Genomic DNA, 56,446 nt, shown 5'->3' on the forward strand with positions numbered 1-56,446 from the left:
GTGCTTCTGCCCGACGAGGGGCGTGTCGACGTGCACCAGGGCGTCGCCCCATTGATCGAGCTCACCGGCGGGTTCGTCGGCGATCTCACGGTGCGCGAGAACGTGCGTCTCACCGCGGGATTGCACGGGATGAGCCGCGCGGAGATCGCTCGGCGATTCGACGGCATCATCGAGTTCGCCGAGCTGCAGGACTTCCTCGACACCCCGTACAAGCATCTGTCGAACGGGATGAAGGTGCGTCTCGCCTTCTCGGTCGTCTCGCAGCTCGAAGAGCCGATCCTGCTCGTCGACGAGGTGCTCGCGGTGGGGGACAAAACCTTCCGCGAGAAGTGCTATCGCCGTATCGACGAGCTGCTCGCCCAGGGTCGCACGCTCTTCTTCGTGAGCCACAACGAGCGGGATCTGCGTCGGTTCTGCGAGCGCGGTCTCTATCTCGACAAGGGTGCGCTCGTGCTCGACGGCCCGATCGGCGACGTGCTCGACCGCTACAACGCCGACAGCACCCCGGCCTGAGCCGGCAGCCCCGGCCTGAACGGAATGCCGCGCCCCGGATCAGACCCCGAGGAGTCCTCGGAGCGCCTGGAGTCGCTCGCGAGCCGTCGTCACGGAGTCCGTCGTGCTCCCGCCGCTCTCGGCGGCGGAGCGGACCTCGCTCAGCGCCGCGGAGTACTCCGAGACGGCGGTGAACCAGGAGTCCGAAATCGACGTGGGCGGCGTCGTCTCCGCCAACCGCTGAGCATCCTGCTGCAGCTGATCGACGACTCCGACGGCGTCCTGCCCGCTGAGCTGAGCCAGCATGTCGAGGCCGCGGACGCCGTCATCGAGGCGGGGCTGCACCTGTGCCACGAAAGCGGAGAGGTCGGGCGCGGGCGCGACCGGGGGAGTGCCCGGCTCCTCGGACGGGTTCTCGGAGGCTCCTGGATCGGGCTCACCCGACGGCGACGGGCTCGCGGTCTCCGAGGACGACGGTGACGGCGACGGGGCGCCGTCCGGGGTCTCGCCGCGGAGCAGGAAGAACCACAGGAGCGCCGCCACGATCGCGAGCGCCAGGATCACCGAACCGATGATGATCCAGATGCGCGCACGATTCTTCGGCTTGGGCGGGATGGGGGCCCAGCGCAGTTCCGGCTGAGGGGCGTTGGACATCACGCCTCCAGGGGCGGCATCGGCTGCCAGGAGCGATCCCGGGAGATCTTCCGCCCCTCCTTGAGACCGCGGAACAGATTGCTGGTTCCGCGCACGGTGCGCTCGACGAAGACCAGGCGGATCAGCTCCTTGGCGAAGGTCATCGCCGTGCCCAGGCCGAAGAGCACCGGGTTGTAGTTGTCGTGGATGCGGTAGTAGTGCTTGATGTGGGCACGGTTGCGCATGATGTAGAAGCGATAGGCGTTGCTCGACGCGTTCATGTGACGGATGCCCATATCCCACTGCTTGATCTCGCGGGTACGGCGCAGCACGAACTCATCGACGATCACGGCGGTCGTCAGGCGCGATGCCAGCCAGCCGTACATCTGGTCGTCCCAGTAGATGAAGAAGCGATGGTCGGGGAGGCCGATCCGCTTCACGATCGAGCGGTGGATGAACATCCCCTCGAAGCATCCGCTGTTCATCTCCTTGAACCCGGAGGCGTCGAAGCCGGACGGCGCGAAGGGGATCGGGATCCCCATGCGCTCGGCGATCCGGTACTGCCAGTAGAACTCGCTGCCGTCGTAGTCGTAGCGGCGTCCCTGGATGCTCTTGAACCGCGAGGACCACTTGCCCATCTTCGCGAGACCGTCGGGGATGACCTCGACGTCGTCGTCCATCATCCAGATCCATTCGGAACCCAGCTCGTACGCCGTGCGCATGCCTTCGCTGAACCCACCGGATCCGCCGGTGTTCGTCTCGAGGCGGCGGTAGACGATCTCGGTGCCGATGCCCGCCCGGAACGACTCCACGACCTCGGTGGTGTCGTCGGCGGATGCGTTGTCGATGATCACGACGTGGCCCGGCTTCGGGTCCATCGTCGTGATGCTCTCCAGCAACCCGGTGAGCAGGTGCGAGCGGTTGTAGGTGACGATGACGATCGTCGCCGTGGCCGGGTCAAAGGCGACGGATGCCGGGGTCATGCCTGCTCCTCGAAGATCTGCTCCCAGGATTCTGGCGAGACGAGTCCGGGCAGCGCATCGCGGTACTGCTTCTGCAGCTCCGGCCACCTGCGCTGCAGTTCTGCGTGGAGGCGCACGCTCTCGCGCAGCATCCGGCGGTACTTCGCGCGGTCGCGCGTGTAGATGTTCTTTCCCGACCCGTCGGCCGTGCTGACGAGTGCGCTGTCGAAGACCGGAAGGCGCCACCAGTGCGCATCGTCCTTGACGAACTCCACCTCGGGCTGGGCCACGTTGGCGGGATTCGGCTTGTGGAGCCAGTGCGCGATCAGCGTCGTCAGGGTGAACTTGCGCAGCGCCAGGCCGCTCGGGCTGTCGTACTCGTGCCGTGAGCGCTGTCGCTGGAAGACCTGGCGTCCACGACGCGAGTGGAGCACGGCCGTCGGGTCCTTATGGATCACGGTCTCGGGGTACTCCGACGACAGCGCTCGGGCGGCCGGCATCGCGGTCGCGAGCGTGCGCCGCATGTGGTCCGGGCCGGAGAGCACGTCACGCAGGGCGCGCGCACGGAGTGCCACCGGGTAGTACTGCATCATCATCAGGTGCTTGAGGTCCACGCGGCGGCTGTGTCGGATCAGGCGCCCGCCCTTCGGGGCGTTCGAGTGGAGGAGCCCCGCCACGATGCGGTTGCGGGCATGGAAGTACGCCTGCCAGTCGATCGAGTCGTCCTTGTTGAGCCACGACACGTGCCACAGGGCGACGCCCGGCATCGACACCGTCGGGAATCCGGCCTCGCCAGCGCGCAGACAGAACTCGGCATCGTCCCACTTGATGAACGCGGGGAGTGAGAGACCGACCTTGCGGATCGCATCGAGGGGGATGAGGCACATCCACCAGCCGTTGTAGGCGGAATCCATGCGCATGTGCAGAAGCGGCGACTGGCGCAGGTTCGAGGCGCCGAAGTCGTGCGGCATCTCCTCCTGATAGAGGTTGCGCCACATGAACGGCGCTTCGTCGACGACCTCGGCCCAGCCGTGCAGCTTGGGCCGGTCGAGCAGATCGAACATGTGGCCACCCACGAGCACCGGGTTCGTGGCGTACCGCCCGAAGACGACGGAGCGGCGCAGCGACTCCGGCTCGATGCGCACGTCGTCGTCGAGGAGCTGTACGAAGTCGCTCTCCGGGCGCTGGAGGGTCTCGTGCATCGCCCGGGCGAAGCCGCCGGACCCGCCGAGGTTCGCCTGCCGGATCACCTGGAGGGTCTCCCCGAGCTCGGCCGCGACCTCCGTGAATCCGTCCTGATCGGCGACGAGCTGGGTGCCCTGGTCGACGAGGAAGATGCGGTCGACGAACTCGAGAGCATCGGGCGATGCGGCGAGGGCCTGCAGGGTCTCGACGCAGTAGTCGGGCTTGTTGTAGGTCGTGATTCCCAGCGAGGCCGTGCCCGTGCGGGCCGGCTCCTGCTCGGTGGTCCACTCGGCGCCCTCGAGGATGACGTTACTCTCGTCGGCGACGACGTCGAACCAGAGCCATCCGCCGTCGCTGTACTGGGTGAGTTCGAGGTCGAACGTCGTCGACGATTCGCCGGTGACCTCGCTCGTGGCGACGCGCTGACGCACACCGGAGCCGTTCGATCGGTACACGAGGATGGTGGCGGATCCGCTGGTGCGGACGGTCAGCTGCACCTGGCGGATGCTCGTCCAGTGCTGCCAATACGAGGCGGGGAACGCGTTGAAGTACGTGCCGAGCGACACTCGTCGGCCAGCGACGATGCGGGCGCGGTGGCGGCCGAGGATGTTGCCGAGATGCGCACGGTTCGAGACGCGCACCGGCTCGTTCTCGATGACCGACCACGTCTCGGGGTCGGCGTACAGCGGGAGGAGGTCGGGGTCGCGATCGAGCGGGAAGACGACGTTCTGCAGGACGTGGGCCACGGGGGAGTTCTCCGGAGGGGTTTGCGCCGACTGCCGCCGGACGGGCGGAGCAGTGGACTCTGCGAGCAGTGAGTAGCCTACCCTCCGACGCCTCGGGATCTGCGGAGAGTCGGCGGGTCCCGGGCGGTGTCGAGGGCGCGGGATAGGATGGCGGGCGATGAAGGTATTGATCACCGGCGGTGCGGGATACATCGGATCGACTGTCGCGACGGCGTGCCTGGAGGCCGGGATCGAGACGGTCCTGATCGACGATCTGTCGACCGGGCTGCGCGCGTTCGGCGAGGGGCGGGGCCTCTACGTCGGCGACATCGCGGATGCCGAGGTCCTCGACCGGGTGCTGGCCGACCACCCCGACATCGACGCCGTGGTGCACTGCGCCGCGCGGATCGTGGTGCCCGAGTCCGTCGACGATCCCCTGGGCTACTACGACACGAACGTGGGCAAGACGGTGCTGCTCCTCGCACGCCTCCGCGCGGCCGGAATCGATCGGATCGTGTTCAGCTCCTCCGCCGCGGTCTACGCGGCCGAGACCGGCGGCGGGGTCGACGAGTCCGGGGCGCTCGCGCCGTCGAGTCCGTACGCCTCGACGAAGGCCATGGTCGAGCAGATCCTCCGCGATGCGGCGGTGGCCGGCGACTTCCGCGCGATCGCTCTGCGCTACTTCAATCCGATCGGTGCCGACCCCCGCCTGCGCACCGGGCTTCAGAACCCGCGGCCGACCCACGCGCTCGGCAAGATCATGCAGGCGAAGGCCGAGGGCGTGCCGTTCACGATCACCGGCACCGACTGGCCCACGCGCGACGGTTCCGGCCTGCGTGACTACATCCACGTGTGGGACCTCGCCCTCGCCCATGTCGCCGCCGTGCAGCGCTTCGACGACATCGTGACGACGCCGGATCCCTACCGGGTGATCAATCTGGGCACCGGCGACGGCGTCACCGTGCGCGAACTCGTCGCCGCCTTCGAGCGGGTGACCGGGGAGACCCTCCCCGTCGTCGATGCGCCGCGTCGCGCAGGGGACCAGGCCGGAGCCTTCGCGATCGTCGATCGAGCGCACGATCTGCTCGGTTGGCGCGCGGAGCGATCGACCGACGACGGCGTGCGCGATGCCCTCGACTGGGCGCAGAAGCTGCCCGCCGTGCGCGCCGCATCCGACGCGCTCTGATCGAGCGTTCGCTCAGCCCTGCGCGCGCAGCGTCGGGATCACACCCGTATGCGCGGCGTCGATGTTCTCGCGCCACGAGCGCGACTGACCGGCGCGCAGCGCGCAGAGCACGAGCAGGAACCACCCGGCTCCCACCAGGGTGAAGCTCTCGAAGACCGAGTCGACGGCGAGCGTGATCAGAGTGATGGGCGTCCACGCGTAGACGACGGAACGTCGCACGCTCGCCACCAACCAGGAACGTACGAGCGCGACGCCTCCGAGCAGGAGGAACAGCACGAGCCCGGCGGTGCCGAGCTGGAGCAGGACGTCGAAGAAGGCGTTCAGCGCGCTTTGATGACGATCGTCAAGCAGGAAGTTGATGTACGTGAAGGGGTATTCGCCCCGCGCCCATGCCCCGAACCAGCCCCAGCCCTCGATCGGCTTGAGGGCGACGAAGTCGAGGATGGTGTTCCACAGGGTGGCGCGGATCGAGAAGTCCGAACCCGCGTCGAGCAGCGCGATGATCTGGTGCCGGAAGGCGAAGGCCACGGCCAGGGCAGCGGTGACGAGCACGCTGAGCGACCATTGCACGATGCTGCGTCGGGCCGGGGGCGAGTGCCGCACGAGGGTCAGCGCCGCCGTCACGATCCCCACCGCGGCGGCGAGGACGAGCACGGTCGGGGAGGACGAGAAGGCGGCGAGGAGTGCCGCGAGAGCGATGGACGGGATGGCGATCGCTCGGCTCACGGACTGGGTACGCCACTCGATCACGAAGGTGATGAGGGCGATCACGGCGACGAAGCCGAGCATGTTCCGGCTGCCGAAGATGCCCTGGACGGGGCCGCCGGCCGCGAGGTTCCCCTGGATCCCGAGCGCGACGAACGGCACGTCGAGCAGGATGCCGGAGAGGGTCTCGAGCGCGAGGGAGACGACGAGGAGTCCGCGCAGCGCATCGCCGAGAGCGCGGACGGTCTGCAGGGTGTCGCGGATATGCCCGACGGTGAGGGCGAGGAACGCGTAGCCGAACAGCGACGACCACCCCAGCAGCGTCTCGCCGCGGTCGGTCGTCCACACCAGGCTCACCAGCGCCCACCCGAGGAAGGCGTAGAGCGAGAACGGGGCCAGGCGCAGCGCGGAGAGCTCCTCGCGCCGCGCCCACAGGATCGCCGCTCCGAGCAGGCAGAGCACGGCGATGATCGTCGCGAGCGTCACACGCGAGGTCAGTCGCTCGATCGCGAACGATCCGAACACAGCGGTGATCACCGCGAGCGTGAATGCCCTGGCCATCTCGACCGACCCGAGGAGTCGGACCGCACGGGTGGTCGACGTCACGGGATCCGCCGGGCGCGCGCGCCGCGGTCGAACAACTGCTCCCGCTCGCCGACGCCGATCAGGGGCACCGACTTGAGCTTGAACGTGAACATCACCAGCAGCATCCATCCCCAGAGCATGATCGGGGTCGACTCGGAGAGTCCCTGCACCAGCAGCACGATCGTGAACATGCTCGGCAGGAGCGTGATCGGCGAGAAGTTGCGCGAGGAGTTGAGGTCCCATCGGGGGCGGTCGACGGCGAAGAACCACGACCGCCAGAGCAGGCTCAGATACGAGATGCCCATCAGGATGACGCCGAGGATGCCGAGCTGCATGAGCACGTCGAGCCACATGTTGTGCGCGTGGAAGACGGTGAGGCCGTGGTCGACGATCCAGCCGTCGAAGGCGGGGTCGTCGGGAATCCACGGACTCGAGAAGCCGTTGCCGAACAACGGATGCTGGGCAGCGCGCTCGAGCACCGCGGTCCAGATCTTGTCGGAGCGCCCCGTCAGGTCGGCGCTGCGTCCGACCAGGTCGAGCAACGGCTCCCGGAGCAGCCACACGGCGGCGGCGAGCACGGCGGAGCCGCCGATCGCGATCACGTAGATGCGCGTGCGGTCCCCGGGCGTGCGCGCGCGACGCATGACGAGGGCGACGGCCAGCGCGACGCCCACGGCGGCGGCGCAGATGAGGGCGGTGGTCGAGGCGGTGCGCACGAGGAAGAACGCGGCGAGCAGCATCCACAGCGCGAGCGTGGTCCGCCAGCGCGCGCGGGCGGCGAAGAGCACTCCGAAGGTGAGGATCGCGAACAGGGAGATGATCGCGAGGATGTTCGCGTTCGCCACGATGCCCTGGAGCCGACCGCCGTCGAACAGGTTGTCGCGCACCCAGTACAGCTGCGGGTCGATCCCGTCCTCGGGGATGACGGCGAAGTTCGGAAGCAGCGGGCCGTGGATCACCAGCGACACCCACAGCTCGAGCGCGATCGAGAGGCCGAGGATCCACTTGAACGTCGACGAGAGGGCACGCACGATCTCGTGCCACGTCAGCACGTGCGCGACGAACAGTCCGTTGACGGTCACCGCGGCGAGGAGCAGCCAGGTGAGCAACGTCGGTCCCCGCCACTGAGACCACGCGACCGAGACGAGCGCGAGGGTCGTGTAGGCGAGAGCCGTCCACGGCAGGCGCCGCCAGCGGAACGCCTGGGGGCGGTTGCGCGCCAGCATCGGGACGCCGATCGCGACCGTGGCCAGCGTGAACACGACGAGCACGACGGCGGCGCCGAGCATACCGAGGAGGTTGTAGACGGCGGTGTGCGCGAACGTGACGAAGAGCGTGAGGATCACGTAGCCGCGCAACAGCAGATGCCCCGTCGATTCCCGCTCGGGGGCGGTCGGCGGGGCGCTCACCGGATGCTGGGTGTACTGGGCCATCGCGATCAGGGTACCGCGAGGCGGTCACGTGCGTCTGTGAGCGGCGTGGCGCGCTCTACGCTGGGAACATGCTGCTGCACCTCACCAACGCACCCCGCGACTACGCCTGGGGATCGGAGACCCTTCTCGCCGAGCTCGAAGGGCGTGCGCCGAGCGGCGCCCCCGAGGCGGAGGTCTGGTTCGGGGATCACCCGGGCGACCCCGCGGATGTGGTGGGCGGTGGCACGCTCGATGCGGTCACGGGCGGAACGCTTCCGTACTTGTTGAAGCTGCTCGCGGCCGCTCAGCCGCTGTCGATCCAGGTGCACCCGACCCTGGCGCAGGCGAAGCAGGGCTGGGAGCGCGAGAGCGGCCTCGCGCTCGACGATCCGCAGCGCAACTATCGCGACGCGAACCACAAGCCCGAGCTGCTGGTCGCGCTGAGCGAGCGCTTCGAGTCGCTCAGCGGCCTGCGCCCGGTCGCACAGACGTTGCAGCTCATCGATGCCCTCGCACCCACCGCCGCGGTCGTCGCGCTCCGTGAGCGTCTCTCCGCCGAAGGCGACGTCCTGCGCGACACCCTCGAGTGGCTGCTCGACGGGTCGGCGGGCGAGGCCGTCGACGGCGTCATCGACGCGGTCGTCACCGCCTCCCGCGGGGACGCGGGGGAGTGGAGCGACACTCTGCGCGCGATCGCGCGGATCGCCGACACCTACCCCGGTGACCCGGGGGTCGTGGTCGCGCTGCTGATGAACCACCTCGTGCTCCGCCGGGGCGAGGGCGTCTTCCTGCGCGCAGGTCTCCTGCACGCCTACCTCTCGGGCCTCGGCGTGGAGATCATGGCCGCCAGCGACAACGTGCTCCGCGGGGGACTCACGCCCAAGCGGATCGACGTGCCGGAACTCCTGTCGCTCGTCGACACCGCACCCGGGCTGGTCCCGGTGCTGCGCCCTGCCGAGGAGGGCGCGATCACGACGTACGACGTGCCGGTTCCGGACTTCGCGCTGCGCCGCATCGTGCTGGACGGCTCACCGACGAGCGTGCCGGTCGACGGCCGGACCATGGTGCTCGCCACGGGCGGCACGGTTCGCATCGAAGGCGCGGATGCCGCGATCGATCTGCCCGTCGGGGCCGTCGCCTATGCGTCCGACGACGAGACCGAGCTGCGTCTGTCCGGCGTCGGCGAGGTCTTCATCGCGTCTCCGGGGCGCTGACGCGCGACGTCTGCGCCCGAGTCCACCTCGGAGCGCGCGACACGCCGATATACCGTCAAGAACCTTCAATACATGATTGAGGGTTTACGATCCGCGACTTGACCCGAGCGAATGACACGGGTGTAATTAGTGGTGCACGGCCCGGCGGGGGGCGAGATATGAGGGGTTGGAGGTCGAGATGACGGGATACCGATCCGACGTTCCGGAGAACTGGTTCGTCGACCCGGTCAACCTCGGTGTACCCGGGGTTCGAAAGGTCGAGGCAGACGACGACAACGCTCTCGCCTGGCAGACCGACGCCCTGTGCTCTCAGACCGATCCCGAGGCGTTCTTCCCGGAGAAGGGCGGCTCGACGCGAGACGCCAAGCGCATCTGCACCTCGTGCGACGTGCGCGGGGAGTGCCTCGAGTACGCGCTCAACAACGACGAGCGGTTCGGTATCTGGGGCGGTCTCTCCGAGCGCGAGCGTCGCAAGCTCAAGCGCCGCGCCAGCTGAACGGCGACGCATCCGCCGGTCAGCGGTCTCCCGGATGGAATCCGACCGGGACCTTCGCGGGCGCGCCGCACCGGCTGCCTTCTCCCGCGTCGCACCGCGCTTAGGCTGACGATGTCATGCCAGCCCGAGTTCACGCCATCATCGTCGCGCGCCCCGGTTCCTCAGCCCGCGCGCAACTGCTCCGCACCCTCGAGGCGCTGAGATCGCAGACCGCACCGGTGGAAGCGGTCACCCTCGTGGTCTGCGGCGACGCCGCATCGGCTCGTACCAGCGAGGCCGTCGCGCAGACGGTCGAGGGGATCGTCGAGGCCCGGCACTCCACCTCGTTCGCCGAGGCCGTCGAACTCGCCCGTCCCCGGGTCGCCGAGAACAGCGCCGTATGGCTCCTCGCACACGACACCGCGCCGCACCCTCGGGCCCTGGAGCGCCTCGTCGGGATGCTCGAGCGTTCGCCGTCGGCCGCGATCGCGGCACCGAAGCTGGTCGCCACCGACAACGATCGTGAGATCGTCTCCCTCGGCGTCAGCATGACGAGCCTCGGCCGTTCGGTCGAGCTCTCGGCGGGTGAGCTCGACCAGGGACAGCACGACGGTCTCGATGAGGCGCTCGCGGCCGACATCCGCGGCATGCTGATCCGCAGCGAGGTGCGCGATGCGCTCCGCCCGGACCCGGCGCTCGCCGGAGCCGATGAGGGCCTCGATCTGGGCGTGCGCGCTCGTCTCGGCGGCGGACGCGTCGTCCTCGCCCCGACCGCGCGGATCTCGGTCTCGCCCGACGGCCCGGCATCGCTCCCTCGCGGCCGCTCCCGGCGTGCCTATGTGACCCGCCTCGCCCAGCTGCATCGCCGCCTCGCCTATGCGCCCGCGATCGCCGTGCCGCTGCACTGGATCGCGCTCCTGCCCCTCGCGCTGTGGCGCTCGATCGCGCACCTCGTCGGCAAGCGCCCCGAGGAAGTCTTCCCCGAGTTCGGTGCCGCCGTGGTGGCGATGCTCCGATTCGGAGCGCTCGCACGTTCGCGTGCCGCCATCCGATCGTTCCGCACCTCGTCGTGGGCCAGCATCTCGCCCCTGCGCGTCACGGGCTCGCAGCTCCGCCGTCGTCTCGACGACGGCCACGGCAGCGAAGGCGGCGCCGTCAGCGAACTGCACTTCTTCGGCGGCGGTGGCGCGTGGGCCGTGTTGGCCGCCCTCGCCGTGAGCGTCGCATCGTTCACCTCTCTCCTCGCCTGGCCCTCGCTCGGCGGCGGAGCCCTCCTGCCGCTCCGGCAGACCGTCGCGGGACTCTGGCAGGACGCGGTGTGGGGAGTCCGTGGACTCGGCCTCGACGTCGTCGGTCCGGCCGATCCGTTCGCCGGTGTGGTCGCCGTCCTCGGCTCGCTCTGGCCGGGATCGCCGTCCTTCGCCCTCGTGCTCCTGTGGGTGCTCGCGCTGCCGCTCGCCGTCCTCGGCGGTTGGTTCGCCGCGACGCGGGTGACGGATCGCGCGGGGCTCCGCATCTTCGCGGGAGTCGGATGGGCTCTGGCGCCGACGTTCCTCACCGCGCTCGTCGACGGCCGCCCGACCGGCGTTCTCGTGCATCTCCTCCTGCCCTGGCTGTTCCATGCGGCGGTCGTCGCGCATCGATCGTGGGGAGCTGCGGGGGCGGCATCGCTGGTGTTCGCCGCCGTGGCCGCGTGCTCGCCGTCACTCGTCCCCGCACTTCTCGTGCTCTGGGTAGTCGGGCTTGGGATCACTCTGGGTACGGCCCAGTTCCGTGGCGCCGTTCGCCTGCTCTGGACCCCGATCCCGGCCCTCGTGCTCTTCGCGCCGCTCGCGTACGCGCACCTCGTCGACGGATCGCTCGTCGCACTCCTGGCCGATCCCGGGGCGATCTGGGCCGGCCCGCAGGCGGCGGCGGATGCCGCAGGGCGCCTCGCCCTCGCGACGGGATATCCCACCGCGGATGCCGCAGGGTGGGCGGCTTTCCAGATCGCGCCGCTCGGCGCCTGGGCGGCCGTGTTCAGCGCGCCTCTCGCCCTGCTCGCGCTCGGTGCGGCCGTCGCGCCGCGCTGGCGTGCGGGTATCACCCTGCTCGTCGTCTCGCTCGCCGGCTTCGCGACGGCGTTCCTGGCTGTGGGCGTCACGGTCAGTTTCGCGCAGGGCACTCCGGTCGCCATCTGGCCGGGTGCCGGGCTCTCGCTCGCGTGGATCGGCATCGTCGGTGGCGCGGTCGTCACCCTCGACACCGCTGTCACGCTGCCGCGACTGCGCACGGCCGTCACCGGCATAGCCGCGATTGCTCTGGTGGTCGGAGCGGTGCCGGCCCTCACGGCTCTCCATCTCGACGCCTCCGCTCTGCGCAACGGGCCCGATTCGACGCTTCCCGCGTACGTCGCGGCGCAGGCCTCCGGGGATCAGCCGATCAGCACGCTCGTCCTCACGCCGCAGAACGACGGCGGACTCGCCGCCGAGGTGGTCTGGGGCGCGAGTGAGACCCTGGGTGCGCAGACCACGATCCTCTCGACGGCGGAGCAGCCGCGAGGGACCGACATCGCCGCCCTCTCGGTCGATCTGCTCTCGGCGCGTGATTTCGATGCGCCGGGGGAGCTCGCCGCCCACGGGATCAGCTACGTGCTCGTCGCGCAGGTGCCGGGCGATGAGGCCGACCAGGCTCGTTCGATGCGGACGTCGGCGATCACCGCGATCGATCAGCGCGCCGGGTTCGTGCACGCCGGCACCACGGATCGCGGCGTTCTCTGGAGGGTCGACACCGACATCGCCGCACCGGCGACTCTCACGAACGCGCAGGAGCATCAGGCGCGACTCGTCGTCACTCTGCAGCTGATCTTCCTGTTCGCCGCTCTGCTCCTCGCTCTGCCCACCCGTGCGTCGCGACGCGCGGCGCGTGCGCAATCCCGCATCGTCGGGCGTGCGCCCGAGGAGCCACTCGTCCTCCCACGGCATCGCGAGGAGCTCGCGGAAGCCTCGATCGTCGAACCGGGCGGAGTCGACGAACTCGCCGAGGCCGCGATCGTCGGCGAGACGCCCGCGGATGCACTCGAGGAGCCGATGGAATCGGACGGCGAGACCTCGGGGGACGACGCGGAATCGCGCGGAGAGGCCGTTGACGCGCCGACAGGAGATGCTGCCGTCGACGATGACCCCGCCGATCTCACCGGAGACCCCGACACCGAGGAGCAGCAGCGATGAGCCGCACGCGAGTCTTCCGAGTGGTCGCCACCGGCGCGCGCGTCGCCGTGGGCGCCGTGGTCGCGGTCGCCTGCGTCACCGGCGTCGTCACGGCGATCCACGCACCGTGGCCCGAGGTAGCGCACGAACCTGCGCAGGTGGAGGTCACGCCGCTTCCCGGAGCGCCGATGCTCGTGTGCAACGGCGACTTCCGCGCGATCGGTCGCGACTCCTCCGACCCGCTGAGCATGCGCTCGGCGGGGTCGCCGTCGGTCACCGTGGACGGGACCGGTGGCGCTCCGGCATCCGCACCCATCGCCGTGCCCGATCTCATCGGCGGTGCCGAGGTCGACCGATTCACCGGAGAGGTCGTCGACCGGAGCGCGCCCCTCATCGCCGCGACCGAGTCGATCTCGGTCTCGGCGACGGATCTGGCGGGCTTCGCCGCCCTGCCCTGCGGGGAGAGCAGGTTGGAATCCTGGCTGGTCGGAGGAAGCGTCGCCACCGGGACCAAGGACATCGTGACCCTCACCAACGCGGCGGCGGTGACGTCCACCGTGACCCTCTCGACGTACGGCGATTCGCGGAGCAACCGCACCGTGATCGTCCCGGCGATGACGCAGGTCGCCCTTCCGCTCAGCTCGATCGCGGCGGGCAACACGACACCCGTGGTCGAGGTCACGGCCGAGGGGGCTCCTGTGCGGGCGGTTCTGCAGTCCTCCTTCGTGCGCACGCTCGACCCGGCCGGCATCGACCTGCAGGAAGCGGTTGCCGGGCCGCAGCGGCATCCGGTGATCGTCGGTGTGCAGTCGTTCGACGGCGACGGTGACAACGCCGACATGACGGTGCTCCGGCTGCTTTCGGCCGGTGAGGACGGGCGAGCCGTCGTCACGGTGCGCGCGGTCGGTTCACCCGAGGTCGTCGAGGAGTTCACGGTGGATCTCACGGCCGACACCCCGGCGGAGGCGTCGCTCAGCGCCCTCGCGCCCGGGTCGTACTCGGTGTCGATCGAAGCCGACACCCCGGTGGTCGCGGGTGTCCGTCAGCAGAACGGATTCGGAAAGGGCGCGGACTTCTCGTGGATGACACCCGCGCCGGAGATCGGCACGGACGCCCTCTTCGCGGTGCCGAACGGACCCCAGCCGGCGCTGTACCTCATCAACGAGGACGGTGCCGATGCGACCGTCACCCTCGAGAACCTCGGCAGCGGGAACTCACGCGAGGTCGTCGTGCCCGCCGGCAGTTCGGTGGCGGCGACACTCAACGGCGACACGGTCTATCGGCTCAGCACCTCCGACGCTGTGCGCGCGGCGATGAGCATGTCCGGTGCCGGAGCGCTCGCGACGTGGCCTCTGCAGCCGAGCACGGGCGCGGAGAAGAGCATCACGGTCTACCCCTAGACACGGGGTCGATGCACTCCGGTCAGTGGTCGTGGCCGAGATCCCACGGCTCGCGGCCGACGTACTCCGCCGCTGCCCGGAAGACGGCGCTCTCGATCGCCATCCGTCGGTGCGCGTTGTCGTCGTGGCCGGGAGGGAGAAGACGCTCGATGGGCAGGCGGAAGAGCACGATGCGTGCGTGCTCGCGATCGAGGTACCAGCGCGGCACCTCGTCACCCGCCTCGAATCCGGGCATCGCACCGATCTCGAATCGCACGTCCTGCAGCTCCGGCCACGTGCCGCGGAGGAACTCGACGGCGGTTCCCACCGAGAGGTCGAACCGGTCGAGGCGCCCGTCCAGCGGAGCCAGGGGAGGCCGCACGACCTCGCTGCGGCCGAGACGGCCGTGGCGTCCGTGCCGCGCGCCGCGCCGGGGCGTCGCGGGGGTGCGGGTGGCGCGTCGACGGGGCATGACGAAAGTCTAGGCCGTGTGGGGCGTCGGACGGCGCGGCATCCGTCGTGGACGCGCACCGGACCGTAGCCTGGCACGGATGGACGGACGACTCTGCTCGAAGGTGGGCTGCGCGCGCGAAGCGGTGGCCACGCTCACGTACGACTACGGCGACCAGATGGCCGCGCTCGGTCCGCTCGGACTCGAGCGTCACCCGCACGCTCACGACCTGTGCGCCCAGCACGCCGACCGGTTGTCGGTGCCCGCAGGGTGGATCGTCGTGCGCCACGAGGCGCTGCGCGCCTGAGCGTCAGACCCCGACGCGGCGCCCCGAGAGCCGCTCGGCGCGGGCATCCGAGGCGATGAGTGCGCGTCGCTCCCGCTCGCGACGGATGACCGTGATCGCGACCAGGGCTCGCTCCGGCGAAGCCTGCGGCAGGGGGGAGACGAAGGCGGATGCCTCGGCGAGCAGCTCGTTTGCGACGCGCGCGCGTGCGCCGGGCACGAGCTGGTGCGCCGAGGCGAGGAACTGCGAGATGCGCCGGGCGAGGCGGTCGGGCAGACGCGCGACGTCGGCGATCTGCGACCAGCCGAGGAGCTCACCGGGCATCACCGGAACGTTCTGGGCAAGAGCAGGCGTGCGCACGCGCTGGCTGTAGGTGCCCGCCACGAGATCTCCCAGGCGCTGGGACCGTGCAGTGAGGGCGCCTGAGAGGACGGCGAGGCCGCCGAAGGTCATATAGATCTCGAGCACGCCGAGAAGCGCGCGGATGAAGGCGTGACGGAAACCCGTCGCGCCGCCGTCGATCCGGACGATGCGCCCGCCGACGGCCAGCTTGCCGAGGCTGCGGCCCTTCGTCAGCATCTCCATGCCCAGGGGGAGCACGAGGAAGCTCACCGCGAGAGAAGCGATGGTCGCGATCCGGTCGGTCGCCTCGGTGAGAACGCCGGCATCGAGCAGCCAGACGCGGAGGAACAGCCACAGGATGAAGACCCCGTATCCGAGCAGCATGTCGATGAGCGCACCGAGAGAACGCATGAGGAACCCGACCGGCTGGACGTCGATGGCGACGGCTTCCCCGGACAGCATCTCGTCGGTCGTATCGATCGGCACGGACATGAGTACAGTAAATCAGGTGGATGCCGATGCGTTGACCGATGCACGCCGCGCGGAGTGGGCGCGACTGGATGAGCTCAGCCGCGCCGCACTGGACGGCGCGGCGGTCGACGAACTCATCGTGCGTTACCGCGCCGCGTCAGCGGATCTCGCCGAGCTCAAGACATCCGTCGGGGACTCTCCGCAGGGGAACTACCTTTCGACGATCCTCGTTCGCGCTCGCATGCGACTCACGGGTGCTTCGGACAGCGTCCTGACGCAGGCGGCGCGGTTTTTCGCCGATCAGCTTCCGGCGGCGCTGTACCGCCTTCGATGGACGACGCTCATCGTCGCCGTCTCCTTCGTCGTGATCGCACTCGGAACGGCGTTCTGGATATCGAACGACCCCGCTCTGATCGCTACGCTCGGGCCTCCGGACGCGCTGCAGCAGTACGCCGACGAATCCTTCACCGGTTACTACACCGAGAATCCTGCTGCGGTGTTCATGGGGATGGTCTGGACGAACAACGCCTGGATCGCGCTGCAATGCGTGCTCTTCGGGGTCACGGGAATCTGGCCGCTCTACATGATCGTGCAGAACGCTTTCGGTCTGGGTGTGTCCGGCGCCGTCATGATCGCGCACGGCCAGGGCGACGTCATGCTGCTGTACATCCTTCCGCACGGAATGCTCGAGCTCACGTGCATCTTCGTCGCGGCTGCGGCAGGTCTACACGTCTTCTGGTCGTGGGTCGCTCCAGGGAGTCGTACGCGCACGGAATCCCTGGCGATCCAGGGGCGGTCACTCGCAACGGTGGCGTTGGGACTCGTCTTCGCTCTCTTCCTCGCCGGCCTCGTCGAGGGTTTCGTGACCGGCTGGGCTCTGCCGTGGCCGCTCAAGATCGGCATCGGCGCGGCGGCGCTGGCCGTGTTCCTGATCTACATGCTCGTCGTCGGCGGGCGCGCCTATCGCCGCGGCGAGACGGGTGATCTCGTCGAGTACGAGGCGGGCACCCCACGACTTCTCGCGGGGTGACCGGAGCGCTCAGAGCCGGCCTGCAGCCTTGAGCTCGAGATAGCGGTCGGCGATCCGCGGCGGGAGATCCTCGGGGTCAGCGGAGATCGCTTCGCCGCCCGCTCGGCGGATCGCGTCCGCCACGTTCTCGGCGTCGCGCAGAGTGCGCTCGGCGGCCGCGGCGAGGTAGACCTCCTCGCGCGAACCTCGCTGCTGCGCCAGCTCGACGATCGACTCGTCGGTGACGGAGCCCACGAGGATCGACGTCGCCCGCGAGGCATCCGGAAAAGCGCCAAGGAAGCCTCGCGCCGATTCCGCGGCGTCCTGCGCGGTGAGTACGACGATCAGCGAGGGGCGAGTCGTCAGCGTGCGCACGGCTGCGAACGCGCCGTGCCAGTCGGTGTCGACGAGGCGCGCGTGCACCGGGGCCATGGCGTCGGTCAGCGCGGGCAGGAGAGCATTGCCCTCGACACCGGTCACCCGTGCCCGGACGACACGGTCGTACATCAGCAGGTGCACGTGGTCGCCCGCGCGTGCCGCGAGAGCCGCGAGCAGGAGGGCGGCCTCGAGCGCGGCATCCGCTCGTGTTCCGTCGCCCACGCGGGCTGCCGCGGTGCGTCCGGTGTCGATGATGATGACGACGTGCCGATCGCGCTCCGGCCGCCAGGTGCGCAGCATGGTGGTGCCGGCGCGGGCGGTCGCCCGCCAGTCGATCGATCGCACGTCGTCGCCGCGCACGTACTCGCGCAGCGAGTCGAACTCGGTGCCCTGACCGCGCACCTGGATGCTCGTGTTGCCGTCGAGCTCGCGCAGCCGGGCGAGACGTGAGGGGAGGTGCTTGCGCGAGGAGAAGGCGGGGAGTACTCGGATCGCTCCCCGCACGCGGTGGACGGCTTGCCGTCCGGCGAGACCGAGGGGGCCGCGCGAGCGGATCACGACGAACTCGCTCACCAGTTCGCCGCGGCGGCGGGGGAGGAGCGGGATGTCGACCCGACGGCGCTCACCGCTCGGGATGTCGAGGGTCTGCCGTGCGGTTCCCGCGCCGGCCGTCGGTTGCCAGGCGTCGCGGAGAAGCGCGTGCAATTCGCGGGACCCGTGATTGTGCACGGCGACGCTGACCGGCACCGCCTCGCCCAGCCGTGCACGAGCGGGCACGCGCCGGGTCACGGTCACCGACCGCGGGCTCGCGCTGAAGACGACGTCGATGACGACCAGCACCACGCAGAGGCCCAGCCACGCGCCGAGCACCGCGTACGGCGGAAAACCCGCGAGCCCGGCGATGACCAGCGGTACGACGCCCGCAGCCACGGCGAGCGCGAGGCGACCCGTGACGAACACTTAGATCGGCACCCGGGTCTGCTGCACCACGGAGGTCAGCACGGCATCCGCCGAGACGCCCTCCATCTGCGCGTCCGGGCGCAACTGCAGACGGTGGCGCCAGACCGGTACGAGCATCGTCTGCACGTGATCGGGCGTGACCGCCGTCGAGCCGTTGAGCCAGGCCCAGGCCTTCGCCGCCGCGAGGAGGCCCGTCGAGGCGCGCGGGCTGGCCCCGAGCTCGACCGATGGGGACTGCCGCGTGGCGCGGGCGAGGTCGACGACGTAGGCGAGGACGTCGTCCGTCACCTCGACGCGTCCGGCGGCGGCCTGCGCTGCGCGGATCTCGTCGGCGGTGACGACGGCTTCGATGCCGGTGAGCTCGCGTGGCGAGAAGCCGGAGGCGTGCTTGCGCAGCACGGCCACCTCGGCGTCGCGCTCGGGCATCCCGACCACGAGCTTCATGAGGAAACGGTCGAGTTGAGCCTCGGGAAGCGAGTACGTGCCCTCGTGCTCGATGGGGTTCTGGGTCGCCGCGACGAGGAACGGGTCGGGGAGGGCGCGGCTCGTGCCGTCGGCCGACACCTGGCGCTCCTCCATCGCCTCGAGGAGCGCCGCCTGCGTCTTCGGGGGCGTGCGGTTGATCTCGTCGGCCAGCAGGATGTTCGTGAACACCGGGCCGGCGCGGAAGTCGAACTCTCCCGTGCGCGCGTCGTACACGAGCGATCCGGTCACGTCGCCGGGCATGAGGTCGGGAGTGAACTGCACGCGCTTGGTGTCGAGGCCGAGGGCCCGGGCGAACGAGCGCACGACCAGGGTCTTCGCGACGCCCGGGACGCCCTCGAGCAGCACGTGTCCCCGGGCGAGCAGAGAGACCAGCAGGCCGGTCACCGTGCCGGCCTGTCCGACCACGGCCTTGTCGACCTCGCTGCGCACGCGGTGCATCGCCCCGCGCAGGGCCGTGTCATCGGCGGGATTGTACTCAGCGGTCACGGGTGTCCTCGGCTTCCGTCGTGGATGGAGTGTGTGCGGATGGTGCGTCCGTCGCGCGGGCGGTTCGGTGCGTCTTCTCGACGGCCTCTTCGAGGTCGGCGAGGCGCCGAGCGAGCTCGACGAGCGCGGCGTCGTCGGTGGGCAGCGGGCCGGCGAGGAGCGCCTGGAGCGTGCCCCGGGGAATTCGCAGACGATCGGATGCCGCATCGGCGACCTCGTCGGATGTCGCGCGTGCCGTCAGCCCGAGTCGCCGGGCCAGGCGCCGCTGCGCGCCGTCGCGGATCGCGAGCGCTGCGTGCGGGGCATCCGCCACCTTCGCCGTCAGACGTGCGCGACCGTGCATCGTCTCGGAAGCGCGGACCGTGACCGGCAGCGTCTCGGCGACCAGCGGACCGAACCGTCTGCCGCGCCACAGGGCGGCCGCAGCGCCGGACAGCATCAGCAGGATGATCGCCGGGGTGACCCACGGCGGCGTCAGAGTGCCCAGCGTGTCGGGAGACGTCGCCTCGATGTCGGAATCGCCGAGCGAGGGGACGTACCAGACCACGCGATCGGTCTGGCCGAGCAGGGCGAGCGCGAGCGCGGCGTTGCCGTTCTCGGCGAGATAGGCGTTGCTGAACAAACGGGAGCCGTCGACGATCGAGGTGCGTCGACCATCGCTGTCGTCGATGAGCACGGCCGCGCCCTCTTCGTCGCCGAAGCACCACTCCACGCCGGAGTCAGGAGTCATCAGTCGATCGGGTTCGATCGTGCCGACCTCGGCGAACTCCCCGGCGGTGCACTGCGCGTCGACCTCGGCGAGCGGCGCCGAGGAGTAGGCACCGAGATCGAGGTCGTCGAGCAGGTGAGCTCCCACCGAGAGGAAGACGACACGGTCGGCCGGCCCCATCAGCTCGGCGAGACCCTCATCGCTGAGTGTGTACGGATTGGTCATGACGAGCGTCGTGCTCTCGTCCAGAGCGTCCCGCGCCTCGACGTGCGAGCGATACACGTCGACCTCGACCCCCTGGTCCCGCAGGATCTCAGCGAGCGCCAGCGCGCCCGCATCTCCACGGCCCTCGGGGTCGAGTGAACGGCGCTCACTCGGGGCGGTCGCGGCGATCTGGAGCCCCACCCACGCCACACCGACGACGAGCGCGGCGACGACCACCCAACCGATGATCGAGCGCAGGCGTCTCGTCGGTTCCGCGGTGGTGGGAGGGGTGATCCGCTCCTCGGTGACGGTCATGCGGTCACCACCGCCGGCCTGCGGGACCGCAGGCGCTCGTCGGTGGCGGCCAGGGCGGCGTAGGACTCGGGCGTCGCGGGGTGGCGCAGATAGCGGACATCGTCGAACGCTGTCGCGGCGCTGCGCATCGGTGCCGACTCGTCGGGAAAGACCGCGCTGGCCTCTCGGGCGATGGCCTGGGCGGTGGCACCCGGAGCAGGGTCGATGATGTCGCGCTCGAGGAGGTCACGGGCGATCGCGCGGAACCTCAGGACGGTGGCGGCATCCCAGTCCTCGGCACGGGCGCTGCGTTCCGCCTCGGCGCGCAACTGGGCCGCCGAGCGGTCGTCATCGACACCGAGGAGGTCGGTGCGCGCCCGGGCGACGGAGCGGGAGCGTCGCGGGCGCCCCCAGACGATCAGTGCGACGATCAGCGCGGCACCGATCAGGATGCAGACGATGACGAGGGCGGAGGGACCGACGGCCGCGCCGTTGTCGGAACTGAAGAGGTTGCCGATGAATCGGCCGATGTCCCGCGCGAGGTAGTCGAACCACGAGGGCTCGGCATCGGCGTAGCGCGGATTGCTCAACTCTTCTTCGGCCCAGCGGCGCGCGTCGTCGCCGTCCGGGACGAACAGGTCGTCGAACGGTCGGATCATGCCCGGGGATCACCGTCGCCCGGAGCGGTCCACGGTGCCGCTGCGGGCGGTGCCGCTGCGGGTAGTGCCGCTGCGGGTGGTGCCGCTGCGGGAGGTATCGCGGGAGCGGCCGGTGCGCTGTACGCCGGGGGTGCGGGCGGTGCGGTGTACCCGGGGGGAGTGGGCGGGGCGCCGTAGGTCTGCGGTGCGGGCGCGTAGCCGTACTGCGGGGGCTGCGGCGGGGAGGAGGGCTGCGCCGGCTGCTGCGCGTATCCGTACGGTCCGGGATACCCGGGCTGCTGCGGCGCACCCGTGGGTGCCGGGTACGCGTACGACTGCGAGAGGAGGACGTAGTCGGGGACGGCCTTGGGCGGGGGTGCGCTCGAGACGGCCCGCGCCGGGTCGACCGCGTAGGGGTCCCCGAGCTGCTCCTCGGTCCACCCCATGTCGCTGCGCTCCACGTAGGAGACGAGAGTCTGGTCGAGCCCCTCGTACCGCATGCGGGAGTCGAGGTAGATGAGAGCCGCGCTCGTGCTCTGCACGACCAGAGTGATCGCCTGGAGCACGAGGGTGAGGATCTGCGGTGCGAGGAGCAGGAGGATCATGCCGATGATCGCGCTGGGCTCGGGGTCGCCGGTGGGCACGAGCACCGCGCCGAACATCTGGGCGAACAGCTGCGCGGGCACGGCCACCACGTTCATCGCGATGCCCATGATGAAGCTGATGAGGAAGCTCACACCGAAGGCGACCCAGAAACGGCCGCGGATCAGCCGCCACGAGCGCACGATCGCGTCCTTGAGCCGCGCGCGCTCGAACACCAGGATCGAGGGCACGAGCATCAGCTTGGTGCTGAGCCAGACGTAGAGGGGGATGCAGGCGAGGAAGAAGACGACCACGACCAGCACGATGAGGCCGACCGTCTCGGGGGAGGCTCCCATCCCGCCCGCGATGCCACCGGCGATGATCCCGAACAGGATGAGCGCGACCACGATGATGAGGCCGAACACGGCGACGATGACGAGCGCGGAGTATGCGACGAGACGCCAGAAGGCCGGAGTCATCCGGCGCCACAGCATTCGCAGCGTGGCCTTCTCGCCGATCGTGGCGTAGCTGACGTCTGCGGCGATCACGCCCTGCATGATCGCGGTGACGGCGACCGAAGCGAGACCGACCAGGATGCCGGCGATGATGTTGATCGCGATGGTTCCGGCAGCGATCGCCTCGAAGTCAGGGCTCGCGGTCGACACGGTCTCGAGTCGGGAGAAGGTCGTGAAGAGGACGAGCCCCATCGCGAGCGCCGCGAGGATGAGGACGGCGAGCTGGAGGATGACGGCGAAGCCGAACAGAACCTTGGGGTTGTGCCGCAGCGCGGCGAACGCCTTCCCGAGCAGCATTCCGAACGTCATCGGATGCAGGGGGATGATGCCCTTCTTCCGGGCAGGGGTCCAGGTCTGGGCGCTCACAGCACTTCCCTCCGTCGTGCGCCTCCATCGTGCCATATCCCCGGTGTTGGCGCGCAGACCTGGGGAACGTGAGACCGAGTGCCATAAGGTAACAGTTATGACCTCACGCATCCTTGTGGTCGATGACGACACCGCGCTCGCCGAGATGATCGGCATCGTGCTGCGCACCGAAGGATTCGAGCCCGTGTTCTGCGCCGACGGAGCACGTGCCGTCGACGAGTGGCGCGCACAGCGCCCGGACCTCGTCCTCCTCGATCTGATGCTCCCCGGCATGGATGGGATCGAGATCTGCACGCGCATCCGCGCCGAGTCCGGTGTGCCCGTCATCATGCTCACGGCTCGCACCGACACCGCTGACGTCGTTCGGGGTCTCGAGGTGGGCGCAGACGACTACATGGTCAAGCCGTTCAACCCGAAGGAATTGGTCGCCCGCATCCGCACGCGGCTCCGTCCCGTGCCGCAGACGACCAGTGAGCAGCTCCGCGTCGGCGATCTGACCGTCGACGTCGATGCGCACGAGGTGCGCCGCGGCACGGACCCGATCGCCCTCACCCCTCTCGAGTTCCAGCTGCTCGTCGCTCTCGCCTCCAAGCCGCAGCAGGTATTCTCCCGCGAGATGCTGCTCGAGCAGGTCTGGGGCTACCACTACAAGGCCGACACGCGTCTCGTGAACGTGCACGTGCAGCGACTGCGCGCGAAGGTCGAGCTCGACCCCGACAACCCGCGGATCGTGATGACGGTCCGCGGAGTCGGCTATCGCGCCGGGAGCGCTGTCTGACACGCCCATGGCCGTGACGACAGCCACCACCACGGCGGTCGCCGTCCTGCGCGATTGGCGCGGCTGGCCGACGGTTCTGGGGTCCCTGTGGCGCAGATCGTTGCGGTTCCGCACCCTTGCGGTGACCCTGCTCGCGACCTCCCTCGCGATCCTCATCACCTGCGTCACCATGGCGCTCGTGATCCAGAACGACCTCTTCGTCTCGCGCAAGAACCAAGCGCTCGAAGACGCCCGACGCGCGGTCGACGTCGCCCAGAGCACGCTCGACGTCGCCGAGGTCGGAGACGACCCGGCAGCCCTCGCCGACCTGTGGAACACGATCCAGGCCGGATTCGCGCAGAACTCGAACGCCGATCAGCTCACCGGCATCCGGATCGACGCCGATGCGAACGGCGTCCGCCTCAACGGCTTCACGGCCGGACTCAGCGCGAGCCTGCTCAGCGACGGCCTCCGCGCACGCGTCGTGGAATTCGACGACCGCCAGGCCTGGCAGTCGGTCGCCCTCCCCGTCGAAGGAGGGGGAGAGGTGCCGGGCATCATCGTCGGACAGCAGGTCGTCGTACCCGAGGCGGGCCCCTTCGAGATCTATTTCGCTTACGACCTCTCGGATGCCGATCAGACCCTCGTGTTCGTGCAGCGGACGCTCTGGATCGCGGGGATCGGCCTGGTCGCGATCGTCGCGGCCATCTCGTGGATCGTCCTGCGCACGGTCTCGACGCCGATCATCCAGGCGGCGGAGACGAGTGCGCGACTCGCGTCGGGCGATCTGGCCGTGCGCCTGGAAGTGCATGGTGAGGATGAACTCGCGACGCTGGGGCGCTCGTTCAACGCGATGGCCGACAGCATCGAGGCGCAGATCAAGGAGCTCGGGGAACTGTCGATGGTGCAGCAGCGGTTCGTGTCCGACGTCTCGCACGAGCTCCGCACGCCGCTGACGACGATCCGTCTCGCCGCCGACATGCTCAACGATCAGCGTGCGGACTTCGACCCGGTCACGGCGCGGGCGGCCGAGCTCATGCACGCCCAGGTGCAGCGCTTCGAGACGTTGCTGTCGGACCTCCTCGAGATCAGCCGATACGACGCAGGGTCGGTGCAGCTCGAGCTGGAGGCGACGAGTCTCGCGCACGTCGCCGAAGACGTCATCGAGCAGATGCGTCCTCTCGCCGACGGTCACGGCACGGAACTGCGGCTCGTCGCTCCCGGGGGATATTCCCCGGTCGACATGGATCCGCGTCGGGTGCGCCGCGTGCTCCGCAACCTCATCGGCAACGCGATCGAACACGGTGAGGGGCGTCCGATCGTCGTCACCGTCGACAGCAACCAGCACGCGGTCGCCGCCGGGGTGCGCGACTTCGGGTTGGGGATGGACCCGGCCGATGCCGAACGCGTGTTCGACCGGTTCTGGCGGGCCGATCCGTCGCGTCAGCGCACCATCGGGGGCACCGGACTCGGGCTGTCGATCGCGCTCGGCGATGCCACGCTCCACGGGGGCACCCTGTCGGTGTGGTCGGAGCTCGGCGCCGGCACCAACTTCGTGCTCACCCTTCCTCGCCACGGCACGACGCTCGACGGGCCGAGCCCTGTTTCCGTCGAACCCCAGGACTCCCTCGCCGAACTCGGCGATGCCACGCAGCCTCTCTCGCTCACGGACGTGCGACGCGAGATGCTCGACGGGGGTGAAGCCCCGTGAGTACTGCACGGATGAGGAACCTCCTGCGGGGCATCGCGCTCGCCGCAGCGAGCCTGGTGCTGCTCACCGCGTGCACCGGTCTGCCGACTTCCGGTGACGTGAACGTGGGCCTGGAGCTGGGCGAGTCGCCCGACGACGCGGACTTCCTTCCTCTCGCCTCCGGCCCCGCGCCGGGCGCGGGCCCCCGGGAGATCGTCGAGGGCTTCATGGAGGCGGCGATCACACCGGCCGAGAACTGGGAGATCGCCCGTCGGTTCCTCACTCCCGACATGCAGCGATCCTGGCGCCCCAGCACGGGCGTGGCCGTCGACGCCTCCGCCACGGACCGGGCCGTGTCCTCTTCGGTGCTCGACGAGGACGTCGACGACGCGGATGCCGCAGACGTGCAGGTGCAGCTCGACCAGGTGGCGAGCGTCGACTCCTCCGGGGAGTACTCCTCGGCGGCGGGGCCGGCGAACCTCGCCTTCGCCCTGGAGCGCACCGATGCGGGGGAGTGGCGCATCTCGCAGGCGCCCGATGGCATCGTCATCGATGAGGAGCGTTTCTCGACGGTGTTCGAGGGGTATCCCCTCCAGTACTTCGACCGCACCTGGTCGCGACTCGTGCCGGATGTGCGCTGGTTCCCGCGTCGCACGAGCATCGCGACGACCGTGGTGCAGGCTCTGATCAGCGGGTCGCCGAGTTCGTGGCTCGAGCCCGCTGTGCAGACGGCCTTCCCCGCCGACGTGCAGCTCGCGCAGGATGCCGTGCCGATCAACGCGAATCAGGTGGCGGAGGTCGCCCTGACCCGCCCGGCCGCCGCTCTCGAGACGCAGACGCTCGCGCGGATGCGCACGCAACTGCAGGAGACCCTGCGCGCATCGGGGGTGCACGTGTCGCAGGTGCGGTTCACGGTCGACGGTCGCACGCTCGATGCGGGGGTCGTGAATGTCGTCGTGCCCCCGCAGGAATCCGGGCCGCTCGTGCTGACTGACGCCGCATTCGGCACCATCGTGGGAGACGAGGTCTCCCCGAGCGACGGACTCAGCGATGAGATCCTGAGCATCTCGGAGCCGATCGCCGCGATCGACGTCGCGGCGGACGACGGGATGGCGGCGGTCCAGCTCGCCGATGGACGCGCGTATCTGGTCGGCGACGGCCGACTCGATGAACCCGATGCACGGGGCGGTCTCATCGCTCCGTCGCTCGATCCGTACGGCTACACCTGGACGGTGCCGACGGGGAGTCCCACCGAGGTGCTCGTCTGGGGCAGCGACCGGATGTCGCATTCCGTGGCGAACGCGTGGCCCGATGCCTCGGCCGTCCTGCAGATGCGGGTATCGACGGACGGCTCGAGGATCGCCGCGGTGATCGAGGTGGGCAGTCAGCGCTGGGTCGTGGTCGCCGCGGTCGTACGTGATGAGAGCGGTCTTCCGACCGAACTGGGACCGATGAAGCAGCAGACCCGTGTCGACGGGGATGTGCAGGGACTGGTCTGGGTCGGCGACTACCGCCTGGCGGTGCTGGCGGACTCTCCGAGTCCCGACCTGCTCACCCAGGTGGTCGGCGGGACCGCGACGGTCGAATCCGCCCCGACCGGCGCGACTGCGCTCTCCGGCGCCAGGACCGTATCGGGCGTGCGGGTGCTGTCGACCGACGGCGCCCTCCTCGCGCACGCCGGATCGGCGTGGCGAGAGGTCGCGACCGGCGTGCGCGTGCTGGCCACGCGCGCGGGGCAGTGACGCCCGTCTCTTCCTGCACCGGCGTGGGAGAGCCCCCTCCTCTTCCTCAAGGTGGGCGTCGGGAAGGATGATCTGCCGTCGGCGCGTGAAGATCGACGGATGCCTACGATCTCGACCCTCGCATCCCTCGGTGATGAACTCCTCGCCTTCCTCCTCGCCGCATCGTGTGCGGGCTGCAGTGCAGGGGGGACGGTGCTCTGCGCAGGGTGCCGTGCCGAGCTGCGCCCCGAGCCCCGGACGGTGCGCACCCCGGGCGGACTCGAGGTGCAGGCGGCTCTGGATTTCACGGGTGTCGCCGCGCGCTGCATCCGGCGGCTGAAGGGCGAGGGCGAGACTCTGCTCGCGGCCCCGCTCGGCGCCGCGCTCGCCGGGGTGCTGGTGCCGCTGGTGGCGGACGTGCGTCATGTCGTGCCGGTGCCCACGTCGGGGTCGGCCTTCCGGAGACGGGGCTATCGGGTGCCGGAGCTGCTGCTGCGCAGAGCCGGTGCCGCTCCGGCCCCGTTGCTGCGGTCAGTCGCACGTCGGGCGGATCAGCGCGGCCTCGATGCCCGGGCGCGAGCCGCGAACGTCCGGCGCAGCATGACCGCCCGTCGGCGTGGCTACGGTGCGCCCGTGCTGGTGGTGGACGATGTGGTGACCACCGGGGCGACGCTCGACGAGGCCGCGCGAGCGCTCACCGAGGCGGGCTATCGGGTCGTCGGTGCGGTCGCGCTCGCTGCCACGCCGCGTCACGGGAGACTCATCGGAGACTCTTCCACGACACGGAGGAAGTGACCCGTGACATCCGCTCCCAAGCGGACTAGCGTGGGGGGTCACAAGGCGACCACGGTCCGCCCTTGGCCGGGAGGACCGGGACAAGGAGGCAGCAATGGAAACGAGCATCGTTGGCGTCGGAGTGGGTATCACCGATCGCTTCCGAACCGTTGTCGAAGAGAAGATCGCCAGGATCCAGACATTCGCGGCTCGCGCGCAACGGCTGGATGTGAAGGTCACCCACCGGGTCTACCGCAACGGCCAGGTGCCGGAGGAGACCGTCGAGCTCACGCTGGTGAGCAAGGGCCCGGTCGTCCGTGCCGAGGCGACCGACGGCGACAAGTTCGTCGCACTCGACCTCGCGGTCGACAAGATGGCCGAGCAGTTGCGCCGTGCCAAGGAGAAGCGCGTCGACGGGCGGCAGCACCCTCGCGGCGCGCACTTCGAGAAGGGCAGCGGCGCCCTCGAGGGGATCGATGTCGAGCCGGCATCCGTCGACGTCCTGCGGGCCGTGGCCACCGGCAACATCCCGGTGCAGAACGACGAGGAGGAGACCTACTCGCCCGTCGTCATCCGCACGAAGAACTTCGATGCCGAGTGGATGACGGTCGAAGAGGCCGTCGACCGGATGGAACTGGTCGGACACGACTTCTTCCTGTTCGTTGACGCTCGTACCGATCACCCGAGCGTGGTCTACCGCCGCAAGGGCTGGGACTACGGTGTCATCGCGTTGAGCGCGCAGGCCCCGCCCGCTGAGGCTCTCGCCTCCTGATAGCACGGAAGCGGCCCGGCCCCGAGAGGGGACCGGGCCGCTTTTCTCGTATGCCGAGGGTCAGTCGAAGATGCCGTCGAGGAGGCTGCCGATGACGAGGCCGCCGAGGATGCCGGAGGCGATGTCGCCGCCCCCTCCGCGTCGGCCGCCGCCGCCCCAACCGCCGCCGCCCCATCCGCCGTCGCCGCCCCAGCCCTGATCCTGCGGGCGGGAGGAATCGATGTCGCGCTGAGCGAGCTGAAGCGCCTCGGACGCGAGGTGCGCCACGCGGCGCGCGACGAGGAGCGCCTGCTCGCGCGTCTCTTCGGCGGGCAGGAGGTCGTTCAGATCCACCCGCAGCCGCTCGGATTCGGCAAGGCGCGTGCGGGCGTCGGCGCCGATCCACCCGCGGTGGCCGGAGATGAGACCGCGGGCGACTCCGAGCTGGCGGTCGGCGTCATCGATGGCGTGCTGCACCTGGGCGACAGAGGGGAGCGGGTTGGCGGCACGGTGCTCGGCGGTCGCGATCGCCTCGTCGAGGCCGGTGTTCGCGTCGCGCAGGCGAGAGAGTTCGGCGAACGGATCGTTCGGAGTTCCCGAGGGGGTGAGAGCGCTCAGCGCTTCCTGGAGGGCGGAGACGGCGGCGGCGACCGCGGGAACCTGCGGTGCGTTGCGCGCGGCGATCAGGTCACCGCGCGAGTCGGCGATGACCTCGGCCAGAGTGGACTCCGCGCGCAGCGCTTCGATCTCGAAATCCTCGACGGCGTCGAGCAGGGTGGCGGCGCGTCGGGTCGCCTCGGTGGCGGTTTCGAGCGCGAGGTTCGCCTCCTCGTTCTGCTTGGCGGCGCGGCGACGCTCCGAGACCGATGCCCCGTGCACAGCGAAGGCGATGAGCTGCTCGGCCTCGCGCGCGCTCGCGGTGATCTGCGTCATCGCCGAGGGGGCGTAGCGGGAGGAAAGACGCTCGATCGTGGCGGTCGTCGCCGGGATGCGCGCACTGAGAGTCTCGGCTTCCGCCCGCACCTTGGCGATCACCTCGGGTGCCCGCCGCACCTTCGCGACCGACTCGGCGAGGACGGTGGTCTTCTCGTCGAGGAGATCCTGCGCCCAGTCGCACAGCTGGATGATGCGCGCGTTGCGCGTGCGCAACTCCTCCGGGGTGTCGGGGATCTCGTCGTGGTTGAGCTGGTGCAACTGGAACGCTTCGCGCAGGTGGGTGCGGACGGCGGCGAGCGCCTTCTTCAGATCGCCGGTCAGCGATTCCCCGAGCTCGGCTTCGGCGAATGCCAGCTCGTCGGATGTCGACCGGATCCGCTCATCGGCGGAGACGAGTGCCTGCTCCGCCCGGCGTGCGAGATCTGCGTCCTGGACCGCGAGGGCTTCCTGTTCGCGTTTGCGTCTGCCCCAGATACCTGCCATGACCCGATCCTACTTTCCACGGACGAGCGGATGCCTGTGCATCCGCTCCAGGCGAACGCGGGTTTCGCGGCAATGCCTCAGATCAGCACCGCGTCGCCGGTGCTCTTCGACGGGCGACCGCGCTTGGGGCGCTCCTGCGTGAGGCCGAGTGCGAGTGCGTGCCGGGGGTGCGCCCCGAGCCGCTCCTCGAGATGGGTGAGCCACCGATCCTCCGCCTCCGCCGCGAAGATCAGGGAGTCCATGACGAGCGAGCGGGCGAGCTGCTCGGCGTCGTCGGCATCCCCGATGGTCGTCGCCTCCGCGCGCAGGCGTCCCAGGTGCCCCCGCGTCTCGGCGCGCTGCGCTCGGATGGCCGCACGCGCGTCGACGCCGGGCAGTGTGGCCGCCACGGCCAGTTTGATCGCGACCTCGTCGCGGACGGCGGTCGTGCGGACGACGGGGGAGGAGAGCCATCGGGCGACCTCTGCCGATCCGTCGGCGGTGATCTGCCAGTAGATGTGGCCCTGGGCATCCGCATCGAGTCTCGTGACGAGCCCGTCCCGCTCCAGTCGTTCGAGCGTGTTGTAGATCTGGCCGACGTTGAGCGGCCAGCGCGACCCCGTGCGTCGATCGAACTCGTGCCGCAGCTGGTAGCCGTAGCACGGCCCCTGGTCGAGGATCGCGAGCAGACTCTGCCGAACGGACATCGCCACCTCCTGAAGTGTTTTCCCAGCATATGCATACCTGGAAAAGCGTGGGAGCGCGGCCATGCAGGCGACGTGGAGGTCACGGCCCGGTAACATGACAACATATGCCTGGGGCACGCTCCGTCGTGCGCCGGCACTTTACCCACCAACAGGGAGATGACATCCGTGGCCAATCCTCTTGAGAAGCTGCTGCGCGCTGGCGAGGGGCGGGTCATCCGCCGCCTGAACCAGGTGGTCAAAGCCGTGGGAGCGCTGGAAGAGGACATCTCCAAGCTCACCGACGACGAGCTGCGCAACGAGACCGCCGAACTGCGCGCACGTTTCGAGAAGGGCGAGACGCTCGACCAGCTGATGCCCGAGGCGTTCGCCGCCGTCCGCGAGGCGGCCAAGCGCACGCTCGGCATGCGCGCCTACGACGTGCAGATCATGGGTGGCGCCGCTCTTCACCTCGGCAACATCGCCGAGATGAAGACGGGTGAGGGAAAGACGCTCGTCGCGACGTTCCCCGCCTATCTCAACGCGATCGCCGGCAAGGGCGTCCACGTCATCACGGTCAACGACTTCCTCGCGAGCTACCAGGCCGAGCTGATGGGACGCGTGTACCGCGCTCTCGGCATGACCACGGGCATCATCGTCTCGGGCCAGACCCCGGCCGTGCGCCGCGAGCAGTACGCCGCAGACATCACCTACGGTACGAACAACGAGTTCGGCTTCGATTACCTGCGCGACAACATGGCATGGCGCAAGGAAGACCTCGTCCAGCGCGAGCACTTCTTCGCCGTCGTCGACGAGGTCGACTCGATCCTCATCGACGAGTCCCGCACCCCGCTCATCATCTCCGGTCCGTCCTCCGGCGAGGCCAACCGCTGGTTCGCCGAGTTCGCGAAGATCGCCCGCACCCTCGAGGTGGGCGTCGACTACGAGGTCGACGAGAAGAAGCGCACCGTCGGAGTGCTCGAACCCGGCATCGAGAAGGTCGAGGACTACCTCGGTATCGACAACCTCTACGAGTCGGCGAACACCCCGCTCATCTCGTTCCTGAACAACTCGATCAAGGCGCTCGCGCTGTTCAAGAAGGACACGGACTACGTCGTGATGAACGACGAGGTCATGATCGTCGACGAGCACACCGGCCGAATCCTCGTCGGACGCCGCTACAACGAGGGCATCCACCAGGCGATCGAGGCGAAGGAAGGGGTGCCGGTCAAGGCCGAGAACCAGACGCTCGCGACCGTGACCCTGCAGAACTACTTCCGTCTCTACGAGAAGCTCGCCGGTATGACCGGTACGGCCGAGACCGAGGCCGCGGAGTTCATGTCGACCTACAAGCTCGGCGTGATCCCGATCCCGACGAACCGGCCGATGATCCGCAAGGACCAGCCCGATCTGGTCTACAAGAACGAGACCGCGAAGTTCGCTCAGGTCGTCGAGGACATCGCCGAGCGCCACGCCGCGGGTCAGCCGGTCCTGGTCGGTACGACGAGCGTCGAGAAGAGCGAGTACCTCTCGCGTCTGCTCGCGAAGAAGGGCGTGAAGCACGAAGTGCTCAACGCGAAGAACCACGCGCGCGAGGCCGAGATCGTCGCCCGCGCCGGACGTCTGGGAGCGGTCACGGTCGCCACGAACATGGCCGGTCGTGGTACCGACATCATGCTCGGTGGAAACGCCGAGTTCCTCGCGGTCCAGGAGCTCAAGTCGAAGGGCCTCGACCCCGTCGAGACGCCCGAGGAGTACGAAGCGGCCTGGGACGAGACCTACGAGTCGATGAAGGGCATCGTCGCGGAGGAGGGAGAGAAGGTCACCGAAGCCGGCGGTCTCTACGTCCTCGGAACCGAGCGGCACGAGTCGCGTCGAATCGACAACCAGCTGCGCGGTCGTTCCGGCCGTCAGGGCGACCCGGGCGAGAGCCGGTTCTACCTCAGCCTCACCGACGACCTCATGCGCCTCTTCCAGTCGGGGGCCGCCGAAGCGATCCTCTCGCGCACGAACTTCCCCGACGACGTGCCGATCGAATCGGGTCTCGTCTCTCGTGCCATCCGCAGCGCGCAGTCGCAGGTCGAGGCGCGCAACGCCGAGATGCGCAAGAACGTCCTGAAGTACGACGACGTCCTCAACCGTCAGCGCGAGGCCATCTACGCCGATCGCCGTCATATCCTCCAGGGCGATGACATCGCCGGTCGGGTGCAGCACTTCATCGAGGATGCCATCAGTGGCGTCGTCCGCGACCACACGGGCGAGGGCCACAACGAGAGCTGGGACTTCGACGCTCTGTGGACCGAGCTCAAGACCCTGTATCCCGTGAGCGTCACGATCGACGAGGTCGTCTCCGAGGCGGCCGGTCGCAAGGGCGGCATCACCGCGGACGGACTGACCCGTGAACTGCTCTCCGACGCGAAGATCGCGTACGAGGCCCGCGAGGAGGCACTCGGCGAGGCGGCGACACGTGAGCTCGAGCGGCGCGTGGTGCTGCAGGTGCTCGACCGTCGTTGGCGCGACCACCTCTACGAGATGGACTACCTCAAGGACGGCATCGGGCTGCGGGCGATGGCTCAGCGCGACCCGCTCATCGAGTACCAGCGCGAGGGGTACGCGATGTTCCAGTCGATGATGGGACAGATCAAGGAGGAGTCCGTCGGATACCTCTACAACCTCGAGGTCGAGGTGCGCCGTGCGGGTGACTCGCAGGTGACCGAGGTCGAGGCGAAGGGTCTCGCCGAGGGAGCCGCCGAACAGCGTCTCGAGTACTCGGCCGCCAATGACGCCGGCGAGGTCGAGGTCCGCAACGATCGCGGTCAGGTGCAGCAGGCGGCGACCGAGCGCCTGCGGCAGGCCGCGGCGCGTACGCAGGCACCGCAGACCGAGCCCGAGGAGGCCCCGCGCGGAGCCTTCGGACAGCGCACGGATGCTCCGGCTCCGGCTGCCGGCAACCGCGAGCAGCGTCGGGCGCAGGGCAAGAAGAAGAAGTAGATCTCACCCGGAGAAGAGGGCCAGTCCATGTGGATTGGCCCTCTTTTCGTCCCTGTAGGCTTGGGCGATGACACCAACGCGCCACTTCGACCAGTCGTCGAAGCTCAAGAACGTCCTGTACGAGATTCGCGGAAACGCCCTCGTCGAGGCGGCGCGTTTGGAAGCAGAGGGCCACAAGATCCTCAAGCTGAACACCGGAAATCCTGCGATCTTCGGCTTCGATGCGCCTCAGCAGATCGTCCAGGACATGCTCGCCGCACTGCCGACCGCACACGGGTACAGCGACAGCAAGGGAATCGTCTCGGCACGCCGCGCGGTCGTCAGCCGCTACGAGGAGATCGAGGACTTCCCGCGCTTCGGACCGGAGGACGTCTTCCTCGGGAACGGCGTCTCCGAGCTCATCACGATGACCATGCAGGCGCTTCTCGACGAGGGCGATGAGGTTCTGATCCCGGCGCCGGACTATCCGCTCTGGACCGCGATGACGAGCCTGGCCGGAGGGACGCCGACGCACTACCTCTGCGACGAGGACAACGGCTGGCAGCCGGACCTCGAGGACATCCGCTCGAAGATCACGCCGCGCACCAAGGCGCTCGTGATCATCAACCCGAACAACCCCACGGGCGTCGTGTACTCCCGCGAGGTCCTCGAGGGGCTCGTGCAGATCGCGCGGGAGAACCAGCTGCTGTTGCTCTCGGACGAGATCTATGACCGCATCCTGTTCGACGGCGCGGTGCACATCCCGACCGCGACGCTTGCGCCCGACCTGCTCTGTCTGACCTTCAACGGTCTGTCCAAAACCTATCGCGTGGCCGGTTATCGCTCGGGTTGGCTCGTCATCACCGGGCCGCAGCAGCACGCCAAGGGCTTCCTCGAGGGCATCACCCTCCTCGCCTCCACCCGTCTGTGCCCGAATGTGCCCTCACAGCATGCGGTGCAGGCGGCGTTGTCGGGAGTGCAGTCCATCGACGCGCTGATCGCGCCGAGCGGGCGGCTGCATGAGCAGCGCGATGTGGCCTGGCAGGGTCTCGAGTCGATCCCCGGCGTCTCGTGCGTCAAGCCCGAGGGGGCGCTCTACGCGTTCCCGCGACTCGATCCGAACGTGCACGAGATCCGCGACGATGCGCGGCTGGTGTACGACCTGCTGGTCTCCGAGCAGATCCTCCTCGTGCAGGGCACCGGGTTCAACTGGCCGACTCCCGATCACCTCCGCATCGTCACGCTCCCCGAGCCGCGCGTGCTGAGCGAAGCAGTCGAGCGGCTCGGGAACTTCCTCGCGAGCTATCGGCAGAACTAGTCGTCGGCGCGGCGCTCGGGGCCAGCACGGTCGCCAGGCGCCGCGCGCCGGCGACGAGTGCTGACCGGGGGGTCAGATCCGACATCGGTCGGGCATGCAGGAGAGCGGCGTCCGCTGCGCGCTGGTCGTGCGGAAGGAACAGCGGATCGGTGATGCCGGCGAACCGATCGAGCGTGTTCCGGATCTGCCCGCGTGCATCCAGCCCCAGGGGTCCCGGGCGAACCTGATTGACGACGACGGTGACCGGCGTCGGCGCCGTCAGGTTGCGCAGCTCGGCGTAGTCGCGGAGGAATCGGCTGATCCCGAGGGGGTCCGCCGAGGCGACGGCGATGATCGCATCCGCCTCGTTCAGGGCGGCCGTCGTCGCGGCGTGCCGGCGGGGGCCGAGAACGTCGTACGTGGCTTCTTCGTCCGCATCGAACGAACCCGCCACATCGATGACGGTCTCCTCGGTCCATTCCCGGCAGGTCTGCAGGGCACGGGTGAGGCGCGAGGCCGAGAGCTCCGGCCAACGGCTGGGGCGATTGATGCCGGGGAGCACATCGAGGTCTCCGGCGCTCGTCGGCACCACGGTGGCGAGGCGGGTGAGTTCCGCGCTGTCGAGCCCGCCGAGCTCGGCACGGCGACAGGCGGCGGCGATCCCGGGAGCGTCATCGCCGAGACCCAGGAGCAGCGCGAGGGAGGGCGCGACGGTGTCGGCGTCGACGAGGGCGGTGCGTCGACCGAGACGCGCGAGTTCGACGGCCAGCAGCATCGCGACGGTCGAGCGTCCGGGGGAGCCGTGCGGTCCCCACACGGCGATCAGACGATGCGGGAGGTCGCCGCGTGCGCGGGCCTGGACCGTTGCGGGCGTCCGGAGCGCGCGTGAGATCTGCCAACCGGTGGCATCGACGGGCAGCCCGGGCCCGATGCCGAACTTCTGGAGCAGGCGACTCTCCGCACCGCCCAGGGCGAGGATCCGTACGCCTGCCCGGTCGCAGGCCGACACCAGCTCGGGGGTGAGGGTCTCCCTGGTCGCGGCGATCACGAGCGCCTGGGCGCTGGAGAGGAGCATCGTCGCCGAGGTCGCCGAGACGATCGCGATGACGTGCTCGCCCTCGAGTTCGAGCTCGCGGGCGAGAGCGCTCGCTCGGGGCTCGTCGACGGCGAGGATCAGTCCCGTCATGACCCCGCACCGACCGGCACGACCGAGAGGGCTGCGCCGCCCGAGATCGCTGCGAGCACGTCGGCGACAGCGGCGCGGTCGACCACGATCTCGACGGCGCTGCGCGAAGCGGAGAGCATCCCCTCGGAATCGAGCACCTCCGCCACGATCGCATCGGCGACGAGGATGCGCGGCGCGTCGTGCGTGCGACCGTCCTCGAGCAGCGGCGCCTGCCAGAGCTCGACGACCGTGCCTGCATCGACGCCCTCGGGGATGCTGATGCTGCTCTCGATGACGAGCGTGGTGCTCCGACTGTCGTCGGCCTTCCCGGATGCCGTGTGCGGGACGAGCTCGCCCTCCGCGATGGTCCGAGCGGCGACCTGGCCGGATTCGAGATCCTGGGGCTGCAGATAGTCGTCGGTCAGCGCTCCGAGGGAGACGTCGACGACGCGGAAGTCCGCGGCGGTAATCGCCTCGCCCTGGATGATCGTGCGGTCGGCCTGCAGGATCGGCGTCGCGGAGTCCGCGGAGGACACGATCAGCCAGACTCCGGTGATGGAGACCCCGACGAGGGCGATGCCGATAAGGAAGCGGAGGTCGCCCCAGAAGGCGCGACGCGGCCGAGAGAAAGTGCTCATGGCGACCCATGCTCACAGATATCCGCGAAACGGTCCGAGAGTTATCCACAACGGCGACACCCGGACGCGGTGCGGATGCCGTGCGGGGCAGAATGGGTGCATGCCCGATCCGTCTCGCGTCGCTCCGCGCTACCTCGCCCCCGCGCAGGTGGCGGAGTTGTTGAGCGTCGAGATCGACGAGGTGATCGAGCTCGTCCTGGCCGGGCGTCTGCGTGGCGCTCAGCTCGGTGTCCCCGCACGATGGCGCATCGAGGAATCGAGTATCGAGGGGTATCTGGCCGCGCAGTCGGAGGAATCCCGTCGGATGGCGCTCTGGCGTCAGTCCCAGGAGGCGAGCTTCCCGGAGATCTGGGGAGCCTCCACCGCTCACAGACGCTGATCGCCGGCGAGCCGGATGGCGACCAGGGCCTCGAAGGGCACGATCCGGAAGCTCTGCACCGCACTCGCCAGTCTCGCGGTGCCCGCATCGTGCACCGCGAGATCGAGGTGATCGGCGCCCGCACGATCGATGGTCCCGTGCACGTCGTCGCCCCTGGTGGTGCTGAGGTGGAGCGCGACGCGTCGGCGCGCCAGGTCGCGGAGCACGAACCCGAGCGTCATCCTCTCGCGCAGGATGCTGGGGGGATCGGCGTCCTCCTCGAGACTGCTCAACAGCATTCCGTGATCGCTGCCGAGGCTCTGGATCGCACGCAGGGGGACGACGAGCATCGAGCGGGAAGCGAGAGCACCGAGCGCGGTGGAGATCTCGGCCGCGAGCCAGTCGGCGCCCACGGTGCGCAGGATCACCGGCATCCGTCGCCCGTTCGCGAGCTCGATCACGATCGACGCACGCCGTGCGCTCATCGCACGCAGGCGCGTTCGTAGCGCGAGCTGTGAAATGCGCACACGCTCCGACTCCGCGTCGAGAGCGGCGCGTTCCGCCTCCCACTCCGACGCGAGCTGACCCTCGAGGTCCTCAAACAGCCTGTCCCAGTTCATCGGATCGAGCGTAGGGGAGAGCGGAGGGCGACATACGAGTTATCCACATACCTCTGTCGAAGGCCCCTGCGCGCGGGCTTCCGCGTGCTCTACTGGCTCGCGTTCCCCCGACTGAGAGTGTGACGATGACGCTTCATGAGTACTTCGCGCGGCAGCCGACCCCGACCGTCGAGCTGCCCGATCCGGCCCCGCTGCTGCGCAGCCTCACCCACGGTGTGCTCGAGGTGCTCGCCGGCGTGCGGGAGGTCGATCAGCTCGCTCGCTGGTTCAGCGAAGACGCCTACCGCAGCCTGGTCACGCGATCGAACCTCTCGGCACGGGCGCGCAGCGCGCGGGGGGTGGTGCCGGCCCGCCCCAGCTTCGAGATCCGCTCCCTGCGCATCTCCGCTCCCGTCGACAGCGTGATCGAAGCGGTCGTCATCGTGGCGGGCCCCGGACGCACGCGCGCGGTCGCCGTGCGCCTGGAGGGGTTGGACCGGCGCTGGCGCGCGACGTCGCTGGCGATCCTCTAGAGCGAAGGACCGTAGGCTGGTGGGGTGTCGACCCTCACTGATCTCGCCCATGCCCAGGGCCGTCTGAACGACGGCGATGTCGAGTGGCTGCATCGCCTGGCCGGGGACGGCCAGCTGCTCGCCGATCTCTCATCGGCCGACATCGTCGTCTGGGTGCAGACCGACGACGGCTCCTTCATCGCGGTGGCCCATGCCCGCCCGAGCGGCGCGGCGACCCTCTTCTATCGGGACATCGTCGGGGAGCGTGTGCGTCCGCAGTGGCGTACCCAGGTGCAGGGGGCGTTCGACACCGCGGAGATCGTGGACTCGTCCTCGCCCGATTGGTTCGAGGAGACGCCCACGCGGGTGCGCGCCGTGCCGATCGTGAACGCGCGGCGCTCGGGCGACGTGCCACCGTCCGTCATCGGTGTCGTCACCCGGCACACGAACCTCGGTGAGGCGCGCACGCCCTCCCGTCAGCAGATCACGTTCGACGACTGCGCCAACGATCTGTTCCGGATGATCGCCGACGGCAGCTTCCCGGATCTCGCGGCCCCGACCTCGCCGCGCCGTGGCGCTCCCCGTGCCTCGGACGGTCTGATCCGCATCGACGTCGACGGCATCACCACGTTCGCGAGCCCGAACGCCTTGTCCGCCTTCAACCGCATGGGATTCGACGACGAGCTCGAAGGCGAGTCCCTCGCCGAAGTGACCACCCGTCTCGTCCCGCCCTCCCGGCAGGTGGACGAGTCGCTCCCCGTCGTCGTGACCGGACGGGCGCCGTGGCGCACCGACATCGAGGCGCGCGGGGTGACCGTCTCCCTTCGAGCGATTCCGTTGAAGGATCACGGCACGCGGATCGGCGCGATCCTGCTCTGCCGCGACGTCTCGGAGCTGCGTCATCAAGAGCAGGAACTCATCACCAAGGACGCGACGATCCGCGAGATCCATCACCGCGTCAAGAACAACCTGCAGACGGTGGCCTCCCTGCTGCGCATCCAGGCGCGCAGGACGCACTCCGACGAGGCCAGGGACGCGCTCACCCAGGCGATGCGACGCGTCGACGCGATCGCGGTCGTCCATGACACGCTCGCCCAGGGACTGACCCAGAAGGTCGATTTCGATGAGGTCTTCCATCGCGTCCTCAAGCTGGTCGCCGAGGTCGCCTCCGCTCCGAACACGCGGGCGCAGACGCAGTCCACCGGTCGCTTCGGCGTGCTGCCGAGCGAGTACGCGACCCCGCTGGCGCTGGCGCTCACCGAGGTCGTCACCAACGCCGTCGAGCACGGGCTCGCTGGCCAGGAGGGCCTCGTCACGATCGACGCGGCACGCACCGAGGAGAACCTCCGGGTCACGGTTCACGACACCGGACACGGGCTGCCGGAGGGGCGGATCGGTCAGGGCCTCGGCACGCAGATCATCCGCACGCTCATCCAGGGCGAGCTCGGCGGCACGATCGAGTGGCGCGGCAGCGAGGGCGAGGGGACGTCCGTGGTCATCGACATCCCGCTGCGGTGGCTGCAGAAGTGAGCCCACGGGTGAGCTGAGGGCACACGAAAGCCCCGCCGGACGAGGAGTTCTCGACGGCGGGGCTTTCGTGATGAGTCAGGAGGCGCGGCGGGCGCGTGCGGCGCGGCGCTTGAGGGCGCGGCGCTCGTCTTCGGAGAGGCCGCCCCAGACACCCGAGTCCTGGCTCGACTCGAGCGCGTACTGCAGGCAGATCTCGGTGACCGTGCAGGTGGCGCAGACAGTCTTCGCCTTCTCGATCTGGTCGACGGCCGGGCCGGTGTTGCCGACCGGGAAGAACAGCTCGGGATCGACGGTCAGGCAGGCGGCTTTGTCGCGCCAGTCCATGGGGGCTCCTCGGTGTGGATTTCAGAATCGCGATGCGATGTCTCGATTCGGGTGACGGCTCGGGATCCGTTACCCTGTGTGAGATGCGGACGGTTGCCCGCGAAGTGTGATGCGGGCTGAGAGCCCGCCCCACGCCGCTGTGGGAGCACATGACTGTTTCTATTGTGTTACAGGAAACCTTCGAAATCAAGGCTTTTTGCCATTCACTCTCGATTCCCAGGAGACTCCGTGCGCGCACCCGGACTCGCCCTCGCCGCCGCGGCGGTGCTCGCCGCCGAGGGGGCCGCTCTCGTGGTCTTCGCCCTGATCGAGCTGATGGGGATCGGCGCCGGCGACGCGGCGTCCGTGCCCACCGCTGTCGCGCTGATGGTGCTCACCCTGATCGGTGCGGCGGCGCTCTTCGCCTTCGCCTGGGGTGCTCGCGCGGGGCGCTCCTGGGCGCGATCCGGGGGTGTGGTGTTCCAGATCCTCGCGGTCGTGATCGCTCTCGCGTCACTGACCCTGCAGCCGATCCCGTGGGCGTTCGTGCTCGGGGCGGGTCTGCCGGGACTGCTCGGGTTCGTGCTCCTCATCGCGAGCACGCGGCGCGAGGCCGAGCTGCACGGGAACGACGGGCCTGCGGGCGACTGACGCGCCTCAGGCGTCGATGCCGAGCAGCTTCCTCAGCCGGGCCACGTGTCCGGTCGCCTTCACGTTGTAGAGGGCGTGCGCGATCGCGCCGTCCTCATCGATGACGAACGTGGAGCGGATGACGCCCTCGATGACCTTGCCGTAGTTGACCTTCTCGCCCCAGGCGCCGTAGGCGCTGTGCACGGCGTGGTCGGGGTCGCTCAGAAGCATGAAGGTCAGGCCGTCGCGCTCGCGGAAGGTCGCGAGCTTCTTCGGCTCGTCGCGCGAGATGCCGATCACGCGGTAGCCGGCGCCCTGGAGCGACGAGATGCTGTCGCGGAAGTCGCACGCCTGCGTGGTGCAGCCGGGGGTCATCGCGGCCGGATAGAAGTAGAGCACCGTCTTCTCGCCGCGCAGATCGGAGAGCGAGACGCTCGTACCGTCCTGGTCGAGAAGGGTGAAATCGGGGGCGGGCGTTCCGGCTTCGAGGCGCTGAGTCACCCGTCCAGCCTATCGGCCGGTCGCCTGCTCCGCCTTGTCGGCGAACGTCTGCAACAGGCGTTGCAGAGAGTCCAGACGGGCGAGGCCCGTCTCGCTGAGTTCGCCGCGCTCGGCCGCCTCGATGAGGGCGCAGTCCGGGGCATCCGCGAGGTGCGTGCATCCGCGCGGGCAGTTCTCCGCGATCTCGGCGAGTTCGGTGAAGGCCGCGAGGATGTTCTCGGGCTTCACATGCCCGAGGCCGAACGATCGCACGCCGGGGGTGTCGATGACCCATCCGTTGCCGGTCGGACCCTGGTAGCGCAGGGAGACCGTCGACGACGACGTGTGGCGACCGCGTCCCGTCACCTGGTTCACATGCCCGGTCGCCCGACCGGCGGTGGGGACGAGCGCGTTCACGAGCGTCGACTTGCCCACACCCGAGTGACCGACGAACACCGTGGAGTGCCCGACCAGCGCGGACCCGATCTCGTCGATCGGCATGACGTCCTGGGCGCTGGTGAAGACGGTCAGATCGAGTCCGTCGAAGTGCGACAGGAAGTGCGCGGGGTCGGCCAGATCGGTCTTGGTCACGACGAGGAGCGGGCGGATGCCGGCATCGAGGGCGGCGACGAGATAGCGGTCGACGAGGCGTTCGCGGGGTTCCGGATCGGCGGCCGCGACGACGATGAGCATCTGATCGGCGTTCGCGACGATCACGCGCTCGACCTGATCGGTGTCGTCGGCGCTACGACGCAGGAGCGACGTGCGATCGACGATCCCGACGATGCGGCCGAGCGTGCCGTCCTCCCCGGAGAGGTCGCCGACGACGCGTGCCCGGTCACCCGTGACGATGGGGTTCCGGCGCAGTTCCCGCGCGCGGGCGGCGGTGATCGTGCGCTCGGTCGGGGAGTCCTCGTCGAGCAGCACGGAGTAACGGCCGCGATCCACGCCGAGCACACGTCCGATCTCGGCATCCTCGTGCGCAGGCCGACGCTTGGTCCGGGGCCTGTTCGCTTTCGGATTGGGCCGCGAGCGGATCGCGCTCTCGTCGTAGTCCTCGAAGTCGTCCTCGAGGTCGTCGTCGCCGTCGAGCCAGCTCACGCGGCCGCGCCTCGCAGCATCCGCTCCCACAGCAGCGTGAATTCGGGCAGCGTCTTCGCCGTGGTACCGATGTCGTCGATCTCGACTCCGGGCACGCGGAGCCCGATCAGGGCCCCGGTGGTCGCCATCCGGTGGTCGTGGTGAGCGGCCCAGGTGCCGCCGTGCAGCGGGCGGGGGATGATCCGCAGGCCGTCGGGGAGTTCCTCCGCCTCGCCGCCGAGCGCGCGGAGGTTGCCGATGAGAGCGGCGATCCGATCGGTCTCGTGCAGGCGGATGTGACCGATCCCGCGGATCGTCGTGGGGCCGTCGGCGAAGGCCGCGAGACCGACGAGGGTCGGGGTGAGTTCGCTCGCCGCCGAGAGGTCGAGGTCGAGGCCGCGGATGACGCCGCCGGAGCGGACGGTCAGGGCTCCGCCGTGCCGGCTGGCGTGCGCGCCCATCGCCTGGAGGATCTCGGGCAGCAGCGCTCCGGGCTGGGTGGAATGCGCCGGCCAGCCGGTGATCGACACCGACCCTCCGGTCACCATCGCCGCGGCGAGGAACGGGGCGGCGTTGGAGAGATCCGGTTCGATGGCGATCTCCTTGGCGCGTGGAACACCGGCTTCGACGAGCCATTCCCCGGTCGCCGGACGTTCGATGCGGATGCCGCGACGGCTGAGGGCCTCGATCGTCATGTCGATGTGCGGGAGGCTCGGCAGGTGCTCTCCGGTGTGCACGAGGTGCAGGCCGACGTCGAAGCGCGGAGCGGCGAGCAGCAGACCCGAGACGAACTGGCTCGAGGCGGAGGCGTCGATCTCGACGCGTCCACCGCGGATGCGTCCGTGCCCGCGGATGGTGAACGGCAGCGCCCAGGTGCCCTCGTCGTCGATGTCGACCCCGAGGTCGCGCAGGGCGCTGATCAGGCCGCCCATGGGGCGGTGCAGGGCATTCTCGTGCGCGGTGAGGTGCACGTCGTGGGCCGCGAGGCCCGCGAGGGGCGCGATGAACCGCATGACCGTGCCGGCCTGGCCGCAGTCGACCGTGGTGCCCCCGGAGAGCTTCGCAGGGGTGACGACGAGGTCGGGGCCGAACTCACCCGCGGCATCCACCTCCTCGATGCCGACGCCGAGCGCACGCAGCGCGTCGACCATCCGGCGGGAGTCGTCGGAGTGCAGTGGACTGATCAGACGACCGGGGCCGTCGGCGATCGCGGCGATGATGAGTTCCCGGTTCGTGAGGGACTTCGAGCCGGGGATCGTCAGCGTCGCGTGGATCGGATCGTCGAAAACCGGCGCGGTGTAGGCGCCCGTGACGGGGGGAGGGGAATACCTGTTGGCGCTCATCGGTTTCCACCTTAGTGAACGGCGGCGTACCCGCCGAGGAGGAGAGCAGGATGCTGGCGACCTTGGAGCGTGGGTCGGTGGACATCAGCGGCCTAGACTGGCCCGTGATGGATGACACCGCAACCGCAGCGACCTCGAGCGACTCTCAGCGTGAGTTCGAGGAACAGGCGATCCCATTCATGGATCAGCTGTACGCCGCCGCCATGCGCATGACGCGCAATCCCGCTGACGCCGCCGACCTCGTGCAGGAGACGTTCGTGAAAGCGTACGGCTCGTGGGCGACCTTCTCGCAGGGGACGAACCTCAAAGCGTGGTTGTACCGGATCCTCACGAACACGTACATCAACATCTACCGCAAGAAGCAGCGCGAGCCGTTCCAGGGCACGATCGACGAGCTCGAGGACTGGCAGCTGGGCGGTGCGGAGTCGACGACCGCGTCGCACAGCAGGTCTGCGGAGGCCGAGGCGATCGATCACATGCCGGCGTCCGTCGTGAAGGACGCCCTGCAGGCGGTCCCCGAGGACTTCCGGTTGGCGGTGTACCTCGCGGATGTCGAGGGCTTCGCCTACCAGGAGATCGCCGACATCATGAAGACCCCCATCGGCACCGTGATGAGCCGTCTGCACCGTGGCAGACGGATGCTGCGGGAGCTGCTGGCAGATTACGCCGCGGAGCGGGGCATCGCCGCGGCTGAGAAGAGGAGCGGGAAATGAGCGACTGCGGTTGCGACAAAGCGCGTCAGGATCTGGAGGAGTACCTCCGCAACGAGGTGTGCAAGACCGAGCACACCGAGATCCGCGAGCACCTCGAGAACTGCCCGTCGTGCCGCGATGAGGTTCTCGTGGCCAAGACGCTCACCGAGGTCATCGCGCGTGCCTGCAAGGAGACCGCTCCCGAGGAGCTGCGCGATCAGGTGTTCGCCCGCCTGCGTGAGGCGCAGGCCGCGCAGCACTGACATCTCGGGCTCCGATGTCGTCACCCACCCGTAGGGTGGAGGCATGACGCTCATCGACGCCCGCGACATTCCCGCCGACGCGACCTCCCGCGACCGACTGAACGGTTCGGGTCTCGACTACCGCGTGGTCGATCTGAGTGACGACGCAGCCGCGACGCCCTTCCTCCGCGCGGTCGGTCGCGGATTCCTCGGCGAGGAGTCGACGCCCGAGGCGCTCGCCCACAGCCGGGAGACCGTCTCGCAGCGTCGGACGACCGGGGTCTTCGAGACCGACGCGGCCTCCGGCGACCTCCCGGTCGCGACCATCGACTCGTGGGTGACGCCCCTGACGGTGCCCGGGGGAGCGGAGATCGGGATGTGGGCGATCAGCGGGGTGACCGTCGCCGCCACGCATCGGCGTCGGGGCATCGCTCGTTCCCTCCTCGAGGGCGAGCTGCGCGCCGCCCACGGCGCAGGGATCGCGATCGCCGGGCTCACGGTGTCGGAGGCCACCATCTACGGCCGCTACGGTTTCGGGTCGGCGTTGCCGGCCGTGCGCTTCACCGTCGACACCCGGCGGGCGGGATGGGGCGGGCACGAACCGTCCGGACGCCTGGAGTACCGCGAGCGCGCGCAGCTCGTCGACGATCTCGCAACGGTCCACGAACGTGCCCGTCGCACGCGCGCCGGCCGCATCGCCGGGTGGCCGGGGCGATGGGAGCAGTTCGCCGGTACCGCCCCGGGCGAGACCGATCGCGACAAGGTGCGCGGTGTGCGCCACGTCGATGCCGACGGCGAGACCCGCGGTGTGCTCGTATACACGGTGACCGATCGCAGCGGCAGCTTCCGATTCGGCCTGAACGTGCGGATGCTGGTGGCCGAGACCGCGGATGCCCGCGCAGCGCTGTGGCGGTTCGCCCTGCAGCACGACCTCGTCGACGAGGTCACCGCCGACCTTCAGACGGCGGATGACCCGCTGCCGTGGCTGGTGGCCGATCAGCGTGGCGTCACGCAGGAGGTGCACGACCACGGCTGGCTGCGAGTGCTGGATGTCGCTCGAGCACTGAGCGCGCGGAAGTACTCGGTTCCGGTCGATCTGGTGCTCCGCATCCACGACCCCCTCGGCTTCGCTGCGGGGGACTGGCGACTCCACGTCGATGTCTCGGGCGTGGCGACCGTCGAAGCGGCGGAATCCGCCGCGCCGGATGCCGTCCTCGGCGTCGCCGCTCTGTCATCGCTGTACGCGGGGGCGGTGCGCGCGACCGCGCTCGCCGGAGCGGGCATCATCGATGCCGAGGCATCCGTCGTCGACCTCCTCGACCGCGCCTTCTTCACGTCTCCCGCGCCCTCGCTCGACATCTGGTACTGATCGCGCGGAGCGTACGCAGAAGGGCCCCCGACCGGAGAGTCGGGGGCCCTTCTGCGTACGAGTGAACGTCAGGCCGTGGTCAGTGCCTCACGCAGGAGCGTGGCCTGCTCGGCGGCGTGCACCTTCGACGATCCGGTCGCGGGCGACGCCGACGCGGCGCGAGCGACGGGTCGGAATGCGCGGTCTCCGGGAACGTCCGCGAACGCGAGTGCCAGGAACGGCCACGCGCCCTGGTTCTCCGGCTCCTCCTGCACCCACACGAGCTCGGCGTTCGGGTACGAGTCGGTGATGGCCTTGAGCTCGTCGATCGGTGTCGGGTAGAGCTGCTCGAGACGCACGAGCGCCACCTCGGGGTTCGGGTTCTTCTCGAGTTCGGCGCGCAGATCCCAGTGGACCTTGCCCGAGTGCACGAGCACGCGCTTGACGGCGCTGCGGTCGAGAGCGCGGTCGTCGTCGATCACCGGCTCGAAGCGCCCCTGCGTGAACGCCTCGACGGGGCTGGTCGCGCCGCGCAGACGCAGCATGGCCTTCGGCGTGAAGACGATCAGCGGCTTGCGCGGACGGGCGTACGCCTGACGGCGCAGCAGGTGGAAGTACGAGGCCGGCGTCGACGGACGCGCGACGATCATGTTTTCCTGGGCGCAGAGCTGCAGGAACCGCTCGATGCGTGCCGACGAGTGGTCGGGCCCCTGTCCCTCGTAGCCGTGGGGGAGCAGCAGGGTGACGCTGGACTGCTGGCCCCACTTCTGCTCGGCGGCCGAGATGTACTCGTCGATCACGGACTGGGCGCCGTTCACGAAGTCGCCGAACTGCGCCTCCCAGAGGACGAGGGCCTCGGGGGCCTCGACCGAGTAGCCGTACTCGAATCCGAGCGCCGCGTATTCGCTGAGCAGGGAGTCGTAGACGAAGAAGCGGCCCTGGGCGTCGGAGAGGTTGGAGAGCGGCAGCCACTCCTGGCCGTTCGCACGGTCGTGGAGGGTGGCGTGGCGCTGGACGAACGTTCCGCGGCGCGCATCCTGACCCGCGAGACGCACCGGGGTGCCTTCGACGAGGAGCGATCCGAACGCGAGCAGCTCGCCGAAGCCCCAGTCGATGCCGCCGTTGCGGCTCATGTCGAGGCGCTTCTCGAGCAGCTGCTGGATCTTCGGGTGCACGGTGAAGCCCTCGGGCTTGTTCACGAACGCATCGCCGATGAGCTGGATGACCTCACCCGCGACACCCGTGACATCCGGTGCGCCGACCTGGCCGTCGACCGGCGGCAGCTCGGGCGCGATCGGGGTGGCCCCGGTCTCGGCGGCATGTGTCTCGGCGAAGGCGATCTCGAGCCGGTTCTGGAAGTCGGCCTTGGCCTCGTCGTACTCCTGCTCGGTGATGTCACCGCGACCGACGAGCGACTCGGTGTACAGACGGCGCACGGAGCGCTTGGCCTGGATCAGGTCGGTCATCAGAGGCTGCGTCATCGAGGGGTCGTCGCCCTCGTTGTGACCGCGACGGCGGTAGCAGACGAGGTCGATCACGACATCGCGATGGAAGCGCTCGCGGTACTCGAAGGCGAGCTGCGCGACGTGGATCACGGCTTCGGGGTCGTCGCCGTTCACGTGGAAGACCGGCGCCTGGATGGTCTTCGCGACATCCGTGGCGTACACCGAGGTGCGGCCGTCGTTCGGGGTCGTGGTGAAGCCCACCTGGTTGTTCACCACGACGTGGATCGTGCCACCGGTGCGGTAACCGCGCAGCTGCGACATCTGCAGGGTCTCGACGACGACGCCCTGACCGGCGAAGGCCGCGTCGCCGTGCACGAGGATCGGCAGCCAGGCGAACGTCCCGATCGGCTTGCGGTCCTGCTTCGCGCGGACGATGCCCTCGAGCACTCCGTCGACGGTCTCGAGGTGCGAGGGGTTGGCTGCGAGGTAGACCGGGAGCTCCGATCCGTCGTCGGCCACGAAGGTGCCCTCGGTGCCGAGGTGGTACTTCACGTCACCGGAGCCGCGCTGGTTGCCCGGGGTCTGGGTGCCCTCGAACTCCTGGAACACCTGGCCGTAGGTCTTGCCGGCGATGTTGGTGAGCACGTTGAGGCGGCCGCGGTGCGCCATACCGATGGCGGCGCCCTCGAGGCCGGCGGTCGCGGCACCCTGGAGGATCTCATCGAGCAGCGGGACGAGCGACTCGCCGCCCTCGAGCGAGAAGCGCTTCTGGCCGACGAACTTCGTCTGCAGGAAGGTCTCGAACGCCTCGGCCTCGTTGAGCTTGCGGAGGACCCGCAGCTGCTCGTCGTGGCCGGGCTTCTGGTACTTGACCTCGACCTTCTCCTGGAACCAGCGGCGCTGCTCCGGGTCCTGGATGTGCATGTACTCGATGCCGAGCGTGCGGCAGTACGAGTCGCGCAGGACTCCGAGGATGTCACGCAGCTTCGCGACGCGACGTCCGCCGAAGCCACCGGTGACGAACTCGCGGTCGAGGTCCCAGAAGGTGAGCCCGTGGCTCTCGATCTCGAGGTCGGGGTGCGAGCGCTGGCGGTACTCGAGGGGATCGATGTCGGCCATGAGGTGGCCGCGGACGCGGAAGGAGTTGATGAGCTCCTGCACGCGGGACTGCTTGTCGACGCGCTCGGCGAGGTCGACGGCGATGTCGGGGTTCCAGTGGATCGGGGCGTACGGGATGCGCAGCGCCGCGAAGATGTCGTCGTAGAAGCCGCGCTGCCCGATGAGGAGCTCGTGCACCTTCTTGAGGAACTCGCCCGATCCCGCGCCCTGGATGACGCGGTGGTCGTAGGTGCTGGTGAGCGTGATCGTCTTGCCGATCGCGAGCTCGTTGAGCGTCTTCTCGCTCGCGCCCTGGAACTCGGCCGGGTACTCGAGGGCCCCGGCGCCGATGATGCAGCCCTGGCCCTTCATCAGACGCGGGACGGAGTGCACCGTGCCGATGCCGCCCGGGTTCGTGAGCGAGACCGTCGTGCCCTGGAAGTCGCCGGCGGTGAGCTTGTTGTTGCGCGCGCGGGTGACCAGGTCTTCGTAGGCCGAGAGGTACTCGGTGAAGGTCATGGTGTCGGCGCGCTTGATGCTCGGCACCATGAGGGCGCGCGTGCCGTCGGGCTTCGGCAGATCGATCGCGATGCCGAGGTTGACGTGCGCGGGGGCGACGACGGAGGGCTTGCCGTCGACCTCGGCGTAGAACACGTTCTGGCTGCGGAACTCGTCGAGCGTGCGGATGAGCGCCCAGCCGATGAGGTGGGTGAAGCTGATCTTTCCGCCTCGGGTGCGCGCCATGTGGTTGTTGATGACGATGCGGTTGTCGATCATCAGCTTGGCGGGGATGGTGCGGACGCTCGTCGCGGTGGGGACGGTAAGCGACTCGTCCATGTTGGCCGCGAGGGTCTTGGGCATGCCTCGGAGGACGGTGACCTTGTCTTCCTCGGCCTCGTCCGCGGGTGCCGGGGACGGGTCCTTCGCGGCGGGCTTGGGCGCCTGCGCCGGGATCGGAGCCGCCGCTGCCGGCTTCGCCGTCGTGCGCGCCACGGGCTGCGATCCGATCACGGGGATCGGAGCCGTCACCGGGTGGGCGGGCTGCTCGGCCGCCGGGGTGCTGGCGGGGGCGGTCGCACCGGCGTTCTCGGAGTGGTACTTCTCGAGGATCGGCCACCATTCCTTGTCGACGGAATCGCGGTTCACCTTGAACTGCTCGTAGAGCTCTTCGACGAGCCAGGAATTGGCTCCGAACCCCCCGTCGCCCCCGACGCCGGTCACCTGGTTCGACACGCTCGATCGCCCTCTTTCATCGCTGAAGATTCACAGTGCTCGCGGGACGCAGGATGCGCCCAGGTCCGCACACTCTCGATCGACAAGCCTAACGTGTTTCCTGGTGCGAATCTTCGACGCCATGCCCAGGGAGTGCTCGATCTCGATACCGTGGAGTCATGGAGTTCTCAGGTGCGCAGCCGACCGTCGATCTGACCTATTCCGACGTGTTCCTCGTGCCCCGACGATCGTCGGTCACCAGCCGACTCCAGGTCGACCTGGCGCCGCAGGACGGCACGCCCGCGACCCTGCCTCTCGTGGCGTCGAACATGAACTCCGTGACCGGGCCGCGCCTGGCCGCGGTGATGGCGCGACGCGGAGGTCTCGGGGTGCTGCCGCAGGACATGCCCCTCCAGGATCTCGACGCGGCGATCCGCGATGTGAAGGCGCAGCCGGTGCTGTGGGACACGGCTCTCGTCTTGCCGCCCCACGCATCGGTCGCCGACGCCCTCCGGCTCCTTCCCGCCGCGCCGGGGCACGGGATCGTGGTCGCGCACGGGGCCGCGCCGATCGGCGTCGAGGACATCCTCGGCATCCTTCCCGCGAATCGGCTCGCGACTGCTCTGCCGGACGCGCAGCTGGGCGACCTCGTGCATCGGGGGACGCCGTCGATCGACGCCGACGACATCGGATCCGAACGGCACGCCTTCGACGTGATCACCGAGGCCGGTGCCGAGATGGTCACGGTCGTGCACCACGGGCATCTCGTCGGGACGCTGAGCGCGCGCAGCGCCCTGCGCTCCACTCTCTACCGCCCCGCACTCGATGCCGACGGACGGCTCACCGTCGCCGCAGCGGTGGGGATCAACGGCGACGTCGCCGCGAAGGCGACCGCGCTCGCGGGTGCCGGGGTCGACGTGCTCGTGCTCGACACGGCGCACGGCCATCAGGACGGGATGCTGCGCGCCCTGCGCACCGTGTCTGATCTGAACCTCGGGCTCCCCCTCGTCGCCGGGAACATCGTGACCGCCGACGGCGTGCACGATCTCGTGGATTCCGGAGCCTCGATCCTCAAGGTCGGCGTCGGTCCGGGCGCGATGTGCACGACCCGCATGATGACCGCCGTCGGCCGCCCCCAGTTCTCGGCGGTGCTCGAGACGGCGCAGGCGGCCCGCGAGCTCGGTGCGCACGTCTGGGCGGACGGAGGGGTCCGGTACCCGCGCGACGTCGCCCTGGCGCTCGCCGCGGGCGCGGCATCCGTGATGATCGGCTCCTGGTTCGCCGGGACGATCGAGGCCCCGGGCGAGTTGCAGCGCGACGCCGAGGGACGCATCTTCAAGGAGTCCTGGGGGATGGCGTCGACCAAAGCGGTGCAGGCCCGCTTCGGCAGGCTCGACGCCTACGAGCGGGCGCGCAAGGAACTCTTCGCCGAGGGCATCTCCTCGTCGAAGATCTACCTCGATCCGCTGCGGCCGGGCGTCGAGGACCTGCTCGACATGATCACCTCGGGCGTGCGCTCGTCGTTCACCTACGCCGGAGCATCCTCCGTCCCGGAGTTCCACGATCGCGCGCTCGTGGGTCTGCAGTCGGCCGCGGGCTACGAAGAGGGCAAGGCGCTGCCGGTCAGCTGGTAGCGGAATCGCGCGCGGGTGACGCGACCGCGCGCGAGCGCGTTCGGTAGAATCGTCCACACTATGGACGACCCTCCCAGTTGCAGTAGATCGCCCCACCGTCCCCCTCTCCCGCCGGAGAGGAACCTCTGATGGACTACGTCATGTTGGGCGTGGGGCTCCTGCTCACGATCGGCACCGGTCTGTTCGTCGCGAGCGAGTTCGCACTGGTCAATCTCGACCGCGCGGATCTCGAAGCGCGACAGGCGCGCGGTGAATCCCGACTCGCCCTCACGATCGGTGCTCTCAAGCACACCTCGACGCATCTCTCCTCGGCCCAGCTCGGCATCACGCTCACGACGCTGCTGACCGGTTACACGATGGAGCCGGCGCTGTCGAACCTGCTGCGGCCGACGCTCGTCGCCTGGCACATTCCGGAGCCCGCTGTCGCGCCCATCGCCACCGTCGTCGCGATGTTCGTCGCCACGGTGCTGTCGATGATCCTGGGCGAACTCGTGCCCAAGAACTTCGCGCTCGCCCTGCCGCGCGCCACCGCCAAGCTCGTGGTTCCGTTCCAGGTCGCTTTCACCACCGTCTTCAAGCCCGCGGTCGTCGTGCTCAACGGCAGCGCCAACGGCGTGCTGCGCAGCATGGGCATCGAGCCGAAGGAAGAACTCTCCGGGGCGCGCAGCGCCGAGGAGCTCTCCTCGCTCGTGCGCCGATCGGCGAGCGCCGGTGTGCTCGAAGCCGACACCGCGACCCTGCTCGACCGCACCCTGACGTTCTCGCGCCTCACGGCGGCGGACGTCATGACCGCACGCCCGAGCATGCACGCGATCGCGGCCGGGGATTCGGCGGACGACGTCATCCAGCTCGCCCGTCGCACGGGGCACAGCCGGTTCCCCGTGTACGACGACGATCTCGACGACATCATGGGGGTCGTGCACCTGAAGGCGGCGATCTCGGTGCCGCGCGACCGTCGCACCGAAGTGCCGGTCGGCGCGCTCGCGACCGACCCCCTGCGCGTTCCCGAGACCGTGCACATCGACGGTCTCATCTCCGAGCTGCGTGCCCGGGGGTACCAGCTCGCGGTCGTCGTCGACGAGTACGGCGGGACCGCCGGTCTCGTCACCCTCGAGGATCTCGTCGAGGAGATCGTCGGTGAGGTGTCGGACGAGCACGATCGCACGCGCGCCGGCGTGATCCGTGGCCGCGACGGCCTCACCTTCCCGGGCGAGCTGCGCCCGGACGAGCTGCGCAGCCGCGCGGGGATCGACGTCCCGGAGGGCGATGTGTACGACACGGTCGGCGGCTACGTGATGAGCGTCCTCGAGCGCGTCCCCGCGGTCGGCGACGAGGTGTCGCTCGACAGCGGCATGCTGCAGGTCGTTCGCATGGACGGCCGCCGGGTGGACCGCATCCGCTTCGTTCCGAGACCCGTCGACGCGGATGCGGAGGTGACCCGATGAGCGATTGGGGAGGACTCGCCTGGCTCGTCGTGCTGCTGGTCGCGAACGCTTTCTTCGTCGGCGCGGAGTTCGCGGTGATCTCGGCACGCCGCTCGCAGATCGAGCCGCGTGCCGAACAGGGATCGCGCGCCGCGAAGACGGCGTTGTACGCCATGGAGCACGCGACGCTCATGCTCGCGACCTCGCAGCTGGGCATCACCATCTGCTCGCTCCTGATCCTGAACGTCTCGGAGCCCGCGATCCACCATCTCCTGGCTGTGCCGCTGCACGCGCTCGGGTGGCCCGACGGTGCCGTCGATGCGGTCTCGTTCACCATCGCCCTGCTGATCGTGTCGTTCCTGCACGTGGTGTTCGGCGAGATGGTTCCGAAGAACCTCGCGTTCTCGGTGCCGGACCGCGCCGTGCTGATCCTCGCGACCCCGCTCGTGTGGGTGTCGAAGGTGTTCATGCCGGTGATCTGGCTGCTCAATGCGGCCGCCAACGGTGTGCTGCGACTCTTCCGCGTCGAGCCCAAGAACGAGGCGGCTTCGACGTTCACGCTCGAGGAGGTCGCGACGATCGTCGACCAGTCGCGCCGCGAAGGGGTGCTCACCGACACCGCGGGGACCGTCGCCGCCGCGGTCGAGTTCACCGACAAGAAGGCGCGCGATGTCGCGGTCCCGCTGGGCGACCTCGTCACGCTGCCGGCCACGACGACCCCCGACGACATCGAGAAGGCGGTCGCGCGGTACGGGTTCTCCCGCTACGTGATCGTCGACGCCGAGGGTGCGCCGATCGGGTACGTGCACCTCAAGGACATCCTCCGAGCTTCGGATGGCCCGGATGCCGAGGTGAAGATGGTCGAGCCGCTTCCCGCCAAGCGCATCCACCACATGGTGCCGGTGCAGGAGGACACCGACCTCGAGGACGCCCTCGCGGTCATGCGCCGCGCCGGCCGTCACCTGGCCAAGGTGCGCGATGCCCGGGGTGAGACCACGGCCGTGCTGTTCCTGGAGGACATCCTCGAGGAGCTGGTCGGAGAGGTGCAGGACGCGACGCGTCGCGTCCGCGGGCACTGATCATGCACACGAAGGCCGCCGACCCGATCACGGGTCGGCGGCCTTCGTCGTACGCGGGTCGGACGCGAGGCCTCAGCGCCAGCGCGCGCGGTCGTACTGCGGGGGCCAGGCGACGTCGACACCGAGATCGTGCGCGGCGCGCAGGCCGAAGTGCGGGTCGCGCAGCCACTCGCGTCCCGCGAAGATCGCATCGGCGGCGCCGTCGGCGAGCACCCGCTCCGCCTGCTCGGCGGCGGTGATCAGACCGACCGCCGAGACCGGGATGCGACCGCCCTGGCGGACGGTCTCGGCCAGCGGCACCTGGTATCCCGGGAACACGCTGATCTGCTGGTGGGCGACGAGACCGCCACTGGAGACGTCGATGAGGTCCGCGCCGTGCGCGGTCGCCCAGTCCCCGACCTGCGTCGCCTCGTCGGCGGTGAATCCGCCCTCGGCGTGATCGGTGGCCGAGATGCGCACGAACACGGGGACTCCGGGACCCGCGACGTCGCGCACCGCATCGAGGATGCGCAGCAGGAGGCGGGCGCGGTTCTCCAGCGAGCCGCCGTAGTCGTCATCGCGCCGGTTCGACAGCGGCGAGAGGAACTGGTGCACGAGGTAGCCGTGGGCACCGTGGATCTCGAGCACGTCGAACCCGGCGTCGAGCGCGCGACGGGCGGCGTCGGCGAAGCCGGAGACGACGCGTTCGATTCCCTCGGCATCGAGGGCCTCGGGCTCGGCGAATCCCTCGAACGCGAGGGCGGACGGCGCGGTCGTGGTCCAGCCGCCGTCGGCGACCGGAACCGATCCGCGCAGCTCCGCCCAGGGCCACCAGGTCGAAGCCTTGCGGCCGGCGTGGGCGAGCTGGATGCCCGCGAGCGCGCCGCGCTCGTGGATCGCCCGGACGATCGGCACCCACGCATCGCGCTGTTCGTCGTTCCAGAGTCCTACGTCGCGCGGTGAGATGCGGCCCTCGGGAACCACAGCGGTCGCCTCCGCGACGATCAGACCGGCGCCGCCGGAGGCGAACTGCGCCAGATGCGTGTGATGCCACTCCTGCACCACACCGTCGATCGCGCTGTACATGCACATCGGCGACACCCAGAGACGGTTGGAGAACTCGACGGAACGGATGCTCAGGGGGGAGAAGAGAATGCTCACCGTTCGACGTTACCGCCGCTCGCACGGCCCGAGGGCCGTCGCACTAACGTGGAGTCATGGTCGAGGTTCGCGAGTGGTCCCGCAGCGATACGGCGCGGTTGTTCCGGGTGCCGTCAGCCGACGACGACAAGTACTCGCGCGGTGTCGTGGCGCTGCGCACCGGCTCTGCGGCATACCCCGGCGCGGCGGTGCTGGGCGTCGAGGCCGCGTGGCGCGCCGGCGCAGGGTTCGTCCGCTTCGTCGGCGACGGCCGGGTGTCGGACGCCGTGCTCGCCCGCCGTCCCGAGACGGTGACGGGGAGCGACGTCGGGCGCACGCGGGTGGATGCCTGGGTGATCGGGTCGGGAACGGATGCCGCGCATCGCAGCGCCGACGAAGAAGAGGCGCTGCGCGCCTTGATGACCGGGAGCACCCGAGTCGTGGTCGACGCCGGAGCGCTCGACCTCGTCGACCGCCCGACCGCTCCTGTGCTGCTGACGCCCCACGCGGGGGAGTTCTCGAAACTGCGGGCGCGCCTGCGTCTGGCCTCTCCCGAGGAGGATCGCGTCGCCGGCGCCGCCGAGGTCGCTCGTTCGCTCGGCGTGACCGTGTTACTGAAGGGCGCACGCACACTGATCGCGACGCCCGACGGGGGAGCGATCGCCGTCGCGGCGGGGACCGGCTGGCTCGCCACGGCGGGCACGGGCGATGTGCTGGGCGGAGTGCTCGGTGCGTTGCTCGCCGCGAACCCCGGTGTTCCTCTGGAAGAGGCCGCCGCCGCGGGAGCGTGGCTGCACGGCTACGCCGCACGGATCGCCTCCGGGAGCGCGAACGGTGAGCCGGGGCATCCGATCGTCGCGTCGGACGTCGCGCAGGCCCTGCCGCGCGCGATCGCGGACGTGCTGGCGTGAAGCAGGGCGCGGAACGACTCATCGCGCTCTGGGTCGTCTTCGTCGCGGTCCATGCCCTGACCGCGTGGCTGGGGTGGGTCTACCCGAGTCAGCCGATGGGCGATGTGGTGCTCGTCTACGAACCCTGGGCGACGGCGGCGGTGAGCGGAGGACCGATCGTCGGGATCACCGAGACCTGGGTGTACCCGCAGCTCGCCCTCGCGCCGATCCTCCTGGTGAAGGCGATGGCGGTGCCGTTCGTCGGACTCCTCGGTGTCTCCGGGGCATACCTCGTCGCCTGGGCGATCCTCGTGACCGCTCTCGACGCGCTCGCCTTCGCCGTGCTGCTCGGGCGCTCGCCGTCGGCACCGCGTCGCACCGCCGCATGGTTCTGGAGCGCCGCCCTGCTGCTGCTGGGGCCGATCGCGCTCTACCGGCTGGATGCCGTCACCCTGCCGATCGTCGTGATCGCCGGTCTCTGGCTCGTCTCGCGCCCCGCGCTCGCCGCAGCCCTCCTGACGATCGGCGCGTGGATCAAGATCTGGCCCGGAGCGGTGCTGCTCGCGGCACTGATCGCCGGGCGCCGTCGGCTGCGCATGATCGTCGCGGCTCTGATGGTGACGACGGCCGTCATCGCCGGTCTGCTGCTGCTCGGAGCGCACGAGCATCTCTTCGGCTTCCTCGCCGAGCAGGGCGGACGTGGTCTGCAGATCGAGGCGGTCGCGGCGACGCCCTTCCTGTGGGCGGTCCCCGGCGGATCCGCGGGCATCGAGTACAGCTTCGACATCCTCACGTTCCAGGTCGCCGCGCCGGGTGCCGACGTCGTCGCCGCGGCGCTCTCCGGAGTCATGGTCGCGGTGGTCGCCGGCATCCTCGCGCTCTCGGGCTGGAAGGCGATGCGCGGGGCCGCGTTCGCCCGGCTCCTCCCAACGCTCGCGCTCTCGCTCGTGGCGGCGCTCATCGTGACCAACAAGGTCGGCTCCCCGCAGTTCCAGGTCTGGCTGATCGCGCCCGTGATCCTCTGGCTCGTGTTCGACCGGGCGCGGGCGGTCCTGCCCGCGGTCGTGGTGCTCGCGCTCTGCGTCCTCACCTGCCTCGTCTATCCGCTCGGCTACGACGCGCTGCTGCAGGGACAGGTCCTGCCGATCGTGGTGCTGTCGGTGCGCAACCTCCTACTCGTCGTCCTCCTCGTGATCGGCATCCGTGCCGTCGTGCGCACGCCCGCCGACGGCGAGGACCGGAGCCGGAGCCTATGATGCATCGTGT

At 69.5% G+C, this 56,446-nt stretch carries 50 protein-coding genes (1 of these 50 running past the window's edge); 27 read left to right on the forward strand and 23 right to left on the reverse strand.

Annotation, left to right across the window (positions count from 1 at the left end):
- On the forward strand, positions 1-513 hold the 3' portion of the coding sequence (locus tag ACTJKK_RS01275; protein ID WP_440746731.1) for an ABC transporter ATP-binding protein. The gene continues 222 nt to the left of window position 1, outside the view; the window shows 513 of its 735 coding nt (coding positions 223-735); the start codon falls outside the window, past its left edge; it ends in the stop codon at positions 511-513.
- A gap of 39 nt (positions 514-552) precedes the next feature.
- Here ACTJKK_RS01275 and ACTJKK_RS01280 read toward each other — a convergent pair whose 3' ends face one another.
- Genes ACTJKK_RS01280 through ACTJKK_RS01290 form a run of 3 tightly spaced genes read right to left on the reverse strand, consistent with a single transcriptional unit; the run spans position 553 to position 4,018 of the window.
- Entirely contained in the window at positions 553-1,146 is a 594-nt protein-coding gene (locus tag ACTJKK_RS01280) for a hypothetical protein (RefSeq protein ID WP_440746732.1), read from the reverse strand.
- On the reverse strand, positions 1,146-2,108 hold the full coding sequence (locus tag ACTJKK_RS01285) for a glycosyltransferase (RefSeq protein ID WP_247632510.1): 963 nt from the start codon (positions 2,106-2,108) through the stop codon (positions 1,146-1,148). Before ACTJKK_RS01285 ends, ACTJKK_RS01280 begins: the two co-directional genes overlap by 1 nt.
- On the reverse strand, positions 2,105-4,018 hold the full coding sequence (locus ACTJKK_RS01290) for a glycosyltransferase (protein WP_440746733.1): 1,914 nt from the start codon (positions 4,016-4,018) through the stop codon (positions 2,105-2,107). Before ACTJKK_RS01290 ends, ACTJKK_RS01285 begins: the two co-directional genes overlap by 4 nt.
- Positions 4,019-4,175: 157 nt before the next feature.
- Here ACTJKK_RS01290 and galE point away from each other — a divergent pair, with 157 nt between their 5' ends.
- On the forward strand, positions 4,176-5,183 hold the full coding sequence (gene galE / locus ACTJKK_RS01295; RefSeq protein WP_440746734.1) for a UDP-glucose 4-epimerase GalE: 1,008 nt from the start codon (positions 4,176-4,178) through the stop codon (positions 5,181-5,183).
- Between the two features lie 12 nt (positions 5,184-5,195).
- Here galE and ACTJKK_RS01300 read toward each other — a convergent pair whose 3' ends face one another.
- Positions 5,196-6,449, reverse strand: a complete 1,254-nt coding sequence (locus tag ACTJKK_RS01300; protein ID WP_336640616.1) for an O-antigen ligase family protein — start codon at positions 6,447-6,449, stop codon at positions 5,196-5,198.
- Between the two features lie 41 nt (positions 6,450-6,490).
- Entirely contained in the window at positions 6,491-7,906 is a 1,416-nt protein-coding gene (locus ACTJKK_RS01305; RefSeq protein ID WP_440746735.1) for an O-antigen ligase family protein, read from the reverse strand.
- A gap of 68 nt (positions 7,907-7,974) precedes the next feature.
- Here ACTJKK_RS01305 and manA point away from each other — a divergent pair, with 68 nt between their 5' ends.
- The 4 genes from manA to ACTJKK_RS01325 all read left to right on the forward strand — a co-directional run bounded on the left by manA (position 7,975) and on the right by ACTJKK_RS01325 (position 14,162).
- A complete protein-coding gene (manA, locus tag ACTJKK_RS01310) occupies positions 7,975-9,099 on the forward strand; it encodes a mannose-6-phosphate isomerase, class I (RefSeq protein ID WP_440746736.1) in 1,125 nt (374 codons plus the stop codon).
- 178 nt (positions 9,100-9,277) lie between these two features.
- Positions 9,278-9,595: a WhiB family transcriptional regulator gene (locus ACTJKK_RS01315; RefSeq protein WP_247622876.1), complete on the forward strand. Its 318-nt coding sequence runs from the start codon at positions 9,278-9,280 to the stop codon at positions 9,593-9,595.
- A 116-nt stretch (positions 9,596-9,711) separates the two neighbouring features.
- Entirely contained in the window at positions 9,712-12,783 is a 3,072-nt protein-coding gene (locus ACTJKK_RS01320; protein ID WP_440746737.1) for a glycosyltransferase family 2 protein, read from the forward strand.
- On the forward strand, positions 12,780-14,162 hold the full coding sequence (locus ACTJKK_RS01325) for a DUF5719 family protein (RefSeq protein WP_440746738.1): 1,383 nt from the start codon (positions 12,780-12,782) through the stop codon (positions 14,160-14,162). Before ACTJKK_RS01320 ends, ACTJKK_RS01325 begins: the two co-directional genes overlap by 4 nt.
- A 22-nt stretch (positions 14,163-14,184) precedes the next feature.
- Here the strand turns inward: ACTJKK_RS01325 and ACTJKK_RS01330 are convergent, their stop codons facing one another.
- Positions 14,185-14,613, reverse strand: a complete 429-nt coding sequence (locus tag ACTJKK_RS01330) for a hypothetical protein (RefSeq protein ID WP_440746739.1) — start codon at positions 14,611-14,613, stop codon at positions 14,185-14,187.
- A 79-nt stretch (positions 14,614-14,692) separates the two neighbouring features.
- Between ACTJKK_RS01330 and ACTJKK_RS01335 the strand changes: the two genes are divergently transcribed.
- Positions 14,693-14,899 carry a DUF3499 family protein gene (locus ACTJKK_RS01335; RefSeq protein WP_247622872.1) on the forward strand — a complete coding sequence of 69 codons (207 nt, stop codon included), beginning with the start codon at positions 14,693-14,695 and terminating at the stop codon, positions 14,897-14,899.
- Positions 14,900-14,902: 3 nt separating this feature from the next.
- Here the strand turns inward: ACTJKK_RS01335 and ACTJKK_RS01340 are convergent, their stop codons facing one another.
- The gene (locus ACTJKK_RS01340) at positions 14,903-15,712 is read right to left on the reverse strand and encodes an RDD family protein (RefSeq protein WP_440746740.1); all 810 of its coding nucleotides are present in this window, start codon (positions 15,710-15,712) and stop codon (positions 14,903-14,905) included.
- Positions 15,713-15,728: 16 nt separating this feature from the next.
- Here ACTJKK_RS01340 and ACTJKK_RS01345 point away from each other — a divergent pair, with 16 nt between their 5' ends.
- Complete coding sequence (locus tag ACTJKK_RS01345) at positions 15,729-16,721, forward strand: stage II sporulation protein M (RefSeq protein WP_440746741.1); 993 nt, start codon at positions 15,729-15,731, stop codon at positions 16,719-16,721.
- 9 nt (positions 16,722-16,730) lie between these two features.
- On the opposite strand, the gene ACTJKK_RS01350 is transcribed toward ACTJKK_RS01345, so the two are convergent.
- From ACTJKK_RS01350 to ACTJKK_RS01370, 5 genes are read right to left on the reverse strand one after another with little or no spacing between them, the layout of a single operon-like run.
- On the reverse strand, positions 16,731-18,038 hold the full coding sequence (locus ACTJKK_RS01350) for a DUF58 domain-containing protein (RefSeq protein ID WP_247622870.1): 1,308 nt from the start codon (positions 18,036-18,038) through the stop codon (positions 16,731-16,733).
- Entirely contained in the window at positions 18,039-18,962 is a 924-nt protein-coding gene (locus ACTJKK_RS01355; RefSeq protein WP_440747197.1) for an AAA family ATPase, read from the reverse strand. It lies immediately after the preceding gene.
- A gap of 37 nt (positions 18,963-18,999) precedes the next feature.
- The gene (locus ACTJKK_RS01360; RefSeq protein WP_440746742.1) at positions 19,000-20,238 is read right to left on the reverse strand and encodes a DUF4350 domain-containing protein; all 1,239 of its coding nucleotides are present in this window, start codon (positions 20,236-20,238) and stop codon (positions 19,000-19,002) included.
- Positions 20,235-20,876 carry a DUF4129 domain-containing protein gene (locus ACTJKK_RS01365; protein WP_440746743.1) on the reverse strand — a complete coding sequence of 214 codons (642 nt, stop codon included), beginning with the start codon at positions 20,874-20,876 and terminating at the stop codon, positions 20,235-20,237. The genes ACTJKK_RS01360 and ACTJKK_RS01365 overlap by 4 nt, the downstream gene beginning before the upstream one ends.
- Positions 20,873-22,318 carry a glycerophosphoryl diester phosphodiesterase membrane domain-containing protein gene (locus tag ACTJKK_RS01370; RefSeq protein WP_440746744.1) on the reverse strand — a complete coding sequence of 482 codons (1,446 nt, stop codon included), beginning with the start codon at positions 22,316-22,318 and terminating at the stop codon, positions 20,873-20,875. Before ACTJKK_RS01370 ends, ACTJKK_RS01365 begins: the two co-directional genes overlap by 4 nt.
- 97 nt (positions 22,319-22,415) lie before the next feature.
- Here ACTJKK_RS01370 and mtrA point away from each other — a divergent pair, with 97 nt between their 5' ends.
- The 5 genes from mtrA to hpf all read left to right on the forward strand — a co-directional run bounded on the left by mtrA (position 22,416) and on the right by hpf (position 28,032).
- Positions 22,416-23,096 carry an MtrAB system response regulator MtrA gene (gene mtrA / locus ACTJKK_RS01375; RefSeq protein ID WP_247632497.1) on the forward strand — a complete coding sequence of 227 codons (681 nt, stop codon included), beginning with the start codon at positions 22,416-22,418 and terminating at the stop codon, positions 23,094-23,096.
- 7 nt (positions 23,097-23,103) lie between these two features.
- A complete protein-coding gene (mtrB, locus tag ACTJKK_RS01380; protein ID WP_247955927.1) occupies positions 23,104-24,786 on the forward strand; it encodes an MtrAB system histidine kinase MtrB in 1,683 nt (560 codons plus the stop codon).
- 11 nt (positions 24,787-24,797) lie between these two features.
- Positions 24,798-26,507: an LpqB family beta-propeller domain-containing protein gene (locus ACTJKK_RS01385; protein ID WP_440746745.1), complete on the forward strand. Its 1,710-nt coding sequence runs from the start codon at positions 24,798-24,800 to the stop codon at positions 26,505-26,507.
- Between the two features lie 99 nt (positions 26,508-26,606).
- Positions 26,607-27,281, forward strand: coding sequence for a ComF family protein (locus ACTJKK_RS01390; protein ID WP_440746746.1), 675 nt, complete (start codon positions 26,607-26,609; stop codon positions 27,279-27,281).
- Positions 27,282-27,375: 94 nt separating this feature from the next.
- Entirely contained in the window at positions 27,376-28,032 is a 657-nt protein-coding gene (hpf, locus tag ACTJKK_RS01395; protein WP_247622862.1) for a ribosome hibernation-promoting factor, HPF/YfiA family, read from the forward strand.
- Positions 28,033-28,092: 60 nt separating this feature from the next.
- Here the strand turns inward: hpf and ACTJKK_RS01400 are convergent, their stop codons facing one another.
- A complete protein-coding gene (locus ACTJKK_RS01400) occupies positions 28,093-29,430 on the reverse strand; it encodes a hypothetical protein (protein WP_440746747.1) in 1,338 nt (445 codons plus the stop codon).
- 77 nt (positions 29,431-29,507) lie between these two features.
- Positions 29,508-30,116: a PadR family transcriptional regulator gene (locus tag ACTJKK_RS01405; protein WP_440746748.1), complete on the reverse strand. Its 609-nt coding sequence runs from the start codon at positions 30,114-30,116 to the stop codon at positions 29,508-29,510.
- A gap of 165 nt (positions 30,117-30,281) precedes the next feature.
- Here ACTJKK_RS01405 and secA point away from each other — a divergent pair, with 165 nt between their 5' ends.
- Both secA and ACTJKK_RS01415 read left to right on the forward strand, forming a co-directional pair.
- Positions 30,282-33,083, forward strand: coding sequence for a preprotein translocase subunit SecA (secA, locus tag ACTJKK_RS01410; protein WP_440746749.1), 2,802 nt, complete (start codon positions 30,282-30,284; stop codon positions 33,081-33,083).
- A 67-nt stretch (positions 33,084-33,150) separates the two neighbouring features.
- Entirely contained in the window at positions 33,151-34,380 is a 1,230-nt protein-coding gene (locus ACTJKK_RS01415; RefSeq protein WP_247632490.1) for a pyridoxal phosphate-dependent aminotransferase, read from the forward strand.
- Here the strand turns inward: ACTJKK_RS01415 and ACTJKK_RS01420 are convergent.
- Entirely contained in the window at positions 34,301-35,545 is a 1,245-nt protein-coding gene (locus tag ACTJKK_RS01420) for an AAA family ATPase (protein ID WP_440746750.1), read from the reverse strand. The two genes, ACTJKK_RS01415 and ACTJKK_RS01420, sit on opposite strands and share 80 nt — an antisense overlap.
- Positions 35,542-36,162, reverse strand: a complete 621-nt coding sequence (locus tag ACTJKK_RS01425; RefSeq protein ID WP_440746751.1) for an SAF domain-containing protein — start codon at positions 36,160-36,162, stop codon at positions 35,542-35,544. Before ACTJKK_RS01425 ends, ACTJKK_RS01420 begins: the two co-directional genes overlap by 4 nt.
- Before the next feature lie 100 nt (positions 36,163-36,262).
- Between ACTJKK_RS01425 and ACTJKK_RS01430 the strand changes: the two genes are divergently transcribed.
- Positions 36,263-36,541, forward strand: a complete 279-nt coding sequence (locus tag ACTJKK_RS01430; RefSeq protein WP_247632487.1) for a helix-turn-helix domain-containing protein — start codon at positions 36,263-36,265, stop codon at positions 36,539-36,541.
- Here ACTJKK_RS01430 and ACTJKK_RS01435 read toward each other — a convergent pair.
- On the reverse strand, positions 36,529-37,140 hold the full coding sequence (locus tag ACTJKK_RS01435; RefSeq protein ID WP_440746752.1) for a hypothetical protein: 612 nt from the start codon (positions 37,138-37,140) through the stop codon (positions 36,529-36,531). The genes ACTJKK_RS01430 and ACTJKK_RS01435 overlap by 13 nt on opposite strands.
- A gap of 125 nt (positions 37,141-37,265) precedes the next feature.
- On the opposite strand from ACTJKK_RS01435, the gene ACTJKK_RS01440 reads away from it, so the two are divergent.
- Positions 37,266-37,652, forward strand: coding sequence for an Rv3235 family protein (locus ACTJKK_RS01440; RefSeq protein ID WP_440746753.1), 387 nt, complete (start codon positions 37,266-37,268; stop codon positions 37,650-37,652).
- 24 nt (positions 37,653-37,676) lie between these two features.
- Positions 37,677-39,161 (forward strand): sensor histidine kinase, encoded by a 1,485-nt coding sequence (locus ACTJKK_RS01445; RefSeq protein ID WP_247622853.1) that lies wholly within the window; start codon positions 37,677-37,679, stop codon positions 39,159-39,161.
- 75 nt (positions 39,162-39,236) lie between these two features.
- Here ACTJKK_RS01445 and ACTJKK_RS01450 read toward each other — a convergent pair whose 3' ends face one another.
- Entirely contained in the window at positions 39,237-39,485 is a 249-nt protein-coding gene (locus ACTJKK_RS01450) for a WhiB family transcriptional regulator (RefSeq protein ID WP_028503730.1), read from the reverse strand.
- A gap of 228 nt (positions 39,486-39,713) precedes the next feature.
- Here ACTJKK_RS01450 and ACTJKK_RS01455 point away from each other — a divergent pair, with 228 nt between their 5' ends.
- Complete coding sequence (locus tag ACTJKK_RS01455) at positions 39,714-40,115, forward strand: hypothetical protein (RefSeq protein WP_440746754.1); 402 nt, start codon at positions 39,714-39,716, stop codon at positions 40,113-40,115.
- A gap of 6 nt (positions 40,116-40,121) precedes the next feature.
- On the opposite strand, the gene bcp is transcribed toward ACTJKK_RS01455, so the two are convergent.
- The 3 genes from bcp to aroA are packed head-to-tail and all read right to left on the reverse strand — an operon-like array spanning position 40,122 to position 42,997.
- Positions 40,122-40,595 carry a thioredoxin-dependent thiol peroxidase gene (gene bcp, locus ACTJKK_RS01460; RefSeq protein ID WP_440746755.1) on the reverse strand — a complete coding sequence of 158 codons (474 nt, stop codon included), beginning with the start codon at positions 40,593-40,595 and terminating at the stop codon, positions 40,122-40,124.
- 9 nt (positions 40,596-40,604) lie between these two features.
- The gene (rsgA, locus tag ACTJKK_RS01465; protein ID WP_247622850.1) at positions 40,605-41,675 is read right to left on the reverse strand and encodes a ribosome small subunit-dependent GTPase A; all 1,071 of its coding nucleotides are present in this window, start codon (positions 41,673-41,675) and stop codon (positions 40,605-40,607) included.
- Complete coding sequence (gene aroA, locus ACTJKK_RS01470; RefSeq protein WP_440746756.1) at positions 41,672-42,997, reverse strand: 3-phosphoshikimate 1-carboxyvinyltransferase; 1,326 nt, start codon at positions 42,995-42,997, stop codon at positions 41,672-41,674. The genes rsgA and aroA overlap by 4 nt, the downstream gene beginning before the upstream one ends.
- A 50-nt stretch (positions 42,998-43,047) precedes the next feature.
- Here aroA and ACTJKK_RS01475 point away from each other — a divergent pair, with 50 nt between their 5' ends.
- From ACTJKK_RS01475 to ACTJKK_RS01485, 3 genes are read left to right on the forward strand one after another with little or no spacing between them, the layout of a single operon-like run.
- On the forward strand, positions 43,048-43,710 hold the full coding sequence (locus ACTJKK_RS01475) for a sigma-70 family RNA polymerase sigma factor (RefSeq protein WP_281731228.1): 663 nt from the start codon (positions 43,048-43,050) through the stop codon (positions 43,708-43,710).
- Positions 43,707-43,952, forward strand: coding sequence for an anti-sigma factor family protein (locus tag ACTJKK_RS01480; protein ID WP_247622847.1), 246 nt, complete (start codon positions 43,707-43,709; stop codon positions 43,950-43,952). Before ACTJKK_RS01475 ends, ACTJKK_RS01480 begins: the two co-directional genes overlap by 4 nt.
- Positions 43,953-43,995: 43 nt before the next feature.
- Positions 43,996-45,300 carry a GNAT family N-acetyltransferase gene (locus ACTJKK_RS01485; RefSeq protein ID WP_440746757.1) on the forward strand — a complete coding sequence of 435 codons (1,305 nt, stop codon included), beginning with the start codon at positions 43,996-43,998 and terminating at the stop codon, positions 45,298-45,300.
- Positions 45,301-45,368: 68 nt separating this feature from the next.
- Here the strand turns inward: ACTJKK_RS01485 and ACTJKK_RS01490 are convergent, their stop codons facing one another.
- A complete protein-coding gene (locus ACTJKK_RS01490) occupies positions 45,369-49,055 on the reverse strand; it encodes a multifunctional oxoglutarate decarboxylase/oxoglutarate dehydrogenase thiamine pyrophosphate-binding subunit/dihydrolipoyllysine-residue succinyltransferase subunit (RefSeq protein ID WP_247955938.1) in 3,687 nt (1,228 codons plus the stop codon).
- A gap of 158 nt (positions 49,056-49,213) precedes the next feature.
- On the opposite strand from ACTJKK_RS01490, the gene ACTJKK_RS01495 reads away from it, so the two are divergent.
- The 3 genes from ACTJKK_RS01495 to ACTJKK_RS01505 all read left to right on the forward strand — a co-directional run bounded on the left by ACTJKK_RS01495 (position 49,214) and on the right by ACTJKK_RS01505 (position 53,171).
- Positions 49,214-50,668, forward strand: coding sequence for a GuaB1 family IMP dehydrogenase-related protein (locus ACTJKK_RS01495; protein WP_247955939.1), 1,455 nt, complete (start codon positions 49,214-49,216; stop codon positions 50,666-50,668).
- 128 nt (positions 50,669-50,796) lie between these two features.
- Entirely contained in the window at positions 50,797-52,113 is a 1,317-nt protein-coding gene (locus ACTJKK_RS01500) for a hemolysin family protein (RefSeq protein WP_440746758.1), read from the forward strand.
- Positions 52,110-53,171: a hemolysin family protein gene (locus ACTJKK_RS01505; protein WP_247955941.1), complete on the forward strand. Its 1,062-nt coding sequence runs from the start codon at positions 52,110-52,112 to the stop codon at positions 53,169-53,171. The genes ACTJKK_RS01500 and ACTJKK_RS01505 overlap by 4 nt, the downstream gene beginning before the upstream one ends.
- Before the next feature lie 72 nt (positions 53,172-53,243).
- Here ACTJKK_RS01505 and ACTJKK_RS01510 read toward each other — a convergent pair whose 3' ends face one another.
- Positions 53,244-54,311 (reverse strand): NADH:flavin oxidoreductase/NADH oxidase, encoded by a 1,068-nt coding sequence (locus ACTJKK_RS01510; protein ID WP_440746759.1) that lies wholly within the window; start codon positions 54,309-54,311, stop codon positions 53,244-53,246.
- Positions 54,312-54,367: 56 nt separating this feature from the next.
- Here ACTJKK_RS01510 and ACTJKK_RS01515 point away from each other — a divergent pair, with 56 nt between their 5' ends.
- Positions 54,368-55,201, forward strand: coding sequence for an ADP-dependent NAD(P)H-hydrate dehydratase (locus ACTJKK_RS01515; RefSeq protein ID WP_440746760.1), 834 nt, complete (start codon positions 54,368-54,370; stop codon positions 55,199-55,201).
- Positions 55,198-56,436, forward strand: a complete 1,239-nt coding sequence (locus ACTJKK_RS01520) for a hypothetical protein (RefSeq protein WP_440746761.1) — start codon at positions 55,198-55,200, stop codon at positions 56,434-56,436. Before ACTJKK_RS01515 ends, ACTJKK_RS01520 begins: the two co-directional genes overlap by 4 nt.
- Positions 56,437-56,446: the final 10 nt, after the last annotated feature.

This window comes from Microbacterium sp. 22179 (assembly GCF_052045715.1).
In the GTDB taxonomy this organism is placed as follows: Bacteria; Actinomycetota; Actinomycetes; order Actinomycetales; family Microbacteriaceae; genus Microbacterium; species Microbacterium galbinum.

Bases quoted from the DNA above. Each gene is read 5' to 3' on its own strand.
- ACTJKK_RS01325 (WP_440746738.1), top strand. From the start codon at position 12,780: ATGAGCCGCACGCGAGTCTTCCGAGTGGTCGCCACCGGCGCGCGCGTC.
- ACTJKK_RS01415 (WP_247632490.1), top strand. From the start codon at position 33,151: ATGACACCAACGCGCCACTTCGACCAGTCGTCGAAGCTCAAGAACGTC.
- ACTJKK_RS01495 (WP_247955939.1), top strand. From the start codon at position 49,214: ATGGAGTTCTCAGGTGCGCAGCCGACCGTCGATCTGACCTATTCCGAC.
- ACTJKK_RS01360 (WP_440746742.1), bottom strand. From the start codon at position 20,238: ATGACCGTCACCGAGGAGCGGATCACCCCTCCCACCACCGCGGAACCG.
- mtrB (WP_247955927.1), top strand. From the start codon at position 23,104: ATGGCCGTGACGACAGCCACCACCACGGCGGTCGCCGTCCTGCGCGAT.
- ACTJKK_RS01450 (WP_028503730.1), bottom strand. From the start codon at position 39,485: ATGGACTGGCGCGACAAAGCCGCCTGCCTGACCGTCGATCCCGAGCTG.
- ACTJKK_RS01515 (WP_440746760.1), top strand. From the start codon at position 54,368: ATGGTCGAGGTTCGCGAGTGGTCCCGCAGCGATACGGCGCGGTTGTTC.
- ACTJKK_RS01425 (WP_440746751.1), bottom strand. From the start codon at position 36,162: ATGAGCACTTTCTCTCGGCCGCGTCGCGCCTTCTGGGGCGACCTCCGC.
- ACTJKK_RS01355 (WP_440747197.1), bottom strand. From the start codon at position 18,962: ATGCACCGCGTGCGCAGCGAGGTCGACAAGGCCGTGGTCGGACAGGCC.
- mtrA (WP_247632497.1), top strand. From the start codon at position 22,416: ATGACCTCACGCATCCTTGTGGTCGATGACGACACCGCGCTCGCCGAG.
- ACTJKK_RS01340 (WP_440746740.1), bottom strand. From the start codon at position 15,712: ATGTCCGTGCCGATCGATACGACCGACGAGATGCTGTCCGGGGAAGCC.
- ACTJKK_RS01280 (WP_440746732.1), bottom strand. From the start codon at position 1,146: ATGTCCAACGCCCCTCAGCCGGAACTGCGCTGGGCCCCCATCCCGCCC.
- ACTJKK_RS01390 (WP_440746746.1), top strand. From the start codon at position 26,607: ATGCCTACGATCTCGACCCTCGCATCCCTCGGTGATGAACTCCTCGCC.
- ACTJKK_RS01405 (WP_440746748.1), bottom strand. From the start codon at position 30,116: ATGTCCGTTCGGCAGAGTCTGCTCGCGATCCTCGACCAGGGGCCGTGC.
- ACTJKK_RS01500 (WP_440746758.1), top strand. From the start codon at position 50,797: ATGGACTACGTCATGTTGGGCGTGGGGCTCCTGCTCACGATCGGCACC.
- ACTJKK_RS01420 (WP_440746750.1), bottom strand. From the start codon at position 35,545: ATGACGGGACTGATCCTCGCCGTCGACGAGCCCCGAGCGAGCGCTCTC.
- ACTJKK_RS01385 (WP_440746745.1), top strand. From the start codon at position 24,798: ATGAGGAACCTCCTGCGGGGCATCGCGCTCGCCGCAGCGAGCCTGGTG.
- ACTJKK_RS01365 (WP_440746743.1), bottom strand. From the start codon at position 20,876: ATGATCCGACCGTTCGACGACCTGTTCGTCCCGGACGGCGACGACGCG.
- ACTJKK_RS01440 (WP_440746753.1), top strand. From the start codon at position 37,266: ATGACGCTTCATGAGTACTTCGCGCGGCAGCCGACCCCGACCGTCGAG.
- manA (WP_440746736.1), top strand. From the start codon at position 7,975: ATGCTGCTGCACCTCACCAACGCACCCCGCGACTACGCCTGGGGATCG.
- ACTJKK_RS01435 (WP_440746752.1), bottom strand. From the start codon at position 37,140: ATGAACTGGGACAGGCTGTTTGAGGACCTCGAGGGTCAGCTCGCGTCG.
- ACTJKK_RS01335 (WP_247622872.1), top strand. From the start codon at position 14,693: ATGGACGGACGACTCTGCTCGAAGGTGGGCTGCGCGCGCGAAGCGGTG.
- ACTJKK_RS01400 (WP_440746747.1), bottom strand. From the start codon at position 29,430: ATGGCAGGTATCTGGGGCAGACGCAAACGCGAACAGGAAGCCCTCGCG.
- ACTJKK_RS01330 (WP_440746739.1), bottom strand. From the start codon at position 14,613: ATGCCCCGTCGACGCGCCACCCGCACCCCCGCGACGCCCCGGCGCGGC.
- ACTJKK_RS01505 (WP_247955941.1), top strand. From the start codon at position 52,110: ATGAGCGATTGGGGAGGACTCGCCTGGCTCGTCGTGCTGCTGGTCGCG.
- ACTJKK_RS01480 (WP_247622847.1), top strand. From the start codon at position 43,707: ATGAGCGACTGCGGTTGCGACAAAGCGCGTCAGGATCTGGAGGAGTAC.
- ACTJKK_RS01430 (WP_247632487.1), top strand. From the start codon at position 36,263: ATGCCCGATCCGTCTCGCGTCGCTCCGCGCTACCTCGCCCCCGCGCAG.
- ACTJKK_RS01475 (WP_281731228.1), top strand. From the start codon at position 43,048: ATGCTGGCGACCTTGGAGCGTGGGTCGGTGGACATCAGCGGCCTAGAC.
- ACTJKK_RS01300 (WP_336640616.1), bottom strand. From the start codon at position 6,449: ATGGCCAGGGCATTCACGCTCGCGGTGATCACCGCTGTGTTCGGATCG.
- ACTJKK_RS01285 (WP_247632510.1), bottom strand. From the start codon at position 2,108: ATGACCCCGGCATCCGTCGCCTTTGACCCGGCCACGGCGACGATCGTC.
- galE (WP_440746734.1), top strand. From the start codon at position 4,176: ATGAAGGTATTGATCACCGGCGGTGCGGGATACATCGGATCGACTGTC.
- ACTJKK_RS01305 (WP_440746735.1), bottom strand. From the start codon at position 7,906: ATGGCCCAGTACACCCAGCATCCGGTGAGCGCCCCGCCGACCGCCCCC.
- ACTJKK_RS01320 (WP_440746737.1), top strand. From the start codon at position 9,712: ATGCCAGCCCGAGTTCACGCCATCATCGTCGCGCGCCCCGGTTCCTCA.
- aroA (WP_440746756.1), bottom strand. From the start codon at position 42,997: ATGAGCGCCAACAGGTATTCCCCTCCCCCCGTCACGGGCGCCTACACC.
- ACTJKK_RS01485 (WP_440746757.1), top strand. From the start codon at position 43,996: ATGACGCTCATCGACGCCCGCGACATTCCCGCCGACGCGACCTCCCGC.
- hpf (WP_247622862.1), top strand. From the start codon at position 27,376: ATGGAAACGAGCATCGTTGGCGTCGGAGTGGGTATCACCGATCGCTTC.
- ACTJKK_RS01315 (WP_247622876.1), top strand. From the start codon at position 9,278: ATGACGGGATACCGATCCGACGTTCCGGAGAACTGGTTCGTCGACCCG.